Source organism: Burkholderia cepacia complex sp. TUM26381 (assembly GCF_057439935.1).
Map to the genome: position 1 here is coordinate 907,040 of NZ_CM172006.1, position 55,274 is coordinate 962,313.

The following is a 55,274-nucleotide window of genomic DNA, read 5'->3' on the forward strand; positions in this document are numbered from 1 at the left end:
CCCGGACCGATATCCATCTGCGTGCGGCGCAAGCGCTGTCGCCCGCGGTGCGGGTGATTGCGCAGCAGAATGCGGGGCTTTCGGGCGCGCGCAACACGGGGATCGCGGCCGCGGCCGGCGAATTCGTGCAGTTGCTGGATGCGGACGACCTCATCGTTCCGCCGAAGCTCGACCTGCAGGTGGCGCATTTCCAGGTGGCGAATGCGCTCGACGTATCGGTGTCCAACTTCCTGTTGTGCGACGACACCCGCTCGGTCTTTTCGAAGAACGACGAAGCGATCGCGCACTCGGCGCTCGGCCTGTCCGATTTTCTGTACAAATGGGAGCGCGGCTTCGCGATTCCGATTCACTGCGCGCTGTTTCGCCGGACCGTGCTGATGGACGCGCCGTTCGACACGTCCGCGCGCGCGAAGGAAGACTGGCTGTTCTGGTGCGGCCTGAGTGCGCGCGGCGCACGCATGGCCTACCTCAACGCGCACAATGCGATTTACCGGCAGCATGCGCAAAGCATGCGCCGATCGTACGTGAAGATGGGCAAGAGCTGGCTGCATGCAGCCGCCAAGATCGACGCGATGGTGTCCGCGCGCGAACCGGCGTTCTTCGAATCGGCGGTCGACTGGTTCGAGAATTTCTATCGGAAGCATCCGGCGTACGTCGAGGAAATCGCGCAGTTGCGCGGCCACGCGCATGCAACCGGATCGGGGGCCGCCGCGTCGCCGGCCGCTCCCGCCGATCTGCACGCGCAGAAGCTTGCCCGACTGCAGGCCGCCATCGCGAAGATGCCGACGTCGGCGGCACCGCTGATCAGCGTCGTGATCCCGGCATACAACCACTTCGACTACATCGACGGCTGCCTGCTGTCCGTGATCGAACAGCAGGGCGTCGCATTCGAGATCATCTGCGTCGACGACTGTTCTCCCGATGCGCGCACGACCGCGCTGCTGCGTGCGCTGCAGGGCACTCACCCGAACGTGCGGATCGTCCTCAACAGCGAAAACAAGGGTATTTCGCGCACGCAGAACGAAGCGGTCGAACAGGCGGCCGGGGAATACGTCGCGTTCGTCGATTGCGACGACGCGCTGGCGCCCGGCGCGCTGTCCCGTGTCGCCCAGGTATTGACGCAGGGGCAGCCATGCGACTACCTGTTCACCGACCGGTTCGACATCGACGAAAGCGGTGACGAGATCCGGCGCGCGGACTACGGCGGCTATCCGGCCATTGCGTTCAGGAACGATGCGAGCATCAAGGACGACCTGCTCGACGGCATGGTCGCATCGCATCTGAAGGTGATCCGGCGCCGTGCGTATCTGCAGTCCGGCGGGTCGGTCGATGCCTATTCCGGCATCCAGGACTGGGAGCTGGCGCTGAAGATCGCGGAGTTCGGCAGCTTCCATTACCTCCACGAGCCGCTCTATCGGCACCGGATCCATACACGCTCCGTCACGTCATCGGATAGCGTCGGTCAGTTCAGGCGAACCAATATCGTCCGGCGGCAGTTTGCCGGCAGGTGGCTTTGCGACGGACGCGACCGAACCGGGCCGGTCACGCATTTTTCGAGCGACGCGAAGTCGATGCCGTCGATCGCGCAACTGAAGGAAGCGTGGCGGCAGGGGCAGCGATGCGAGATGGTCGTCACGGCGGATGCGCCGCCGCCGGTGCTCAATCTCCTGCGGGAGTTCAATTCGTACTTCGATCGCATCGTGTGGACGAGCGCCGAAACCTATGCGGGCCTGCTCGGGTATGTGGAGCCCGGCGTGATGGTGGCGCACGGGCAGGCGCCGCACGACTGACCGGAGCAGGGCGCGCGCGTTGCACGCGCGCCCGGTCTGACGGTTTGCCCGGCGCGGTGCCGGGCCGTGGTTACTTCCCCGTGAACGGCCGCATGATTGCCCGCAGCAGCGGGCCCAGCACCGGAATCCGGTGCAGGCGCAGATACGCGCGATAGACGATGAAAATGCGCGCGCGCTGAAACGCGACCCACTGGTTCGCGTATTGCCGCAGTTCGACCGACTCGCTGCGGAGGACGTCGGCTTCGCGAGCGTGGACGAGCAGCTTTGCGCGTGCGTCCGCGAGCTCGCGCCTCAGGCGACGCAGTTCTTCCTGGTTTTCCGCGGATGACGCGGCTTGGCCGACAGGCGCCTGGGCAGGCGGGTGGGACTCTTGATGGGAGGCATTCATACCGAATATCCGCTGAATGTTCGCGACGTACTGTGCGTCGCCGTGCTTGTCGTGAACGTAGTCGGACGCGCGCTTCGACAGCGCGCCGAGCAGACCGGGTTGGGCGTACAGGCGCTCGATGGCTTCGCGATACGCGTCGACGGCTTCGTCGAGGTCGTTCGATGCCTCGATGAGGAGGCCGGTCTCGCCGTCGAGCACGGCTTCGCCGATACCGCCGATGTTCGGCGCGATGACCGGGAGCCCCGAGCCCATCGCTTCGAGAATGACGTTCGGCAATCCGTCGAACCACGACGTATAGACGAGCGCGTCGTACTCGTGCAGCGGAAGATCCGCGAACGCCGAAAACGGCCCCTTGTAGCTTGCGCCGGCCAGGTCGACTTCGAACCCCGGCGTAATGCCGCCGTACAGGTCGAGCGTGATGCCGGTGCCGCTCTGCGCGAAGTACTTCGACAGCGCGACGGCCAGTTGCGGCCGCTTCTGGCCATCCAGCCGCGATGCCCACAGCAGGCGGCGGCGCGGCGTCGCGTGGAGCGTCGGTTCCTTGACGCCGTGCAGCAGCGCGGGAAGGTTGTTCCAGCGGGACGCGCTGGCGCCGAAGATGAATTCGTCGTCGACGACCGTTTGGCCGTTGTCGGTGACGATTCGCGTGATGTGCTGGATGTTGTTCGTCAGGAACTCGACCGCGCCGCCGGAGATGATCGATACGTCGTTTTCGTAGACGCGCGTGTCGCAGAACCGGTAGTACGTGACGTCACGCCCGCTGAACTGCGCGAAATGACGGCTCAGCATGCGGTGGGAAAACACGCATGCGCGAACGTGCAGCCGGGCATCGGGTGCCGCGGCGCGAATCAGGCGCGCGGTGATGCGATCGCGCTGGCGGTCGTCGAGCTTCTGGCCGAGCACCGCGATGTCGACGAAGATCGCCGCGTCGGGCAGCCGCGACAGCCACGCGTGCTTCTCCATCGGCTCGCCGGACAGCACGAGGATGCGCTTCGACGCGCCGCATGCCAGCAGGCCGTTCATCACGTCGAGGATGTAGCGCTCCGCGCCGCCGGCGGGCAGGAACGGGATCAGGAACACGTCCGTGATCGGGCCGGCGTCGCGAATGGCCTCGCACATCTCGTAGTAGACCGCGGACGGCTCGGGCGTCGACCACATCGCGCTCGTCTGGCTGCCGTGCCGCAGCGACAGCGTGTCGACGGCCGGGTCGATCCGGTTGGCCGCCTCGGTCATGTCGGACAGCAGCCGGCTGCCGAGGAACTTCTGCTTGACGTCGTACCACGGCGGCAGCATGCGTTCGCCGGCGCGATACGCGCGATAGTCGTCCGCGAACACGCGCAGGTAAACGGCCGGGTCGAACAGGTCGGTATCCGGTGTTTCGAGCTCGACGCTCTGGTTGCGCGCGGCCGCCATGATGCTCTGCTGGCGCTGGCGATAGTAAAGCACGGAGTCGGGGATGTAGTGCGCCTTCATCCCGAGCGCGATCGCGCTCGCATTGAAGTGCCAGTCCTCGAATGCGTGGCCGCGTTGCGTGTCGCAGTGAACGTACTTGAGGCGCTCGAACGTCGAGCGATGGAAGAACACGCGCGACACGTACGGATGGATGTCCGCCAGCAGGAACGGCATCAGGTCCGCTTCGCCGTATTCGGTAATGAAGTACATCGAACCGAATGCGATCAGGTACTGCGGGAACAGCAGCGCATCGTTGCCGTAGCGCTTGGCCGCAGCCAGTGCTTCGACGAAGAAGTTGAACGAGACGAGATCGTCGGCATCGGCCGTGGCGAAATACTCGCCTTGCGCGATCTCGCAACCGGAGTTTCTGCTCAGACCCAGCGAGCGGTTCGACACCTCGATCGTCTGGACTCCGTCGAAACTGGAGAGGTCAGCCGATGCGATGACGGAGCGGGTCGCTTCGTTCGGGTTATCGAGGACGACGACAATTTCCAGGGTGATACCGCGGGCTCTTGCGAAGTCTGACGCTTCAGCCAGGGACCGGAGCGTCCGGTTGATGATGCCGCCCTCATTGTGAGCGTTGAGAATCACCGAAATATCAAACATAGGGTGCAGCTGGCGGGATGCGTATCGAGGTGACGCATTATATACAGAAGCATTTGGCGTTTCGGCGCCGCGCGGCGCCGGCCGGAGCGGGGCAACGAGCCCCTGTCTTGCGGCCCTTTTTCCCGCCGGGATGCCCGTGGCGCCCGCCGCCACGGCATAATTGCTACAAATGGCAATCCCGGTTGCGTGTGCAGGCATGGCTGCGCACACTCGCGGATTCCCCTCGCGCCAAATGTTAACGATAGTCAGCACGTGACATCTCATCCGCAAGCATCCTTTCGCTCTCCGCATTCCGTCGACGAAGTCCTGTCGATTTCCATTGTGACGTACCACCCGGACGAGGCGCTTCTCGCGCGCACGTTCTCCAGTCTCCGCGCGGCATGTGCGCGCCTTCAGGCCGTGCGCGGCGGCAGCGCGATCAGCGTGTGCGTGGTCGATAACGGCGGCTTGCCGGACCTCGCGGCGGAGCGCGCCGCGTTCGAGCAGGCCGGTATCGGGTACGGCGTGCTGTCGGGTCACGGCAACGTCGGCTACGGACGCGGGCACAACCTCGCGATCGAAGCGGCGCGCAGCCGTTATCACCTGATCCTGAACCCCGATATCGACCTCGATCAGGATGCGCTCGCGCAGGCACTCGAGTTTCTCGATACGCATCCCGAAGCTGGCCTGCTGACGCCGCGCATCGGCGACGATTCGGGCCGGATCCAGTATCTGTGCCGCCGCTATCCGGCGCTGGTGGATCTCCTGGTCAGGGGCTTCCTGCCGTCGGCCCTGCGCCCGCCGTTCGAGCGTCGGCTGGCCCGCTACGAGATGCGCGACCGCATCAACGAAACGGATGTCGTGTGGGATCCGCCGATCGTCAGCGGCTGTTTCATGCTGTTCCGTACCGACGTGCTCGCGCGCCTGCAGGGCTTCGATCCGCGCTATTTCCTGTACTTCGAGGATTACGACCTCAGCTTGCGGACCGGCCAGTGCGCGCGCACCGTCTACGTGCCGCTGGCGCGCGTGATCCACCACGGCGGCGGCGCGTCCCGCAAGGGTTCCGCGCACATCCGCATGTTCGCGGCGTCGGCGTTCAAGTTCTACAACCGCTTCGGCTGGAGGCTCTGGTGACCCGCCTCGTCGTGACGGGCGCGAACGGCTTCGTCGGCCGCGCGGTCTGCCGGCTGGCGCTCGCGGCGGGCCATACGGTCACGGCGCTGGTGCGCCGTCCCGGCGGGTGCGTCGACGGGGTTCGCGAATGGGTGCACGATGCACCGGATTTCGCCGGGCTGGTCGACGCGTGGCCGGCCGATCTCGAAGCCGACTGCGTGATTCACCTGGCTGCGCGCGTTCACGTGATGCGCGACGAGTCGCCCGATCCGGATGCCGCATTCGAGGCGACCAACGTTGCGGGGACGCTGCGCGTGGCCGAGGCGGCGCGCGCGCACGGCGCCCGCCGCTTCGTGTTCGCCAGCAGCATCAAGGCGGTCGGCGAGGGCGATCGCGGCGTGCCGCTCGCGGAAGACGCCGTGCCTGCGCCGCTGGATCCCTATGGGCGTTCGAAATGGCGCGCGGAACAGGCGCTCGCGCAATTCGGGTTGCGCGCGGGTATCGACGTGGTCGTCGTCCGTCCGCCGCTCGTCTACGGTCCCGGCGTGCGCGCGAACTTCCTGCGGATGATGGATGCCGTGTCGCGAGGGCTGCCGCTCCCGCTGGGTGCAATAGCGGCGCGTCGCAGCCTCGTCTACGTCGACAATCTCGCGGACGCGCTGCTGCGCTGCGCGATCGACCCGCGGGCCGCGGGCGAATGCTTTCATGTCGCCGACGACGATGCGCCGTCGGTCGCCGGATTGCTGCGGATGGTCGGTGCTGCGCTCGGCCGGCCGGCGCGGCTGTTCCCGGTACCCGTCGCGCTGCTGCGCGCACTCGGCAGGCTGACCGGCCGCAGCGCCGCCGTCGAGCGCCTGACCGGCAGCCTGCAGCTCGATGCCGGCCGCATGAAGCGCGTGCTGGACTGGCAACCGCCCCATACGACGCGGCAGGGCCTCGAAGCGACCGCCGCGTGGTATCGTTCGCGCGACAGACAGAAATAGACAATATGCATCCCGCGATTACCACGTGGCTCACGGCGACCGGAGTGGCTCTGGCCGCCGCCGTCGCCTCGACGCTCATCCTGCGGACGCTGCTCGCCACGGGGCTGGCCTGGCGACTCGCGACCGATATTCCGAACGACCGTTCGCTGCATACGCTGCCGACCCCGCGCGTCGGCGGCTGGGGCATCGTGCCCGTGTCCGTGATCGCGATCCTGTGGCTTGCGCCGTCGATGTGGCTGGTGGCGGTGGCCGCCGCCGGGCTGGCCGCGCTGTCGCAGCTCGACGACCGGCGCGGGTTGCCGGCGCGGGTCCGGTTCGCCGCGCACCTTGCCGCGGTCGTCGCGCTGATCGCCGTCTATCCGGCCGCCGCGCCATGGTGGCTCCTTGCCGGCGTCGGTTTCGGGATGATCTGGCTGACCAATCTGTACAACTTCATGGACGGCGCGGACGGTCTCGCCGGCGGCATGGCGCTGTTCGGCTTCGGCGCCTATGCGGCCGCCGCGCTGGCCGGTGCGCAGCCGGCGCCGGATCTCGTCGTGGGCGGCGCAGCGATTGCGGGCGCCGCGTTCGGCTTTCTGCTGCTGAATTTCCATCCGGCGAAGCTGTTTCTCGGCGACGCGGGCTCGATTCCGCTCGGGTTCATGGCGGGCGCGCTCGGCTACTGGGGCTGGCGCGGCGGGGTCTGGCCGATCTGGTTTCCGGCGATGGTGTTCTCGCCCTTTATTGCCGATGCATCTGTAACACTTGCGAGACGTTTGTTACGCGGGGAAAAGTTCTGGCAGGCGCACCGGGAGCATTACTATCAGCGAATGGTGCGCTCCGGCACGGGCCATCGGCGCACCGCCATTTACTGGTACCTCGTGATGCTCGCGGGCATAATCACAGGCCTGTGGGCATTGGACCGCCCGGCCATGCAGCAGTGGGGGCTGTTGGCCGCCTGGTATGGCGTGCTGGCGTGTATTGGCTGCGCGATCGACGCGCGCTGGCGCCGGGTCGGTACGGTCACCGAAAACAAATCTTGAGGTCTCCCGCCGATGTTGCGATCCAAAGCATCTTGGCTGTCACTGAGTGCTTTCCTGTTCGACCTGCTGGCGGTACTTGCCGCCTGGCTGTTCGCCTATCTCGTCCGCTTCAACGGTAGCGTTCCGCCCGATTTCCTCGGTGGCGCGCTGATGGCGCTGACGTGGGTGCTGCCCGTGTACGCGCTGATGTTCCACGTGTTCGGCCTGTATCGCGGGCTGTGGGTGTTTGCGAGCCTGCCCGACCTGATGCGCATTGCGAAGGCAGTGGGCGGCGGCGGCGTGATCGTGATGATCGGCGCGGTAATGTTCCAGCCGGTGCCGATCATTCCGCGCTCGGTGCTGCTCGTGTCGCCGCTGATGCTGTTCCTGGCGATGGGCGGCGCGCGCGCGCTGTATCGCGCGACCAAGGAGTATTACCTGTACGGCGGGCTCGTCGGGAAGGGCAAGCCGGTGCTGGTGCTCGGCGCGGGCACGGCCGGCGCGAGCCTCGCGCGCGAACTGTCGCGCTCCGGCGAGTGGCGTCTCGTCGGTCTGCTCGATGACGACGTCACCAAGCAGGGCCGGGAGGTCTACGGTTACAAGGTGCTGGGCTCGTTCAACGACCTCAAGCACTGGACCGACGCGATGAAGGTCGAATACGCGATCATCGCGATTCCGTCGGCGTCGGTCGAGGTGCAGCGCCGCGTCGCGACGCTGTGCGTGCGGGCCGGCGTGAAGGCGATGGTGCTGCCTTCGCTGACCGCGCTGATGCCGGGGCAGGGCTTCCTGTCGCAGGTACGGAACATCGATCTCGAGGATCTGCTCGGCCGCGACGCCGTGACGATCGACACGCCGCACGTCGAGGCGCTGCTGCGTGGCCGTGTCGTGATGGTGACGGGCGCGGGTGGCTCGATCGGCTCCGAGCTGTGCCGGCAGATCCTGCGCTTCGCGCCGGCGCAACTCGTCGCGTTCGACCTGTCCGAATACGCGATGTACCGGCTGACCGAGGAGCTGCGCGAGCGCTTCCCCGATCTGCCGGTCCTGCCGATCATCGGCGATGCGAAAGATTCGCTGCTGCTCGACCAGGTGATGTCGCGCCACGCACCGCACATCGTGTTCCACGCGGCCGCCTACAAGCACGTGCCGCTGATGGAGGAGCACAACGCGTGGCAGGCGCTGCGCAACAACGTGCTCGGCACCTATCGCGTGGCCCGTGCGGCGATCCGCCACGACGTGCGTCACTTCGTGCTGATCTCGACCGACAAGGCCGTCAATCCGACCAACGTGATGGGCGCGAGCAAGCGCCTGGCCGAAATGGCCTGCCAGGCGTTGCAGCAGACGAGCGGGCGCACGCAGTTCGAGACGGTGCGCTTCGGCAACGTGCTCGGCAGCGCCGGCAGCGTGATTCCGAAGTTCCAGCAGCAGATCGCGAAGGGCGGCCCGGTGACGGTCACGCACCCGGAGATCACGCGCTTCTTCATGACGATCCCGGAAGCGTCGCAGCTCGTGCTGCAGGCATCGAGCATGGGGCATGGCGGCGAGATCTTCATTCTCGACATGGGCGAACCGGTGAAGATCGTCGATCTCGCGTGCGACCTGATCCGCCTGTACGGTTTCTCGGAAGAACAGATCCGCATCGAGTTCACCGGGCTGCGGCCGGGCGAGAAGCTCTACGAGGAATTGCTCGCGGACGACGAGGCGACGACGCGCACGCCGCATCCGAAGCTGCGGATCGCACGTGCGCGCGAAACGCCGGACAATTTCCTCGACGAGCTGCTGCCGTGGCTGATGCAGCATCGCGTGCTGCCTGACGACGAAGTGCGGCGCGACCTGCGGCGCTGGGTGCCCGAGTATCAGACGGCCACCGTGCCGGCCCTGAAGAGCGTGCGGGTCGCGTCGAACCGCTGACGGCCGTGCCGCGGCGGCGCGGCCACCTGCGGCCGCCGTTTCGCCCAAAAGAAAAGCGCCCCGCGGGGCGCTTTTTTCATGCCGGGTCGTGAGCGGCCCAGGTGTTCAGCGGCTGTGCCGGTGCTTGCGCACCACCATCCACCGCGGCGCGCGGAACCGCACGATGCTGATGTACAGCCACACGTAGGTCAGCGCGAACAGCACGACGAACACGAACAGGTGCACGGTGTGCCGCCAGAACAGCGTAGCCGGGATCACCGCGACGAGGCACAGCAGCCACAGGTACGGCGACGTCAGCGAATTGCGGCGCGTTAGGTCGTGCGCGTGCTTCGTGCCGACGGCCCAGCGCATCAGCCGCTTGTACACGAGCATGTGCAGGTGCACGCCGTCCGGAATGCCGGGCGACATGCCGCGGATGAATTTCTTCCGGTAGATCGAGAAGCAGGTCTCGAAGATCGGATACATGAACAGCAGCACGGGGTACCACGCCGATACCTCGCGGTTGCGCATCACGAGCATGATCGCGAGTTCCGCGAGCATGAAGCCGATGAAATACGCGCCGCCGTCGCCGAGGAAGATCAGCCCGGCCGGGAAATTCCACAGGAAGAAGCCGAGTACGGCGCCCATCATGATGATCGACGCGGACATCACGACCGGGTCGCGGACCTGGAACGCCACGTACGCGAGCGACGCGAACATCATGAAGCTGACCATCGACGCGAGGCCGTTGAAGCCGTCGATGATGTTGATCGCATTCGCGAGCGCCGCGACCGCGAGCACGGTGACGAATGCCGAAATGGCGACGTAGCCGAGCAGGAAGTCGAGCGGCGGCACGCTGATGCGCGTGACCGCGATGTTCATCAGCCAGAATGCAAGCGCGGCCGCGCCCATCGTGCAGAGCAGCCGCGCGCGCGGCGACACGCGTTTGGTCAGGTCCTCGACGAGGCCGGACAGGAACGCCGGCATCCCGCAGGCCACGATGCCGAGAATGCTGCCGGCAATCGTCGGGTAGCGTTCCGTGAGCAGCAGCGCCGACGCGACGACGCCTGCGAGGATCCCGATGCCCCCGACCCGCGGCACGGGCCGCACGTGGAATTTCTGCACGCCGGCCAGGTCGCTGTCGATCGAGAATTTCTCGTGAAGGTGCGCGTAGCGCACGATGAACAGCGTGACGAGCAGGGAGACGATGAAGCCGGACGCGAAGCTGAGCATGGGATCGCTCGAAAAATGGACAGCGGATTATACAAAACCGCGCGGGTTCCCCTCCTGCCATCGCCAGTGGTCGGCACACATTTCTTCAATACCGAGCGCGGCACGCCAGCCGATGATGTCGGCCGCGGCCTGCGGGTTCGCGTAACACTCGCCGATGTCGCCCGGGCGGCGTGCGACGAGCTCGTACGGCACCGGGCGGCCCGACGCCTTCTCGAATGCGCGCACGACTTCCAGCACGCTGTAGCCCTGGCCGGTGCCGAGGTTCACGACGAAGCTCGCGTCGCGCTTCGTCAGCGCGTCGAGCGCGGCGATGTGCCCCTTCGCGAGATCGACGACGTGGATGTAGTCGCGTACGCCCGTGCCGTCCGGCGTCGGGTAGTCGGAGCCGAACACGCGCAGCTTTTCCAGCTTGCCGACCGCGACCTGCGCGACATACGGCATCAGGTTGTTCGGGATGCCGGCCGGATCCTCGCCGATCAGCCCGCTCGCATGTGCGCCGACCGGGTTGAAATAGCGCAGCGTGGCGATCCGCCACGTCGGGTCCGAGACTTCGAGATCGCGCAGGATCTGCTCGGCGATCAGCTTCGACTGGCCGTACGGGTTCGTCGCGGACAGCGGGAACGATTCGTCGATCGGCGAGCGCTCGGGTACGCCGTACACGGTCGCGGACGAGCTGAACACGAACTGCTTGACGTTGCGCTCGCGCATGACCTTGAGCACGGCGAGCAGGCCGCCGATGTTGTTCTGGTAGTACTCGAGCGGCTTCTCGACCGATTCGCCGACGGCCTTGAGCGCCGCGAAGTGAATCGTGCCGGTGATCGGGTGCGCGTCGAACACCTTCGCGAGCGCGGCTTCGTCGCACACGTCGACCTGGTGGAACGCGGGCGTCTTGCCCGTGATCTGCGTGATGCGCCGCACGGACTCGGACTTGCTGTTGACGAGGTTGTCGACGATCACGACGTCGTAGCCGTTGCCGAGCAGCTCGACGGTCGTATGCGAGCCGATATAGCCCGCTCCGCCGGTGACGAGGATGGTGCCTTTAGCGGTCATTGCTGATGCGCTCCTTCAGAGGGTGATACCGGTTAACGAATGGATGGTACGCCGGTAGCGTTCGACGACCTGCTGTTCGTCGAATTCCGCCGTGACCTTCTGCCGGCCGCGTGCGCCCATCGCGTCGCGTCCGGCCGTTCCGAGTTCGATCATGCGGAGCAGTTGCTCCGCGAGGCTTGCGCTGTCGCGCACGCGGCACAGGAAGCCGGTTTCGCCGTCGGCGACGACGTCGCGGCAGCCCGGCACGTCGGTCGCGACGATCGGGCGGCCCATCGCCGACGCTTCCATCAGCGTGCGCGGCACGCCTTCGCGATACGACGGCAGCACGACGCAGTCGGCCGCCGCGATGTGCGGGCGTACGTCGTGCGCCTCGCCGAGATATTCGATGACGCCTTCGCGGACCCACGCGTCGACATCCGCGCGGCCGATCGCGCTCGGATTGTCGACGCCGAGCGGCCCGAGCAGCTGGAAGCGCGCGTCCGGGACGCGGGCCCGCACGAGGCGCGCGGCCTCGACGTATTCGCGCACGCCCTTGTCCCACAGCAGCCGGCCGATCAGGATGAAGACGGGGGCGTCGCCGGCGGGCAGCGGCACCGGCGAGAACTGTTCGAGATCGACGCCTTCGCCGTGCAGCAGCCGCGCGCGATCGGGGTGCGCGAGCAACTGCTCGTCGGTGAAGGTCGCGAGATCGTCGCGGTTCAGGAACCACACTTCGCGCGGGAAGCGGAACGCGAACCGGTACAGGCGCTTCGCGACGCTCGCCGCGCGGCTCTTCTGGATGAACACGTAGCCGAGGCCCGTCGTCACCGCGATCGACGGCACGCGCGCGAGCCACGCGGCAACCGAGCCGTAGATGTTCGGCTTGATCGTGTAATGGAACACGAGATCGGGCTTCAGCGCGCGGTAATGGCGCGCCAGCGCGGCGAGCGTGCCGAGATCCTCGCGCGGGCTCGTGCCCTTCGACGCGACCGCGAGCGCCACGTAGCGGCAGCCCATCTGCTCGAGCAAGGGCACCGTGCGGTCGTGCGGCGCGATCACGACGACCTCGGCGCCGCGCGCGACGAGCGCACGGATCAGCCCGTGGCGATAGGTATGGATCGCCCAGGCCGTGTTGCAGACGAGCGCAATGCGCAGCGGGGAGGTGGCGGACATGAAAAAAAGAAAAAATAAAGCGTCGAAAATGCCGGAAACGCGTCAGGCGGACGGCCGCGCGGCGAACAGCGTCTGCTTGATCCGCTGCAGCGTACGGTACGGCGTCACGAAATGCAGCAGGTTCTTGGCGAGGCCGGCCCAGTCGTACGGGTTCAGCGCGTTGAAGTGGCGCAGCAGCAGCGTGAGCGTCGATACCAGCTGGCGCCGGCGTTTGGTCGCGCTGATCCCGCCCTCGTTAAGCTCGTAATACAGGCCGAGTTCCGGCAGGTTCGCGCAATCGTAGCGTTGCATTAACCGCAAAAAAAGATCGAGATCCTCGGCCGCACGGTATTTCGCGCGATAGTTGCCCACTTCGCGCACGGCGTCGATGCGCAGCATGACCGACGGATGCACGAGCGGCGAGCGCAGGAAGCGCGTGCGGCGCAGCGTGCGCGGATCGGCGGGCGGCGTCAGCATGAAGCGCGGCTCGCCGGCACGCGACACGACCTGCGTCCACATGCCGACGCAGGCCACGTTCGGGTGGGCGCCGAGAAACGCGCGCTCCTTCGCGAGGCGCTGCGGCGCGGAAAGGTCGCCGGCATCGATGCGTGCCGCATAGCGGAAGCCGCGGGCCGCGAGCGCGTCGATGCCGGCCGCGAGCGCGCGTTCGATGCCGCCGTTCTGCGGCATGCGCAGCACGTCGATCGACAGGCCCGGCAGGTCGGGCGCGACGATCGGCGGCGTGCTGCCATCGTCGACGATCAGCACGTGGACGGGCGCATCCTCGCGAAACGACGCGAGGGTCCGGACGACGTCGTCGTGCCCGTTGTAGGCCGGCATCAGCACGGCCACGTCGTCGAGCGGGGGCGGGCAATCAGGGGACGTCATGTTCGCAGCTTGAAACGGATGTAATAAAAGTTGACGGCGGCGGCGGCCAGGTAGCCGGCCGCCAGCCCGACGAGCGCGCCGTACAGGCCGAGCCGCGGGATCGCGAACAGGTTGACGAGCGCGGCGATCGCCAGCGCGAGCAGCCATTTCGACAGCAACACGAATTTTGCTTGATATTTGAGAACGATAAGATTGCCTATCGCCTCGATGCCGGCCGGCACGGACAGCCAGACGGCCCAGCGGAAGATGTCGACCGATGCCTCGTAGCCGTGGCCGAACACCTTGCCGACGATCAGCGGGGCGGCCGCGTCGAGCACGAGCGCGCCGGCCGTCATCAGGCAGGCCGTCATCGCGATCAGCCGGACGATGTTGCGGCGCAGCCGCGCGACGTCCTGCACGCGGTAGACGAAGGCGGGCGCGATCGTCTGCGCGAGCATCAGCGCGAGCGTGATCCAGTTCTCGTTGAGCTGCTGCGCGGCCGAATAGCGGCCGAGATCGGCGAACGACACGTGACGCTCGAGCATCAGGCGGTCGAGCTTCAGGAACAGGTACATGCAGATGAGGCCGAGCCAGAACACGGTGCCGGCCGTCGCAAAGTGCCGGAACAACGGCTTGTCGAGCGTCCAGCCGAGCGTGCCGCCGTTGCGATGCCGGTAGTACAGCAGCAGCGCGAAGCCGATTGCGGCGGCCTCGAGCGCCCACAGCCACGCGAAGCGTGCGGGGCCGGCCGCCGCGCGGACCAGCAGCCACACGAGCAGCGCCTTGGCGAGCGCGGTGATCATGCTGGCGACGAGCTGCGGCTTGCTGTAGGTCATGCTCTGCAGCCACGCGTTGATCACGCCGACGAACGGTTCGCGGAACACCATCGTGACCGCCAGGCCCGCGAGCATCGCGCCGACCAGCGGGTCGAACGCGCCCGCGGCGATCGCAATCCAGGTCGCGGCGAGCGCGGCGGCCGACACGGCGATGCGCAGCGCGAACGCGCTGCCGAGCACCGCGCCGAGCTGGGCGGGCGGGCGCTGGACGATGGTCGGGACGAGGATTTCCGCGCCGCACACCCAGGTGAGCGGCGCCAGTACCAGGAGAAGCGTATTCGCATACTGCCATTTGCCGAACACATCTGGCCCGAAATAACGGGCCAGCAGGCCGCTGATCGCGATCGCGACGCCGATCTGCGTGAGCCGTTCGAGCCCCAGCCAGACGAGGTTCGCGACGGCCTTCGCGACGTCCGGGTTGCCGAAGCGCTTCAGCATGCGCTGGGGCGGCACGCGCGGGGGGCGGCCGGAGGCTGCGGGTTAGCGGCGGCGGGACGGCTAGGCATTAAAATGGGCGACATGCGCGTCATCAAAACCCGCGATTATAAGTGGGATCGCGGCCGCTCCAGCCGTTCCGCTCCGTGTTCCGCCGGCAGGCATGTATCATGCGCGGCACCGGCGAGAGGCAGCCACGCAGGCCTGACAATTTTCCATGCACGCAACTGAGAGAGAAGTGAATCGATGATCTCCCAATCCATCTTCAAGGCATATGACATTCGTGGCGTGGTCGGCAAGACACTCGACGTCGACACCGCGCGCGGGATCGGCCGGGCATTCGGCAGCGAAGTGCGTGCACAGGGCGGCGACGCGGTCGTCGTCGCGCGCGACGGCCGTCTGTCCGGGCCGGAACTCGTCGGTGCGCTGGCCGACGGCCTGCGTGCGGCGGGCGTCGACGTCGTCGACGTCGGGATGGTGCCCACGCCGGTCGGTTATTTCGCGGCGAACGTGCCGCTGGCGCTGAAGGGCGGCGAGCGCCGCGTCGATTCGTGCATCGTCGTCACGGGCAGCCACAACCCGCCCGACTACAACGGCTTCAAGATGGTGCTGCGCGGCGCCGCGATCTACGGCGAGCAGATCCAGGCGCTGTACCGCCGCATTGTCGACGAGCGCTTCGAGTCGGGCAGCGGCACCTATGAGGAGATCGACGTTGCCGATCAGTACATCGCGCGCATCGTCGGCGACGTGAAGCTCGCGCGGCCGCTGAAGCTCGTCGTCGACGCCGGCAACGGCGTCGCCGGCCCGCTCGCGACGCGCCTGTTCAAGGCGCTCGGCTGCGAACTCGTCGAGCGCTTCACCGACATCGACGGCACGTTCCCGAACCACCACCCCGATCCCGCGCACCCGGAAAACCTGCAGGACGTGATCCAGGCGCTGAAGGACACCGATGCCGAGCTCGGCTTCGCGTTCGACGGCGATGGCGACCGCCTCGGCGTCGTCACGAAGGACGGCCGGATCATCTATCCGGACCGCCAGCTGATGCTGTTCGCGGAAGAGGTGCTGTCGCGCAACCCGGGCGCGCAGATCATTTACGACGTGAAGTGCACGCGCCACCTCGCGCAGTGGATCAAGTCGAAGGGCGGCGAGCCGCTGATGTGGAAGACGGGCCACTCGCTCGTGAAGGCGAAGCTGCGCGAGACGGGTGCGCCGCTCGCCGGTGAAATGAGCGGCCACGTGTTCTTCAAGGATCGCTGGTACGGCTTCGACGACGGCCTCTACACGGGGGCGCGCCTGCTCGAGATCCTCACGAAGACGGCCGACCCGAGCGCGCTGCTCAACGGGCTGCCGGACGCGATGAGCACGCCCGAGCTGCAGCTGTGGCTCGACGAGGGCGAGAACTTCCGCCTGATCGACAAGCTGCAGAAAGAGGCGAAGTTCGACGGCGCCGAGGAAGTCGTGACGATCGACGGCCTGCGCGTCGAGTACCCGGACGGCTTCGGCCTCGCGCGTTCGTCGAACACCACGCCGGTCGTCGTGATGCGCTTCGAATCCGAGACGAAGGAAGGGCTCAAGCGCATCCAGGAAGACTTCCGCCGTGTGCTGACGGCCGCGAAGCCGGACGTCAAGCTGCCGTTCTGAGCGCCGGCGGCCTGCGGGCCGCCGGCGGCGCCGCGGCCGGGTCATCGGCCGCGATCCTCCCGAAAAGCGGCGCACGCCACGGGCGTGCGGCCGCTTTTTGTCTGTCCGGCCCGCCGGGCGAGATAAAATCCCCCCTTTATGCTTGTCGCCGGCTGCCAGCCGGCGTTTTTTCAGCGTGCAAAAGATCCTGATCGTGCGCGTGTCGTCGCTGGGCGACGTCGTGCACAACATGCCGGTGATCGCCGATATCCGGCGCCGCCACCCCGATGCGCAGATCGACTGGCTCGTCGAGGAAAGCTTCGTCGACCTCGTGCGGCTCGTCGACGGCGTGCGCAACGTGCTGCCGTTCTCGCTGCGCCGCTGGCGCAAGAAGCCGCTGTCGGGCGCCACGTGGCGCGAGATCCGCGCGTTCCGCCGGCGCCTCGCGGCCGAGCAGTACGACCTCGTGATCGACTGCCAGGGCCTCATCAAGACGGCCTGGGTCGCAAGCTGGGCGCGCGGCCCGCTCGTCGGGCTCGGCAACCGTACCGACGGCGCCGGCTATGAATGGCCGGTGCGCTTCTTCTATCGCAAGCGCGTGCCGATTGCGCCGCGCACGCACGTCGTCGAGCGCTCGCGGCAGCTCGTCGCGGCGGCGCTGGGCGACCCGGCGCCGACGCCGGCCGATCCGGTCGACTTCGGCCTCGACACGCGCGCGGCGGCACTCGCGGTGGCCGCGCTCGGCCTGAACCTGCCGGTGCCGTACGTCGTGTTCGTCCATGCGACGTCGCGCGCCGACAAGCAGTGGCCGGACGCCGCGTGGATCGAGCTCGGCCAGGCGCTCGTGCGGCGCGGCGCATCGCTCGTGCTGCCGTGGGGCAACGACGCGGAGCGCGCGACCAGCGAGCGGCTCGCGAAGGAGTTCGGTGCGGCGGCGATCGTGCCGCCGAAGCTGTCGTTGCCGGCCGTGGTCGGTCTGATCGACGGCGCGGCCGCGACCGTCGGGGTTGATACAGGTCTGGTTCACATCGCGGCCGCGCTGAAGCGTCCGACGGTCGAACTGTACAATTTCGCGACGGCCTGGCGGACCGGCGGCTACTGGTCGCCGAACGTCGTCAATCTCGGCACGGCGGGGCAGCCCCCGTCGATCGCGCAGGTGAAGTCGGCGCTCGCGGGCTTCGGTCTCCTGTAACGCTGTCACTCACGCGAACCGATCATGAGCGAATCCCAGATCATCGAAGTCCCGTCCGCCGACTGGAGCGGACACAACCTGTCGGCGCCGCGCGAGCAACTGCTCGCCGCGGTCGAGGAAGGCAAGGTGCTGTATTTCCCGCATCTGCGCTTCGCGATCGAAGGCGGCGAGGAAGCGTTGCTCGATCCGGCGCTCGCCGATCCGAAACGCAAGAACATCAGCCTCGCGCCGAACGGCGGCGCGCTCGCCGGCGTGCTCGGCGACAGCGTCACGCAATCGGCCGTGCGCGCGCTCGTCGCGCGCTTCCAGCAGCAGGCCGGCTCGCTCGTCGACGGCCTCTTTCCCGAATACCGCGGCAAGCTGCGCGTCGCGCCGACGAGCCTGCGGCTGATGCAGGTCGAGACGCGCCAGACGTCGTGGCGCAAGGACGACAGCCGGCTGCACGTCGACGCGTTCCCGTCGCGGCCGAATTACGGCGAGCGGATCCTGCGCGTGTTCACGAACGTGAACCCGGCCGGCGTGCCGCGCGTATGGCGTGTCGGCGAGCCGTTCGAGGACGTTGCGAAGCGCTTCCTGCCGTCGATCAAGCCGCAACTGCCGGGCGCCGCGTGGCTGCTGAACCTGCTGCACGTGACGAAGTCGCCGCGCAGCGCGTACGACCACCTGATGCTGAACCTGCACGACAGCATGAAGGCCGATCTCGACTACCAGAAGACGAGCCCGCAGGAGACGATGCCGTTTCCGCCCGGTTGCGTGTGGATATGTTTCTCGGATCAGACTTCGCACGCTGTGATGTCGGGCCAGTTCATGCTCGAACAGACGTTCTTCCTGCCGGTCGATGCGATGGTCCGCCGCGAATGCGCGCCGCTCGGCATTCTCGAGCGCCTGAAGGGCAGGGCGCTGGTTTGAGCGCGCCCCTGCTTCGACGCAACACGAGGGCCGCGGCATGCTGAGGGTGATCTATCGCGCGCTGTGGTGGCTCGTCGCGCCGGCCGCGGTCATCCGGCTCTACGTGCGCTCGCGCAAGGAGCGCGGCTATCGCGAACACATCGGCGAACGCTTCGGCCACGTGACCGGCCGCTCGCGCGACGACCGCACGCCGCTGATCTGGGTGCATGCGGTGTCGGTCGGCGAGACACGCGCCGCGCAGCCGCTGATCGACGCGCTGATGCACGCGCGCCCCGATGCGCGCATCCTGCTCACGCACATGACGCCGAGCGGCCGCGCGACCGGCGAACAGATCTTCGGCGATCGCGTGCTGCGCTGCTACCTGCCGTACGACATGCCGGGTGCGGTGCGGCGCTTCCTGCGTGCCTGGCGGCCGACGCTCGGCCTCGTGATGGAAACCGAGGTGTGGCCGACGCTGATCGACGAATGCCGTCGCGCGGATGTGCCGCTCGTGCTGACCAATGCACGGATGTCCGCGCGTTCGTTCCGGCGCGCGGCGAAGTTCGGCGCGGCGACGCGCGACGTGTTCGGCGGGTTCTCGCGCGTGCTCGCGCAGAGCCCGGCCGATGCGGAGCGGCTCACGTCGCTCGGCGCGCGCAACGTGACCGTGCTCGGCAACCTGAAGTTCGACATGACGACGCCGCCGGAACTCGCGGCGCGCGGCCATGCGTGGCGCGACGCGATCGGCACGCGGCCCGTGTGGGTGGCCGCCAGCACGCGCGAGAACGAAGAAGCGCTGGTGCTGCAGGCGTTCGCGGAAATGCGCACGCCCGGCGCGCTGCTGGTGCTCGTGCCGCGTCATCCGCAGCGTTTCGCCGAAGTCGAGGCGCTCGTCGCGCGCGGCGGGCTCAAGTCCGTGCGCCGCTCGGTGTGGGCCGCCGACGCGGCCGCGCTCGCGGCCGGCCAGCCGGCCGCCGAACCGCTGCCGGACGACGTGACGGTGCTGCTCGGCGATTCGATGGGCGAACTCGGCGCGTATTACGCGGCCGCCGACATCGCATTCATCGGCGGCAGCCTGCTGCCGCTCGGCGGCCAGAACCTGATCGAAGCGTGCGCGGTCGGCGTGCCGGTGCTGATCGGCCCGCACGTGTTCAACTTCACGCAGGCGACCGCCGACGCGGTCGCGGCCGGCGCGGCGATGCAGGTTGCGGATCCGCTCGATCTCGCGCACGTGCTCGACGCGCTGTTCGCCGACAAGGCGCGGCGTATCGCGATGGGGGCGGCCGGTGCGGCCTTCGCATCGCGTCACCGCGGCGCGACCGCGCGCACGGTCGACGTGCTCGCGGCGCTGCTGCCGCCTGCCGAACGCGGCGAGCGCATGCTGCAGGACGCGCAGGACGCGCAGGACACGTCCGACGACGAATAGACGGCGGGCGGCGCAATGCCGCCCATGCGCGGCGGCGACGTGTGCCGCCGCCACGCCGCTCAGACCGTCAGCAATCCCTTCTTCTCGATGAATGCGATCACGTCCGCGACGCCTTCGAGTGCCTTCAGGTTCGTCATCACGTAAGGCCGCTCGCCGCGCATCTTCCGCGTGTCGGACGCCATCACGTCGAGGTTTGCACCGACCAGCGGGGCGAGGTCGGTCTTGTTGATCACGAGCAGGTCGGACTTCGTGATGCCGGGGCCGCCCTTGCGCGGAATCTTCTCGCCGCCCGCGACGTCGATCACGTAGATCGTCAGGTCCGACAACTCGGGGCTGAAGGTTGCCGCGAGATTGTCGCCGCCCGATTCGATGAACACGATGTCGGCGTCCGGAAAGCGCGCCAGCATCCGGTCGACGGCTTCGAGGTTGATCGAGGCATCCTCGCGGATCGCCGTGTGCGGGCAGCCGCCCGTCTCGACGCCCATGATGCGTTCTTCGGGCAGCGCGCCGGCCACCGTCAGCAGCCGCTGGTCTTCCTTCGTGTAGATGTCGTTCGTGATCGCGACGAGGTCGTACCGGTCGCGCATCGCCTTGCACAGCATTTCGAGCAGCGTGGTCTTGCCGGAGCCGACGGGGCCGCCGATGCCGACGCGCAGCGGCGGCAGTTTCTTCGTGCGGCGGGCGGAGGAGGGGGCAGGTGCGTTCATGGTCGGGCGATGGGGTTCAGGAGCGGAACAACCGCGAGTACTGGGTTTCGTGCCGCGCGGACAGGATGCCGAGCTGCGGCGCGAACGTGTTGATGGCGTCGGGCGGCGTCGCGAGCGCGCGGCGCACGGCCGCGTCGATCGCGCCGCGCAGCGCGACGATGATGCGCTGCCCGGCGAGCTGGCCGAGCGGCACGGCCTTCAGCGCGGCGGACGTCTGGTTCTCGACCCAGCCGAATGCGTACGCGGCGAGCGTCGCGTCGGCGCTGGCATCGTGCATGGCGGCCGCGTAGGCGAATGCGGTCGGCAGCGCGACCGGCGAGATCGACGCGAGCGTCGCGCGGCGCGCGGCATCGCCCCATTCGAGCGAGGCGCACAGCTGCGCGAGCGACCAGCCCATCTGTTCGGTTTCGCGGCGCAGTTCGGCCGATTCGCGGCTCGCGATGAACCAGGCGTTTTCGGCGGCAAGCGCGGACGTGTCGTGCGCGTGCCAGCGTGCGAGCTGGTGCGCGAGAAACGGCAACTCGCCGTGCGCAAGCACATCGGTCAGGCCGCTGGCGATCCAGTCGCGCGCGGAATCGGCGTCGTGGATCAGGTTCGCGTCGAGCGCGGCTTCAAGGCCCTGCGAATAGCTGTACGCACCGATCGGCAGTGCCGGCGACGCGAGGTGCAGCAGCGCGACGAGTTCAGTGGTGGTCATGGCCGTGGCCGTGCGTGCATCCGGAACCATGCTGATGATCGTGATCGTGATCGTGATCGTGATCGTGCGAATGCGAGTGGCCGTGATGGTCGCCGAATACCTGCTGCGCGAGCGCGTAATCCTCGGCGAACGTCGCGTCATGCCCGTGCTTGTGGCCGCCGCCATACGCGCCGGCTTCCGGCTGGAACGGCGCGTGCGCTTCTTCGACCTGCGTGCCGAGCCGGCGCAGCATGTCGGCGAGCACCGGATCGGCTTCGAGCTTCAGGTAGCCGTCGCCGATCTCGACCGGCGTGTGGCGGTTGCCGAGATGGTACGCGGCGCGCATCAGCGTGAGCGGGTCGGCCGCGCGCACGAGCAGCACGGTCTCGGGCGCGGCGGCAACGCGCACGAGCGCGCCGTCGTCGGCGACGAGCACGTCGCCGTCGCGCAGCACGGTGCCGCGCGGCAGCAGGACCGCGACGTCTTCGCCGGTGTCGAGCGTCGCCGCGAGGCGGCTCTTGCAGCGGGCGTCATAGGCGAGCGTGAGCGTCGGCGCGCGTGCGACGAGCGACGCGGCGAGCTTCACGTTCGGGGCAATGCGTTTGTCGAGGGTGCGCATGAAATCGGGAGCCGGAAATCAGAACAGGAAATAGCGCTGCGCCATCGGCAGCACCGTCGCCGGTTCGCAGGTGAGCAACTGGCCGTCGGCGATCACGTCGTAGGTTTCGGGATCGACGCTGATCGACGGGCGCCACGCGTTGTGGATCATGTCGGCCTTCGTCACGGTGCGGCAGTTGCGCACGGGCACGATCCGCTTCGCGAGGCCGTAGCGCTCCGCGATGCCTGCATCGGCCGCCATCTGCGACACGAAGGTCAGCGACGTGCGGGCGAGCGCACCGCCGCGCGTCGCGAACATCTCGCGATAGTGAACCGGCTGCGGCGTCGGGATCGACGCATTCGGGTCGCCCATCTGCGCCATCGCGATCATGCCGCCCTTCAGGATCATCGACGGCTTGATCCCGAAGAACGCAGGCTCCCACAGTACGAGATCGGCCCACTTGCCGGGCTCGATCGAGCCGACTTCGTGCGCGATGCCGTGCGTGAGCGCCGGGTTGATCGTGTACTTCGCGACGTAGCGCTTCGCGCGGAAGTTGTCGTTGCGCGGGTTGTCTTCCGGGAGCGCACCGCGCTGCACCTTCATCTTGTGCGCGGTCTGCCACGTGCGGATGATCACTTCGCCGACGCGGCCCATCGCCTGCGAATCGGACGACAGCATCGACAGCGCGCCGAGATCGTGCAGGATGTCCTCGGCCGCGATCGTCTCGCGGCGGATCCGCGATTCGGCGAACGCGAGATCCTCGGCGATCGACGGATCGAGGTGATGGCACACCATCAGCATGTCGAGATGCTCGTCGAGCGTGTTGATCGTGTACGGGCGCGTCGGGTTGGTCGACGACGGCAGCACGTTCGACTCGCCGCACACCTTCAGGATGTCGGGCGCATGGCCGCCGCCCGCACCTTCGGTGTGGTACGTGTGGATCGTGCGGCCCTTGAACGCGGCGACCGTCGATTCGACGAAGCCGCCTTCGTTCAGCGTGTCGGTATGGATCGCGACCTGCGTGTCGGTGTCGTCGGCGACCGACAGGCAGTTGTCGATCGCGGCGGGCGTCGTGCCCCAGTCTTCGTGCAGCTTCAGCCCGATCGCGCCGGCCGCGATCTGCTCGACGAGCGGTTCCGGCAGGCTCGCATTGCCCTTGCCGAGGAAGCCGAGATTGATCGGCCAGCCGTCGGCGGCCTGCAGCATCCGCTCCATGTGCCACGGGCCCGGCGTGCAGGTCGTCGCGTTGGTGCCGGTGGCCGGCCCCGTGCCGCCGCCGAGCATCGTCGTGACGCCGGACGCGAGCGCCTCGTCGATCTGCTGCGGGCTGATGAAGTGAATGTGCGTGTCGATCCCGCCTGCTGTCACGATCAGCCCTTCGCCGGCGATCACTTCGGTGGCCGCGCCGATCGCGATCGTCACGCCCGGCTGGATGTCGGGGTTGCCGGCCTTGCCGATCGCGGCGATGCGGCCGTGCTTGAGCGCGATGTCGGCCTTCACGATGCCCCAGTGATCGAGGATCACCGCGTTCGTGATGACCGTGTCGGGCACGTCGGCGGCCACGCGCTGCGACTGGCCCATCCCGTCGCGGATCACTTTCCCGCCGCCGAATTTCACTTCCTCGCCGTAGGTCGTGAAGTCGCGTTCGATCTCGATCAGCAGTTCGGTGTCGGCGAGCCGGACGCGGTCGCCCGTCGTCGGCCCGAACATTTCCGCGTACGCGCGGCGGCTCAAGCGTAGTGTCATGTCGTGCTGTTCCTGAAGAGCGGGGCGCCGCTTACAGCGGCCCCATCACCTTGCCCTGAAAACCGTAGACGGCGCGCGCGCCCGCGAGCGCGACGAGCTCGACGGTGCGCGTCTGGCCCGGCTCGAAGCGCACGGCCGTGCCGGCCGCGATGTTGAGCCGGAAGCCGCGTGCGGCCGCGCGGTCGAACGACAGCGCATCGTTGACTTCGAAGAAGTGGTAGTGCGAGCCGACCTGCACCGGGCGGTCGCCGGTGTTCGCGACGACGAGCGTGAGCGTTGCGCGGCCCGCGTTCAGTTCGTGTTCGCCGTCGTCGGTGAGGATTTCGCCGGGGATCATGCGTGCCTCACGGAATCGGGTGATGGACGGTCACGAGCTTCGTGCCGTCGGGGAAGGTCGCTTCGACCTGGATGTCGGGAATCATCTCCGGCACGCCGTCCATCACGTCGTCGCGCGTGAGCAGCGTCGTGCCGTAGTGCATCACCTCGGCGACCGTCTTGCCGTCGCGCGCGGCTTCCATCAGCGCGGCGGTGATGAAGGCGACCGCCTCCGGATAGTTGAGCTTCAGGCCGCGCGCGCGACGGCGTTCGGCCAGCAGCGCCGCTGTGAAGATCAGCAGCTTGTCCTTCTCGCGGGGAGTCAGTTTCATGAAGGCAAACGTTCAGGAAAACGTAATTTTTATCGGCGCGCATGCAACCGGGCGAACGCGCGGGTCATCGTAGCACCGCGCTGTTTTGCGTGCGTTGTGTATCGGTTATGTAAGGAGCAAGGCGCGTGCCATGTGCATCGGGCACGGTGTGATGCGCGTTCGTGGTGCGTCGTGCATGGGTAGCGTGCAGCGTCCGATGCGGTGCTGCGCCGAAACGGTGCGCGGCGCGGGCGTGCTCAGGTTTGCCAGAGACGCAGCGGCCGTGCGTCGACGCCGTGCACGATCGGCCGCAATTGCAGCCAGCAGCCGGTGAAGTGACGCTGCAGCGCTTCCATCGACGTCGCCAGCGCGCGCACGAGCACGACGCCCGGTGTCACGCAGGTCGCGCCCGCGCGCAGCGTGTCGTCGAACGGCATCCGGGCGGCGAGCGCTTCGGCCAGCGCGGCGTCGCACGCGGCGCCGGCGGCCCACAGCGTGCCGTATGCGGGAAAGCCGGTGAGGCCCTGCAGTGCGCCGCGCAGCGGATCGCGTGCATCGAGCAGCGCGCGCTCGGTCCAGAGCGGCCGGCCGTCGGCATCGACGAGCGCCGAAGCCGAAGCGATGCGGCCTGCCGACCAGGTTTCGCCGGCGGCCTGCCGGCCGAGCTGCGTCGCGTCCCAGCCGATTGCGCTCGCGCCCGTGCCGAGGGTCACCGTGAAATCGAGCGCTGCGTGCGCCGCATCGAAGAACAGGTTGTTCTGCGGCAGCCAGTCGAGCTTCGCGTCACGGCCGACCGTGATGCCGATGCGCTGCGTCGCGTCGAGGCCGTTCGACTTGTACCACTTGGTCGCGCCGGGCGTCGTCAGCACCGCATGCGTGCCGTCGCCGAGCGCAATGTCGATGTCGAGCCGGTCGCCGCCCGCGACACCGCCCGGTGGGTGGACGATCACCGCGTGGCAGATCGCGTCGCCTTCCGGATACAGCGGCCGCTGCACGCGCAGCGGGCCGTCGTGCAGCCGGTGCGCGAGCGTCGTGCGCGCGCCGTGCCGCTCGAAGCCAAGTTCGAGACGGCCGCGCCACGACTTGGCGACGGCGGGGCGGGACAGCGGGGCGTGCGAATCGGGGGCGGACATCGGCGGCGAACGGGAAACGAGGGTAACGGACGCGAAAAACGTGGATGCTACCGGAACAATAATGCAGATGCCGCGTTCGTTGAAAGCGCCGCGTGCGGGGGCCTTGCGAGCCGGCCGCTCATGTCCGTCGCCGTGCCTGCCGCCGTGCCTACCGCCGTGCCGCGCGTCACACCGCGATCAGTTCGCGCACGCCGTTCGTCTCCATGTCGTGCGCATCGCCGCCCGCGACGATCTCGCCGCGGCTCATCACCCAGTAGTTGTCCGCGATCGATTGCGCGAAGTCGTAATACTGTTCGACGAGCAGCACGGTCATCCGCGATTCGTCGACGAGCTGGCGCAGCGTGCGGCCGATGTCCTGGATGATCGACGGCTGGATGCCTTCGGTCGGCTCGTCGAGGATCAGCAACTGCGGCTCGCTCATCAGCGCACGGCCGATCGCGAGCTGCTGCTGCTGGCCGCCCGACAGGTCGCCGCCGCGCCGCGCGCGCATGTCCTTCAGCACGGGAAACAGGTCGTAGATGCGGTCTGGCACCTTCGACGGCGCCTTGCGGCTCGCCGCGCCGACGAGCAGGTTTTCCTCGACGGTCAGCCGCGGAAAGATGTCGCGGCCCTGCGGCACGTACGCGAGCCCGGCCGCGACGCGCGCATACGGCGGCAGTGCGCCGAGCGCCGTGCCGCGCCACGACACGCTGCCGCTCTTCGCGGCGACGACGCCCATCAGACAGCGCAGCAACGTGCTCTTGCCGACGCCGTTGCGGCCGAGCAGCACGGTGAGCTTGCCGTCGTCGGCGGCGAGGTTCACGTTGCGCAGGATATGGCTGCCGCCGTAGTACTGGTTCAGTGCTTCGATCTTCAGCATCGCATCATCGTCCGAGATAAGACTCGATCACCGCGTCGTCGCGCTTGACCTGGTCGAGCGTGCCTTGCGCGAGCACCGCGCCTTCGGCCATCACCGTCACGCGGCCCGTGTCGCCCGCGAGCGCCGCGACGAATTCCATGTCGTGCTCGACGACCATCATCGAGCAGGTGCCGCGCAGCGTGTTCAACAGTTCGGCAAGTTCCATCGTTTCGTGATCGGTCATCCCGGCCGCCGGCTCGTCGAGCAGCAGCAGCGCCGGGCGCTGCATCAGCAGCATGCCGATCTCGAGCCGCTGCTTCTGCCCGTGCGACAGTTCGCCGGCCGCACGATACGCATGGCTTTCGAGGCCGATCAGCGCGAGTGTCTCCTCGATCTTCGCCTGTGCCGTGCGGTCGAGCCGCGCACGCAGCGACGCGAGCCAGCCCTTGTCGGTCTGCATCGCGAGCTCGAGGTTTTCCCACACCGGATGCTGCTCGAACACGGTCGGCTTCTGGAACTTGCGGCCGATGCCCGCGCGCGCGATTTCGGGTTCGCTCATCCGCGACAGGTCCAGCGTCTGGCCGAGAAACACGCTGCCGGCGTCGGGGCGCGTCTTGCCGGTGACGACATCCATCATCGTCGTCTTGCCCGCGCCGTTCGGGCCGATCACGCAGCGCAGCTCGCCTGCGTCGATGGCGAGCGACAGCTTCTTCAAGGCACGAAAGCCGTCGAAGCTCACTTCGATATCTTCGAGGTACAGGATCGTGCCGTGCGACGTGTCGATGCCGGGCGGCACGACGCGCCCCATCGACGCGGTGCCGCTGACGGTCAGCAGTTCGTCCTCGAGCGGCGGCGTGAACTGGTACAAGGCCGTTCCGTTCATGCGCGTTTCCCCTTCGCGATCAAGGTTTCGACGAGACCCATGATCCCGCGCGGCAGCAGCAGCGGCACGAGCACGAAGATCAGGCCGAGGAAGAACAGCCAGTATTCGGCGAAGTACGCGGTAAACAGGCTCTTCGCGCCGTTCACCGCGAATGCGCCGACGATCGGCCCGATCAGCGTGCCGCGCCCGCCCACCGCGACCCAGATCGCCATTTCGATCGAGTTGCCGGGCGACATCTCGCCGGGGTTGATGATGCCGACCTGCGGCACATACAGCGCGCCCGCGATGCCGCACAGCACGGCCGACACGGTCCACACGAACAGCTTGTACGCGAGCGGGCTGTAGCCGAGGAACATCAGCCGCGTCTCGCCGTCGCGCACCGCGGTGACGACGCGCCCGAGCTTGCTCGTGACGATCGCGCGCGCGGCGATGAACGCCAGCACCAGCGTCGCGAACGTCAGCAGCAACAGCACCGTGCGCGTGCCGGGCGAGGTAATGGCGAAGCCCGCGATGCGCTTGAAGTCGGTGAAGCCGTTGTTGCCGCCGAAGCCCGTCTCGTTGCGAAAGAACAGCAGCATCGCGGCGAACGTCAGCGCCTGCGTGATGATCGACAGGTAAACGCCTTTCACGCGCGAACGGAACGTGAAGAAGCCGAATACCCAGGCGAGCACGGCCGGCACCAGCACGACGAGCGCGAGCGCCCATGCGAGATGCTGCGTGCCGCTCCAGTACCACGGCAACTGGTGCCAGTCGAGGAACACCATGAAGTCGGGCAGGTCGCTGCCGTACTTGCCGTCGCGACCGATCTCGCGCATCAGGTACATGCCGATCGCATAGCCGCCGAGCGCGAAGAACAGGCCGTGGCCGAGGCTCAGGATCCCGCAGTAGCCCCACACGAGATCGAGCGCGAGCGCAGCGATCGCATAGCACATCAGCTTGCCGGCGAGCGTCATCGCGTACGCGGACAGATGGAACGCGCTCGCTTCGGGCGCAACGAGCGCGGCGAGCGGCACGCCGATGCCGATCGCGATGCACAGCGCGACGAGCGCGAGCCACGCGCGGCGCGACAGCAGCGCGGGGCGGGGCGGCAGGCCGAGCGCGAAGCCGTCCGCCGCGCGCGCGGCGGCAGCGGGCTTCGGTGAGCCGGCAACCGGGTTCGATATCGAGTCGGTGAAGGAAGTCACGTCAAGCCTCCGCGCTGCGGCCCTTCGGGGCAAACATGCCCTGCGGGCGTTTCTGGATGAACAGCACGATCATCACGAGCACCGCGATCTTCGCGAGCACGGCACCCCAGAACGGTTCGATCGCCTTGCTCGCGAGGCCGAGCCCGAAGCCGCCGAGCACGGTGCCGGCGATCTGTCCGACGCCGCCGAGCACGACGGCCATGAACGAATCGATGATGTAGTTCTGGCCGAGATCGGGGCCCACGTTGCCGATCTGCGATAACGCGCAGCCGCCGAGGCCCGCGATGCCCGCGCCGAATGCGAACGCATACGCGTCGACGCGTGCGGTCTTCACGCCGACGCACGCGGCCATCCGGCGGTTCTGCGTGACCGCGCGCACGAACAGGCCGAGCCGCGTCTTCGTCAGCACGGCCCACGCGACGAACACCACCGCGAGCGCGAACGCGAGGATCGCGAGCCGGTTGTACGGCAGGATCAGGTTCTGCATCACGGGTACACCGCCGCTCATCCACGACGGGTTCACGACCTGCACGTTCTGCGCGCCGAACAGCATGCGCGTCGCCTGGATCAGGATCAGGCTCACGCCGAACGTTGCGAGCAGCGTTTCGAGCGGGCGGCCGTACAGGTGCCGCAGCACGAGCCGTTCGAGCACGATGCCGACGAGCGCGGCCGCCACGAACGACACGGGCACGGCGACGAGCGGGTACCAGTCGAACGCGCCAGGCGCGTAGCGCTGGATCAGCGTCTGCACCACATAGGTTGCGTACGCACCGATCATCAGGAATTCGCCGTGCGCCATGTTGATCACGCCGATCAGCCCGTACGTGATCGCGAGGCCGAGCGCGGCGAGCAGCAGCACGCTGCCGAGCGACAGGCCCGCGAACAGCGTGCCGACGATCTCGCCACGGCGCTGCAGCGTATGCAATGCGTCGAGCCCTTGCTGCGCGGCGTCGCGCACGCGCGCGTCGGGTTCCGCGTAGCTGCCGTCGGCGTTCTTCGCGACGAGCGGGCGCAATTGTTCGATCATGTCGAGATCGCGGCGTGTGGCCACCACCTGCACGGCTTCGAGGCGCTTTGCCGGATCGGCGTCGTGCAGCGCGGCGATCGCCCACAGTGCGTCGAGGCGGCGCTTCAGCGCGGGATCGGTTTCCTTCGCGCGGGCGCGCTCGATCATCGGCTTGAGCGCCGGGTCGGGCGACTTCAGTAGCGCATCGATCGCGTCGCGTCGCGCGGCGACGTCGGGCGATGCGAGCGCGAGGCCCGACAGCGCGCCCGCGATCTTCGTGCGCAGCAGGTTGTTCAGCATCACCGGCTGCGCGTCGCCGGCCGGCGTCACGACCTGCGTGAGCGCATCGTGCGCGGTGTCGCCGGTCTGGATCAGCAGGCGGCCGTCGGCGGTCGCGAGCGCGTCGCCGTTCGACAGTGCATCGAGCACCGCGACGGCGCGCGGATCGGCATCGGCGGCGAGGCGTTCGATCGCGGATGTCTTCGCGTCGAAGTCGTCACCGGCGAGCGCGGCGGTATCGGCCGCCGTCAGCGCGAACGCGGCGTGCGGCAGCATGCCCGCGAGGGCGGCGCACGCCGCGATCGCGCGAACGGCTCGGCGAAAGCGTGTAGGCATCGGGAAATCCTGTCGGGCTTGAGGAAGCGGATTCGGGCGGTACTGCACCGGCGCGGGCGGTTCGTGACGGCAACCGCGGCCGGCGCGGCGGGCGCATCGGCATGGGGACGGCGCGTCACGCGTGATGCGCGACGCGCCACATCGCGTCAGGCCAGTGCCGCACGCTGCCGGCGCAGGAACGCCGGGATCGACGTGACGATGTCCGGCTTGCCCTGGTTGCCGGCAATGAACGGGCTCCACGGCTGCGCGCGCACGGCGGTCTTCGTCTTCCACACGACGTTGAACTGCCCGTCGCCGCGAATCTCGCCGATCATCACCGGCTTGTGCAGGTGATGGTTGCCGTCCATCGCGAGCGTAAAGCCCGACGGTGCGGCGACGGTCTGGCCGATCATCGCGACGCGCACCTTGTCGACGTCGGTGCTCTTCGCCTTCTCGACGGCCTGTTTCCACATGTGGATGCCGACGTAGGTCGCTTCCATCGGATCGTTGGTCACGCGCTTCGCGCCGCCCGGCAGGTTGTTCGCCTTTACCCACGCGGCGAACTGGTCCTTGAACTTCGTGTTGGTCGGGTTCTTCACCGACATGAAGTAGTTCCACGCGGCGAGGTGGCCGACGAGCGGTTTCGTGTCGATCCCGCGCAGCTCTTCCTCGCCGACCGAGAACGCGACGACCGGCACGTCGGTCGCCTTGATCCCCTGGTTGCCGAGTTCCTTGTAGAACGGCACGTTCGAGTCGCCGTTGATCGTCGAGATCACGGTCGTCTTGCCGCCCTGCGAGAAAGTCTTGATGTTCGCGACGATGGTCTGGTAATCGCTGTGACCGAACGGCGTGTAGACCTCCTGAATATCGGCGTCTTTCACGCCCTTCGATTTGAGGAACGCGCGCAGGATCTTGTTGGTCGTGCGCGGGTACACGTAGTCGGTGCCGAGCAGGAAGAAGCGCTTCGCGCCGCCGCCTTCCGCGCTCATCAGGTACTCGACGGCCGGAATGGCCTGCTGGTTCGGCGCGGCGCCCGTGTAGAACACGTTGCGCGACATTTCCTCGCCTTCATATTGCACCGGGTAGTAGAGCAGACCGTTCAGCTCCTCGAACACCGGCAGCACGGACTTGCGCGACACCGACGTCCAGCAGCCGAACACGCACGCGACCTTGTCCTGCGTGAGCAGCTGGCGCGCCTTCTCGGCGAACAGCGGCCAGTTCGACGCGGGATCGACCACCACCGGTTCGAGCTTGCGGCCCATCACGCCGCCGCTCTTGTTGATGTCGGCGATCGTCATCAGCGCGGTGTCCTTCAGCGACGTCTCCGAGATCGCCATCGTGCCCGACAGCGAATGCAGGATGCCGACCTTGATCGGGCCGGTGCCCGCATCGGCCGCTTGCGCAAACGGGCTCTTGCCCGCCAGCGCGAGCGCGCCGGCCATCGAACCGAACTTCAACAGACTGCGACGTTTCATCGGGATCCCCTTGTCGTGTTGGATGTGCGTGCGCCATGGCGGCGCCGGCCATCGTGTAACGCAAGGCATGTGCCAGTCGCGCGAATGCACGCCCGGCGTGCCTGTGCGGCAGGTCAGCGGGCGCCGGGGCGGTGCGGATGATGCGTCGTGCAGCATGCGCGGTCCGTTGCGGTGCAGGCTCGCGGGCGCAAATGGTGCACGGCCGGGGTGCGGCGCCGTTGCGCGTCATCGGCGGTGGGCGGAAGGAAACGAGGCAGGGCCGAAAAGAACAACGGGCACGCGATGCGTGCCCGTTCGGCGGATCAGTGTGGCCGGCGGCAGTGTGCCGACGGCGAGGCGGCGCGCGATGCGCCGCCGGAAAGGTCAGTAACGCGGCACGGACGGGTCGACGTCGCGCGACCACGCGTCGATCCCGCCTTGCAGGTTGTACAGCTTCGTGAAGCCGCGCGATTCGAGGAACATCGCGACCTGCGCGCTGCGCATGCCGTGATGGCACACGCAGACGATTTCCGCTTCGTCGTCGAGCTCTTCGCTGCGCGCGGGAATCTGCTGCATCGGGATCGATACGCTGCCGGCGATCTGCGCGGTCGAGATTTCCCACGGTTCACGCACGTCGAGCACGACCGGCGCGGGGCGCGCCGAATCGCCGAGCCATTCCGCGAGCATCGCGGGCGTCAGGATCTGCATGGAGGCTCCGCTGCTCAGAACTTGAAGCGCGACGGCTCGATCGCGTTGACGAGGTGGTCGATGTACGTTTCGAACACGTCGGCGACGCGGTACTGCTTGTCGTCGATGCGCGTGATGATCTGCGCCTTCATCACCGGACGGCCGCCGACGAATGCCGACAGGCGGCCGCCGACCTTCAGTTGCTCGAGCATCTCCTGCGGCACGACGGGCAGGCCGCCCGTGACGCAGATCACGTCGTACGGCGCCTTGCCGGCCCAGCCGCGCGAACCGTCGCCGAGCACGACTTCCGCGTTGGTCACGCCGTCGTTGCGCAGGTTGTCTTCCGCGAACTTCGCGATCGCCGGATCGATCTCGACGGCCGTCACGTGCTGTGCGCGATGGGCGAACAGTGCGGTCAGGTAGCCCGAACCCGCGCCGATCAGCAGCACGTTTTCGTGCTTCTTGACCGTCAGCTCCTGCAGCACGCGCGCTTCGACGCGCGGGAACAGCATCTTGCTGGACCCGCCGGGCAGCGGCAGTTCGAGGTCGGCGAACGCGAGATCGCGGTATTCGGCCGGAACGTAGTTTTCACGCTTGACGATCGACAGCAGGCCCAGGACGTCCAGATCCAGCACGTCCCACGGCCGGATCTGCTGTTCGATCATGTTGAAACGCGCGTTTTCGATATTCATGGTGTGGTCACGCAGCCTGGTCGGCCATCAGCGGGGATAGAGAAACTTCGTGATTGTACCAAACGGGGCGGCCGCGAAGCCTTCAGGCGGCCTGCAACAGACCTTTACCCTTTGCTCTTCTTGATCTGCGCCTCGAACGCGAGGTCGAGCTTGCTCGCCTTGCGCGGCTTTTGGGGGCCGAATTCGTCGACGAACTTGACGAACTCGTCGAGCGGCAGCGGCTCGCAGCGCTTCTCGGCGGTGCCGCTGGAACGGTCGACGAGATAGAACAGGCCGCCCGCCATCGCGACGGCCGCGAATTGCGGGTTGCCGGAGCGGGTCTTCAGGCGTTCGACCGCGTAGGTCGCTTTGGTGGTGCGCATCGTGCGGGTTCTGGCGGAGCGTAAGCCCCACACTGTATCAAACCGGCCGCCCGCGTGCGGCCGGCGCGGGCGTCAAACGGTGCGCGAGTAGCGTTGCCGCGGCGTCTGGCCGAGATAGGCGTCGAACGCCATCGCGATGTTGCGCACGACCATCCGGCCGGCCGGATGGATCGTCAGGCGGTCGCGCGCGATCGTCAGCAGCCCGTCGCGCTCGAACGGGCGCAGCGCGTCGAGCTCGCGAGCGAAATGATCGGCGAAGCGGATGCCGTGCGCGGCCTCGACATGCGAGAACGGCAGCTCGAGGTTGCACATCAGTTGCGTGATCACGTCGCGGCGCAGCCGGTCGTCGGGCGTGAGCCGCACGCCGCGCGCGATCGGCAGCCGGCCCGCGTCGAGCGCGGCGCCGTAGGCGGGCAGATCCTTCGCGTTCTGCGCATAGACGTCGCCGACCTTGCCGATCGACGACACGCCGAAGCCGACGAGATCGGTATCCGCGCGCGTGCTGTAGCCCTGGAAGTTGCGCTGCAGCGTGCCGTTCTGCTGGGCGCGCACGAGTTCGTCGGACGGGCGGGCGAAGTGGTCCATCCCGATGTACACGTAGCCGGCCGACGTCAGCATGTCGATCGCGAGGCCGAGCAGCGCGATGCGCGTTTCGGGCGGCGGCAACATCGCATCGTCGATCTGCCGCTGCATCTTGAACAGGTGCGGCATGTGCGCGTAGCCGAACACCGACAGGCGATCCGGCGCGAGCTCGATGATCGTCTCGAGCGTGCGCGCGAACACGGCCACGGTCTGGTGCGGCAGCCCGTAGATCAGGTCGACGCTCACCGAATGGAAGCCCGTCGCACGCGCGGCGCCGAGCAGGTCGGCCGTCATCGCGAGCGGCTGGATGCGGTTGATCGCCTGCTGGACGGCCGGATCGAAATCCTGCACGCCGAGGCTCAGCCGGTTGAAGCCGATCGTGCGCAAGTGCACGAGCGTCGCCGGCGTGACCGTGCGCGGGTCGATCTCGATCGAGAACTCGGCGTCGGCGTCCGGCGCGAGCGCGAAGTGCTCGCGGGTGGCCGCCATCAGCTCGGCCGTTTCGTCGTCGGACAGGAAAGTCGGCGTGCCGCCGCCCCAATGCAGCTGCGTGACGGGGCGGGACGGATCGAACAGCGCCGCTTGCAGCGCCATCTCGCGCTTGAGCTGCTCGAGATACGGGCGGGCGCGGCGGTGGTTGTTGGTCGCGATCTTGTTGCAGCCGCAGTAGAAGCATGCGGTGTTGCAGAACGGGATGTGGAAATACAGCGACAGATCGCTCGACGACGCGCCGGGGTCGCTGGCCGCGCGGACGTAGTCGGCCGGGTCGAACTCGTCGCGGAACTGGAGCGCGGTGGGGTACGACGTATAGCGCGGCCCGTTCGCGCCGTATTTCGCGAGCAAATCGGGACGGAACATTGTGTCGGCAGAACCAGAACTCATGACGGTCTCGCGCTTTTTAGATGCTTTCGAGTATATAAACGCGCGATTCGGCTGCATTGTGTAATAACGTCGCAGCCGGCGATGGCACAATGCGGGGTGGGGCTGCCGGACACCGCGTCCGGTTGCCACACCGTTTGTGTTGTTTGTCGAGAGAGCCGAGTGTCCGTCGAATTGCCTGTCCGCCCGGCGCCCGCCGATGTTCCGCCGCACGCGTGCCGCGAGGGCTGCGGCGCGTGCTGCATCGCGCCGTCGATTTCCAGCCCGATTCCGGGCATGCCCGGCGGCAAGCCGGCCGGCGTGCGTTGCGTGCAGCTCGGCGACGACCTGCGCTGCATGGTCTTCGGCCGGCCCGAGCGCCCCGCGTGCTGTTCCGGGCTGCAGCCGTCCGCCGACATGTGCGGCGCGTCGCGCGACGACGCGCTCGCATGGCTCACGCGCCTCGAGGCCGCGACGCGGCCGGCGCATCCAGGAGAGAGTTCAGCATGACCGCACCCCGCGCGCCCGGCCGGCGCCGTTTTCTCGCCGCAACCATCGGCGCCGTCGGCGTGTGCATCTCGCTTGCCGCTTGCGCGTCGACGTTCCCGTTCATCCCCGATCACTACACGTTCTCGCGCGGCGATGTGCAGAAGGCCGTCGGGCGCAAGTTTCCGTACCAGAAGACGGTCGCGCAGGTCGTCGACGTGGCGCTCGCGAACCCGGCCGTCAACCTGCTGCCCGACCAGAACCGCGTCGCCGTGCAGCTCGACGCGCATTTCACGAGCCCGTTCCTGCGTGCGCCCGTCAGCGGCAAGTTCACGGTGTCCGGCCAGCTCGCGTACGACGCGCCGAGCCGCTCGGTCGTGCTGAAGGCGCCGGCCGTCGACAGCCTCGTGCTCGACGGCGACGCGCAGATGTACGCGCAACAGGTCGGCGCAGCAGCCGGCCTGCTCGCGACGCAGTTGCTGACCAACTATCCGATCTACACGTTCAAGCCCGAACAGCTGCAATTTGCCGGGGTGAACTACGAACCCGGTACAATTACGATTCTTACAAACGGCATACGCGTGGCGATCGTCGAAAAGTGACGACGGACCGGGCGCGGCCGGGCGGGCCGCGCGTGGAAGAGTGGCCCTTTCTTTCGACCATTTCGGAGTTGGGCCACGGATGGACTGGATCCTGATCTGCAAGGCATTGATCCTCGGCGTCGTCGAGGGGCTGACGGAATTCCTGCCGGTGTCGAGCACCGGTCACCTGATCGTCGCGGGCAGCTTCCTGAATTTCAACGATTCGCACGCGAAGACCTTCGACGTCGTGATCCAGTTCGGCGCGATCCTCGCGGTTTGCTGGGAATACCGGCAACGGATCGCATCCATCGTGTCCGGGCTGCCGAGCCGGCCCGACGCGCGGCGCTTCACGCTGAACGTCGCGATCGCGACGATTCCCGCGATCGCGCTCGGCCTCCTGTTCGAGAAGAAGATCAAGGCCGTGTTGTTCTCGCCGGTGCCCGTCGCGTTCGCGCTCGTCGTGGGTGGCGCGATCATCCTGTGGGCCGAGGCGCGGCAGCGCGAACGCCGCGAGCCGCCGCGCGTGATGTCGGTCGATGCGCTGACGCCGCTCGATGCGTTGAAGGTCGGTATCGCGCAGTGCTTCGCACTGGTGCCCGGCATGTCGCGCTCGGGCTCGACGATCATCGGCGGGATGCTGTTCGGTCTCGACCGGCGCGTGGCCACCGAATTCTCGTTCTTCCTCGCGATCCCGATCATCTTCGGCGCGACGCTCTATGAAACCGTGAAGGACTGGCAGGCGTTCACCGTCGATTCGCTCGGCCTGTTCGCGCTGGGGCTCGTCGCGGCGTTCGTCAGCGCCTTCGTGTGCGTGCGTTGGCTGCTGCGCTACGTCGCGACGCACGATTTCACGGTGTTCGCGTGGTACCGGATCGCGTTCGGGCTGTTCGTGCTGCTGGTCGGTTATAGCGGCTGGCTGAACTGGGCGTGAGGCCGGCACGGAGGCCGCTGCGTCTCCAATGAAAAAAGCCCGATCGGCAGAGGCCGGTCGGGCTTTTTTTATCCCGCGCGGGGCGGTGCGATTCAGCCTGCGCGCTTGCGGAACACCAGGTCCCACACGCCGTGGCCGAGCCGCAGCCCGCGCCGTTCGAACTTCGTCACCGGACGGTAGTCGGGGCGCGGCGCATAGTCGGCAGCCGTGTTCTCGAGCGTCGGTTCAGCGCCGAGCACTTCCAGCATCTGCTCCGCATAGTTCTGCCAGTCGGTCGCGCAATGCAGGTAGGCGCCCGGCTTCAGGCGCGATGCGAGATGCGCGACGAGCGGCGGCTGGATCAGCCGGCGCTTGTGGTGGCGTGCCTTGTGCCACGGATCGGGGAAGAAGATGTGCACGCCGTCGAGGCTTTCCGGCGCGAGCATGTGCTCGAGCACCTCGACCGCGTCGTGCTGGATGATGCGGATGTTCGGCAGATCCTGCTCGCCGATCAGCTTCAGCAGCGCGCCGACGCCCGGCTCATGCACTTCGACGCCGAGGAAATCGTCGCCCGGACGATGCGCGGCGATTTCCGCGGTCGATGCGCCCATCCCGAAACCGATCTCGAGAATGCGCGGTGCCTTGCGGCCGAATACGGCATCCCAGTCGGGCATCTCCGGCGCATACGGGACGACGAAGCGCGGGCCAAGGTCGTCAAGCGCACGGCGCTGGCCGGTCGACACGCGGCCGGCGCGCGTCACGAAACTGCGGATGCGGCGGTGGTGCAGCGGGTTGACTGCGTCGGCGCCTTCGGCGGCTTCGTCGGGAATGGCGTCGTCGTGCGGCGGCAGGCCGGCTTCGTTCGGATCGTCGTGCATCATCGGTACAGAGAAAGGCTCGGTTGCGGGCGAGGGCATCGGGCGCGCGGGACGCGCCTGCGCGGTACAAAAAAGCCGCCTTCGACGAGGCGGCTGGGCGCGCGGTTGCGGAACGTGGCGACGGGAGCGGCGATACGCCGTCAAGCCGTTGATCCTGAAGGATTTCCCGTTCAGCCAACCGGAAAGAGCCGGATTATGGACTGGTTTGATCCGACTGGCAAGGTTGCGGCGGGCGGCGGCCGCGCTGCCGCTGGCCCCGGGGCCGACGCGCTCCGGGTTGGGGCCATATGGAGAGAGGGCCGACGCGCATGCCGCTTCGGCCCTCGTTTCAGCGAACGGATGCGTTGCGCGTCACGCGACGCGCGCGTCGAGCCGGCGGCGCGTGATCGCCTTGATCTGGTTCAGCGCGTAGTCGAGTTCGAATGCGGTTTCGCGCGACGTGCGGCTCTCCAGTTCGAAGAAGATGCCGGCCTTCGTGTAGTGGCGCACGCAGATGATGAACGGGAAGCCGTGCTGCTCGCGATACGCGCGGTTCATCCGCTGCAGGCGGATTTCCTCGTCGTCGGTCAGTGCATCGAGGCCGGCGCTCGTCTGTTCGCTGACCGATGCATGCGTCAGCCCGCCGCCGCGCACCGCCTGTGCAGACAGTTCGGGGTGGCGATCGAAGAACGCCTTTTTCGCGTCGATGCCGCGCGCGCGGATGCTGGCCATCATCGCGTCGTGCAGTGCGTCGACCGAAGCGAACGGGCGCGCGGCCCATGCGTCTTCGGCGACGTCCGGCGAGTGCTCGAAGATGTCGCCGAGGGCTTGAACGAACTGATCCTTCGCCATCGCGTTGATCGCGGCGAGCCGGGTGGTGTCGAGTGGAGTCGAGGACATCGTCTGTAGGAACCTTCGAGCGGGAATGGAGGTTCCGAGTATAGGAATCGCACCGGTGCGACCAGAAGTGGGCAAGTCCTATTGGCCGTATACCAGCCGGGGCATCGGCCCCGCACGTCGGCGGTTCCGGGCCCGCGTCGCCGCGCGCGTCATGCGGCGCCGGCAATCGACGTCAGCCGCTCGCCGCTGTCCGACAACAACCCGCGCAGCCACGCATGCGCCTTCGAGCGATGCTTGTTCGGATGCCAAAGCACATAGAAGCGCATCAGCGGAAAGTTGAACGGCGCCGGGCGGATCAGCAGCGGCAGGCGGCGCGCGTAGTACGCCGCGAAATGCCGCGCGGTCGTCAGGATCAGGTCGGACTCGCTGACGAGGTACGGCGCGAGACTGAAGTAAGGGCAGGACATCTGACGGCCGCGGCTCAGGCGCAATGTCGCGAGTGAACTCTCGACGACGCCGCGCTGCGAGCTCGAGTAGGGCAGCGGCACCAGGTGCGACGCATCGATATAGCTTTCCGCGGTGAGCCTGCCCGGCTTCGCGAGCGGATTGTCCTTCGACATCAGGCACACGATTTCGTCCTCGAGCAGCACGTTCATGTGCAGGTGCTCGGGTGGCGTCGGCCAGTTGCCGATCACGACGTCGACCTGTCCTTCGGCGAGCGCCTTCTCGTAGTCGTATTCGGTGCCCATCGGCAGCGTGACGAGCTTCGAGTTCGGCGCGTGCTGGCGGAACCGCCGCGCCAGGTCGGCAAAGAACGGCGGCGCGAGGTAGTCGGGCATCGCGATCGTGAACGTGCGGTCGGAGCGCTGCGGATCGAAGGCGTCGTCGGCGCTGAACATCTTGTCGAGCGCATTGAGCGCGACCCGCGCGTCCTGCGCGAGCTGCAGCGCGCGTTCGGTCGGCACCATCTCGTTCTTCTCGCGCGTGAGCAGCGGATCGTCGAACAGCTTCCGCAAGCGTTTCAGGGCGCTGCTGAGCGCGGGCTGCGACTGGTTCAGCCGGATCGCCGTGCGCGACACGCTGCGTTCCTCGACGAGCGTACACAGCACGCGAAGCAGGTAGGTGTCCAGCGGATCGTCGTGGCGCATGGTGATTCCGGGTTCGTTGAGCGGCTCCACTTTGCCGTCGAGTGCCGAACGGCGTCAACGGGGCGCGGCGGGGGCGGAGCGTCCGCGCGGCCGTCGCGCGACGGGCGGGCGCGCCGCCGATGCCGCTGAAACGGCCGCCACGCTTGACGTGCGACGCCCCGCGAAGCGATACGGGGCGGCCTGCAGCGCGGTTTGCTATGGGGCCTATAACAACCCGAGCCTGTCTGCTGCCGGACCCCTGCGATATGGTCGGGCTTCACAACAAGATCACGGCCTGGCAAGCCGCCGACGCACGACCGGATTGCTGCGCAGCGTGGCGGCGACACGGGCGGTCGCGTCGCCGGCCCAGGACGGGCGAGTCATTACAGGAGACAACTGTGTCCGTCACGGAACAGCATTCGTCAGTCTATTCGTCGGCCGAGCCGACGCTTGAAGAGCGCGTCTATCGCAAGGTGTCGTGGCGTCTTCTGCCGTTTCTCTGCGCACTGTGGGTGCTCGCGTGGCTGGATCGCGTGAACATCGGTTTCGCGAAGCTGCAGATGCTCGATACGCTCAAGTTCAGCGAGGCCGTCTACGGGCTCGGCGCCGGCATCTTCTTTCTCGGCTACTTCTTCTTCGAAGTGCCGTCGAACGCGCTGTTGCAGAAGATCGGCGCGAAGAAGACCATCATGCGCATCACGATCGGCTGGGGGATCATCTGCATCCTGCAGTCGTTCGTGAAGACGCCGACGCAGTTCTACCTGCTGCGCTTCCTGCTCGGCGCATTCGAAGCCGGCTTCTATCCCGGCATCATCCTGTACTTGACCTACTGGTATCCGAGTTCGCGGCGCGCAAAGGCGTTCGGCACGTTCATGTCGGCGTCGGCGATTGCCGGCGTGCTCGGCGGCCCGCTCGCCGGTAGCATCATGACGTCGCTCGACGGCTCGCACGGCTTCCACGGCTGGCAATGGCTGTTCGTCATCGAGGGCATCCCGTCGGTGCTGGCCGGGGTCGTTGCGTACTTCTACATGACCGACCGGCCCGAGCAGGCGAAGTGGCTGTCCGTCGCCGAGCAGCAGGTCGTGCGCAACGTGCTGGACACGGACAAGCGCGAGCTCGGCGAGCGCGGCCACGACTGGCGCACGCTGTTCCGCAACCCGAAGGTGTGGCTGATGATCGCGATCTTCTTCTGCCTGCTGTGCGCGAATTCGGCGCTGACGTTCTGGATTCCGACGATCATCCGCGACTCGGGTTTCGGTGCCACCGTGGTGATCGGCTGGATCGCCGCGCTGGCCTACGTGTTCGGTGCTGCCGGGATGATCCTGAACGGCGCGCGTTCCGACCGGAGCAAGGAAGTGCGCTGGCACTTCGCGATACCGTCCGGCTGCGGCGCGCTGGCAATGGCAGCGATGGCCGTGCTGCTCGGGATGCCGGGCGTGGCGCCCGCGTTCACGATTGCCGCGATGATCATCGCGCTGGCCGGCACGATGAGCGCGATTCCCGTGTTCTGGCAGTTGCCGAACCTGTATCTGGCCGGCAGCGCCGCGGCGATCGGCGTCGCGCTGATCAATTCGGTGTCGAACCTGGCCGGCTTCGGTGCGCCGTATGTGCTCGGGCTCGTCAAGAGCGCAACCGGCAGCCTTGCACCGGGCCTTTACCTCGTCGCGGCGATCGAGCTGATGGCCGCCGTGCTGGTCGTGACCGGCATCGCGCATGCCCGCAAGTCGAAGGAGTCCTGATCATGAGCGAATTCATCAAGCGAGAGCGCCGGCAGTTCGTGATGGCGTCGATGGCCGCCGCCGGCGGCATGCTGCTGGCCGGCCGCGCACAGGCTGCGACGCCGCTGGCGGCGCAGGGCGATGCGCTGAAACCCGCGCAGGCGGCCGATCCGGTCTCGCAGCATGGCGCGAGCCCGCGCCTGACCATTCACCTGCTCGATACCTACCACGGTGCACCCGCGGCCGGCATGCACGTCGAGTTTTCGCGGATCGAGAAGGGCGAGGCCATGCCGATCCGCAAGGCCGTCATCAACCCGAACGGGCGGACCGATGAGCCGCTGCTGATCGGCGACACGTACGTGGCGGGCGATTACGAGCTGCTGATGCAGGTCGACGATTACTTCAGGATGAAGGGTGCGCGGCTGCCGTCGCCGTCGTTCCTGACGCAGGTGCCGATCCGCTTCCGCGTCACCGATGCATCGGTGCGGCTGCACCTGCCCGTGCAGTTCGGGCCGTGGAATTACACGTACTACCGCGGCAGCTGAGCGGCAGGTTCATTCCGGATCCCTCGACCCGAATTGGAGCAAGCGAATGGCAGGCATCAGCACCCATGTTCTCGACCTGACGACCGGCAAGCCGATCGGCGGCGTACCGATCGAACTGTACGACCTGGGCGTCACGCCGCCCAGGTTGCTGAACCGGACGGTCAGCAACGCGGACGGGCGCACCGACGCGCCGATGTTGCGCAGCGAAGCGGCGCGCGCCGGGCAGTTCGAGTTGCGTTTCTCGATCGGTGCGCACTTCAAGGACGCGAGCGCGCTGTCCGACGTCGTGCCGGTCCGCTTCACCGTATTCGATCCGGCACAGCACTATCACGTGCCGCTGCTCTGCTCGCCGTGGTCCTTCTCGACGTACCGCGGCAGTTGATCTCACCTGAATGGAGAAGTGCCATGTCTCAAACCGATACCTACCTCGTCGACTCGATCCGCCTCGCGATGGAGAACGTGCGCGAGCGCAAGACCTGGCCGTTCGGCGCCGTGCTCGTCCGTGACGGCAAGGTGCTCGCGCGTTCGGTCAATGAAGTGGAGGCGACGTGCGATCCGAGCGCGCATGCCGAGATGCAGGCCGTGCGTGCCGCGAGCAAGGCGCTCGGCAGCACGGATCTGCGCGGCTCGGTCATGTATGCGAGCGGGTATCCGTGCTCGATGTGCCTGTCGGCGATGTATCTGGCGGGCGTCAGCGAGGTGTATTACGCGTACTCGAACGAGGAAGGCGAGCCGTACGACCTGTCGGCCGCGCGCGGGTATGTGGAGATCGCGCGTCCGCTGGAAGAGCGCGAGATGAAGCTCGTCCATCGCCGTGCGCGCGATGAAGGGCCGGACCTGTACGAGGCCTGGCAAGCAGTGCACGGTCGCTGAAGGACGGGCTCGCACCACGCAAGGTTGATCGGTGCTGGCGCTAACGGCGCACTCCCCGGCACCGGTTTTGGGACATGCTTTCCTGGTGAGGGAAGGGGTGTCCTTTTTTTCTTTGGGCGGTTCGGGATTGTTCGGGCGATTGAGTAGAATCGCTGACGCAACCGGCATGACCGGATGCGCGAGACGCGTGCGCAACGTGATGACAATGAACAGTGCGCGTTTCGTTCGATTGCTCGCGGCCAGAATGACAAGAGGCGATGACGGCCGCCATGACGCTTCATGTTCCGCATGTGGTTGCTCCGGCAACGATGGTGAGAGATGACGCGTGGGCATGATCCACGACCAATGGCCTTTGGGGAGAAAAGCCATGAGTGAAACAACTTCCGGACGTCGCAAGATCGGTAGCGGCCCGGCGACGCTCGCGCTCGCCGAGTGTGCGATTGCCGGCATCGTCGGCATTTCGATCTTTAATAATCCGGAGGCCTTTGCCGGGGCGTCGGGGTTCGGCGCGATCGGGACTGCGCTGGCTGTTGTCGTCCTGTGCTGCATCGTTTCGCTCGGCGGTCTCGTCTGGGCGATCGGTGCGCTGCTGAATGCCGATCGCGATGCCGGAGCGAGTGCGATGCCGGCGTATTGCGCGATCGTGCTTCATGGCCTGCTGTGCTTGCCCCTCCTCATCGTGATGTTGCGGGCGGCATGAGGTAGGCGTTGCGCGCACGGGGCGGCCTTCGCACGTCGTCGGACGAGGGAGGCTGGAGGTGCGTTGCGGATGGAGCAGCAGGCGCCGGACTTTCCATTGCGGGCTACCGATCCGCAAATCTTGCGACGGGCGCGCGAAGGAGATGCCCCCGTGGCACACATTCAGGATCGGATAGCGCTGGAAGAGGGGCAGTGACTGCCGGAGAACCCTGCAAGCCTTGTGTGGCGAGGGTTTGAGATGGTGTGGAGCGGGCGATGGGAATCGAACCCACGTCATCAGCTTGGGAAGCTGAGGTAATGGCCATTATACGACGCCCGCAGAACGCGTAATTCTACAGGGTTTGGCCGCGGTGTTGCAAGTGAGGCGTGTTGGCGGCTGGCAAACGGCTTCGCGTTCCCCGATGGCGTGCCATCTCGATACGTCGGCTACGCGAGGAGGGTGGCACTGAAACGCGAGGCGACGTCGTCACGCCCAGGTCGAACGAAACACGCTGGCGGCACGCTCTCACGCAAGCCCGTGTCGAAAATAGACGAGTCGGTGTCGGAAGCATACAAGTCCCGGCAACGCTTTCGAACTAACGTGACAAGCCTCATTTACGATCGTTAGTCTGGAGCTGATATGTCCGATTTCATCACCGTTCTGCGCGAAACCTGCCCGACGCCGGTCCTTGATGCGACCAAGTGGAAGCGCATCGGCGGCGATCCGCACACCGTGAACCTCAACGCGTACCTCTCCAAGGACGGCAGCAAGATCATGGGCACGTGGATCTGCACGCCGGGCAAGTTCGAGGTGAACTACGAGAAATGGGAGTACTGCCACTTTCTTGATGGCTACTGCATCATCACGCCGGAAGGCGAGGCGTCGGTGCACCTGAAAGCCGGCGACGTGTTCGTCATTGAACCCGGCATGAAAGGGACGTGGGAAGTGGTGGAGACGGTGCGCAAGTACTTCGTCTTCGCGTGAGCGGGCCGGTAGAGTCGATCCACGCTTGTCTTGGTCACCCGACACCCGCCCGGTTCACGGAGCAGGGAGGCAAGCAGGGGATTCCGCCTCAATAAAACCCGATCCGGTTCGAAAACAGCTCGCCGAGCGTGGTTGCACGCTCGGCCGGTTTCGCCCCCCTCGCGATCGCGCCCGGTGCCTGCAAGGCATCGCGCAAGCGCCTATGATGCGACGATCCGCCCGTCGCACCGGCCGTCGCGTGCATGGCCTGCGAGTACCGCATGTTTTCCCGGAACCCCGACCATGCGCATCACCGCGATCCACGAGCAAGCGATTCCCGTGTCCCGCTATGCCGATCCGGCGATTCCATCCGGGGGCCTGACGACGAGCGTCGTCGCGGTCGTCACCGACGTCGTGCGCGACGGCCGTCCGGTGACGGGTTACGGCTACGCATCGATCGGCCGCTTCGCGCAGGGCGGCCTGATCCGCGAACGGTTCGCGCCGCGCCTGCTGGCTGCGGCCGGCACGCTCGCAGACGAATCCGGCACGAACCTCGACCCGTTCCGCGTCTGGCGCGCGATGATGGCCGGAGAAAAGCCCGGCGGACATGGCGAACGCTGCGTCGCGGTCGGTACGCTCGACATGGCGATCTGGGACGCCGCCGCGAAAATCGCCGACCTGCCGCTCCATCGCTTGCTCGCCGACCGGCTCGAACGCGCCGCCGCACCGCGCGTGCGCGTGTACGCGGGCGGCGGCTATCGTTATCCGCATGACGATCTCGCGCGCCTGTCCGACGAGATGCGCCGTATCGTCGATCTCGGCTACACGCACGCGAAGATCAAGATCGGCGGCGCGGATCTCGACCAGGACCGGCGCCGCATCGAAGTTGCTGCCGCGCACCTTGCAGGGGCTTCGCATCTCGCGGTCGACGCGATGAACACGTACGACGCGACGACTGCCCGCACGGCCGCCGAGAGGCTCGCGCCCTTCGATCTCTGGTGGTTCGAGGATATCTGCGATCCGCTCGACCTGCCGCTTCAGGCGGACATCGCCACGCGATACGCTTCGCCGATCGCGGCCGGCGAGGCGCTGTTCTCGCTGGCGGAAGCAAAGCTGCTCGACCGCTACGGCGGATTGCGTAGCGACCGCGACATGCTCGTGTTCGATCCCGTGCATTGCTACGGGCTGCCGGGCTATCTGCAAATCGTCGATCACTTCGTGTCGCGCGGCTGGCGGCGCGAGGCGTTCTGGCCGCACGGCGGTCATCTGTTCTCGCTGCACGTTGTCGCGGCGCTCGGGCTCGGCGGCGCGGAAGTCAGTCCGTTCGCGTTCCATCCGTTCAGCGGACTGGCCGATGGCGAAGCCGTCGACGCGGGATACGCACGCGTGCCGCAGGCGCCTGGCATCGGTTTCGAACTGCATACCAACGCGCACGACACGTTCCGCACGATGTCGATATCCGGCCGCTGACGCCTAAAGCGCATCGATCGCGAATCGAATCGCGAAGCCGAGCATCATCACGGCAACAAAGCCGTCGAGCACCCGCCACGCGAGCGTGCGAGCGAACCACGCACGGCACGCGCGTGCGCCATAGGCGAGCATCAGGAACCATGCGAGCGACGCGGTCGTCGCGCCGATCGCAAACGGCGCGCGCGTGGACGGCGTGTGACTCACGATCACGGTACCGAGCAGCAGCACGGTATCGATCCACGCATACGGATTGAGCAGCGAAACGGCTGCGGTTGCCAGCACCGTGCGTGACAGCGTGGGCTCGCCGCTGCCGGCGCGTGTACCGTCGACATACCCGGGCTGCCGTCTCACGATCGCCGAGCGCAACGCGAGCAGGCCGTAGCCGGCGAGATACGCGATACCGGCCCACAGCGCGGCCGACACCACGGCGGGATGCCGCGACAGCAACGACGACAATCCCTGCGCGCCGAGCGCGATCAGCAGTGCGTCGCTGCCTGCGCAGACGAGGGCGATGGCGAGTAGATGGGGGCTCGAGATCGAGCGCTTGATGACGAAGGCGTCCTTGGGGCCGACCGACGTGAACAGTCCGGCGCCAAGCAGCAGGCCTTCGATGAAGGCAGAGGTGTCGAGCACGAGCGGGCCGACAACCTCTTAAGCTGAACCGGTGATGGTTACGATGGGAGCAACGTTAAGGGGCGCCGGGGGGCGTTGTCAATGCCCCGCCGGGCGCCTGCGCATCGCTCATCGCGCTGCCGCGTCGCCGAGGTTGAGCGTGACGAGCGCGCAGACGGTCAGCGCGATGCCGGCGAGCTTCAGCGACGACACCGATTCGTCGAAGCAGACGATGCCGATCACGGCGGTGGCCGCCGTGCTGGCAGCGGCCCAGCTTGCATAGGCGAGCCCCATTTCGAGCCGCTTCGTCGCGAGCGCCATCAGCCACACGGCGCACGCATAGCAGACGACCGTGATCGCGGACGGCAGCGGGCGGGAAAAGCCGGCCGACAATTTCAGGCCGACGGAGCCGAGCACTTCGGCGAGAACACTGACGCCCAGCAGAAGCCAGGCAGACTGGAGCGGGGACACGAACGGCCTCCTTCCCCCGACGCTTGTACCGAGCGGCGAAGAGAAGTGGCAGTGTCAGCGGTACCCAGGTGGAAGGAGCTTAGTACGCGCGGCGGGGCCGCACAAGGTACGGGCGGCGCCGGTCACGCGCGATCGCCATTGCCGGCCGCCCATTCGGGCCGCTGCCCGAGCGTGTCGAACAGCCGGACGATCTCGGCCTTCACTTTCTGCACCGCGTTGCTGACGAGCGCGGTGTCGTGCCAGCACAGCGACAGGTCGCGCGCGAACAGGCGGTGCGCGACCGTCGACAGCTTGAGCTTGCGCTCCTCGATCTCGACGTGCGCGGCCGTCCACGGCAGGATCGTCACGCCGAGTTGCGCCATCACGGCCGCGAACAGCAGCCCGGTCGAACTCGCCTCGAAGCTGATTTCGTACGACAGCCCGGCCTCGCGCATCGCCCAGTCGACGCGGTTGCGGATCGTGTTCGGCGCGCTCGGCAGCACGAGCGGCATTCGCGCGATCGCATCGAGCGGCACGGGATCGTCCGGCACCTGGAATCCGGGCCACGTGATCAGGTACAGCGTTTCGGTCAGCAGCCGGTGGATCGCGATGCCGCGCGTGTCGACCGCATCGACGACGATCGCGAGATCGAGCCGCGTGCGTTCGAGCAGCGTGTCGAGATCGGCGCTCGGCGCCTCGATCAGCTCCAGCATGATGCCCGGATAGCGGTCGCGCACGGCGCGGGCGAGCGGAATGGCCAGCACGCGCGCGGTGCTCGACGGCATCCCGACCGTCACGCGGCCTTGCGGCGTTTCGGCGTCGCGGCGCAGCAGCTCGCGCGTGCCGTCGGCCTGGCGCAGCAGTTCGAGCGCGTGCTGATACAGCGTGCGGCCGGCGGCGGTGGGTGCGACGCCGCGCACGCTCCGCTCGAGCAGCTGCATCCCGAGATCCTGTTCGAGATTGCGCATCTGCTGGCTCACCGCCGGCTGCGCGACATGCAGCGCCTCGCTCGCATGCGTGACGTTGCCGCATTCGACGACCTTCACGAAATAGCGCAACTGTCTCAAGTCCATCGCTGCCGTCTCCCGATTCAAGCCATAAGCCAATCCGATCGAGCAAGATGAATATCATATTTTTCTGCGATCGATGGTGTTTCTATACTCGTCTCACAAAGGAGCCCGACTGCCGGCCATCCCGGACCGGACGCGGCGAACGTGCCGGCCCCGCCGGCAAGGAGACGAAGATGTTCAAGGCGATCGACGCGCCGGCGGCCGGCGCGAAGCCGCGGCGTACGCCGCTCACGCGCGAGCAGGTGAAGGGTTTCTGGGCCGTGTACGCGGGCTGGGTGCTCGACGGCGTGGATTCGGTGATCTACGCGCTCGTGCTGATTCCCGCACTGACCGAATTGCTGCCGGCCTCCGGTATCGCGGCGACGCCTGCGAATCTGGGGATGTACGGCTCGATCCTGTTTGCGCTGTTCCTGATCGGCTGGGGCTTGTCGTTCATCTGGGGGCCGCTTGCCGACCGCTTCGGCCGCGTGCGCACGCTTGCCGCGAGCATCCTGATCTACTCGGTGTTCACCGGCGCGGCCGCGTTCGTGCACGACGTATGGGCGCTGGCCGCGTGCCGGCTGATCGCCGGGATCGGCGTCGGCGGCGAGTGGGCGCTCGCGGGCACCTACGTCGCCGAGAGCTGGCCCGAAGACCGTCGCAAGATGGGCGCCGGCTACCTGCAGACGGGCTACTACTTCGGCTTCTTCATCGCCGCCTGCCTGAACTACACGATCGGCGCGACCTACGGCTGGCGCGCGATGTTCCTGTGCGGTCTTGCGCCCGCCCTGCTCGCGGTGTTCACGGTGATGCGCGTGAAGGAGCCGGGGCAGTGGCGCCGGCACGACGCGCGCGATGGCGACGTGGCCGACGCGCGGCGTGCGCATCCGCTGCGCGAGATCTTCGCGCCCGCGTTCCTGCGCCGCACGCTGACGAGCGCGAGCCTCGTCGGCGTCGCGATCGTCGGGCTGTGGGCCGGCTCCGTCTACGAGGCGAGCGCGGTCAGCACGCTGGCGGCGCGGGCGGGCATCGATCACGTCGGCGCGCTGCGGCTCGCGTCCATCGGCGCGGCGATCCTGTCGTGCGCGACGATCGCGGGCTGCCTGGTTGCCCCGTGGCTGTCGGAACGGCTCGGCCGGCGCACCGCGCTCGGCGTGTATTTCGCGGGGATGGCCGCATCGATCGTGTTCGCGTTCGGCTGGGCGTTCTACCAGCCTAACGGGCTCACGGCCTTCATGGTGTCGCTCGCGTTCCTCGGTTTCTTCGGCGGCAACTTCGCGATCTTCTCGCTGTGGCTGCCCGAACAGTACCCGACGCGCGTGCGGGCCACCGCGTTCGCATTCAACGCATCGGTCGGCCGCTTCATCGGTGCAGGCGTGAACTTCCTGCTCGGCGCCGCGATTCACGGCTACGGATCGCTCGGCGTGCCGGTCGCGTGGACCGCGGCCGTGTTCGGGCTCGGCATCCTGATCCTGCCGTTCGCGGTCGAGACGCGGCATCAGACGCTGCCCGAATGAACGGCGCACGTCCCGTGTTCATATCCACGCCATACCCAGTCGTCAATATCAGGAGTCCGGAATGCAGGCATTGAAGGGAATCAAGGTCGTCGATCTGAGTCGCGCGCTGTCGGGGCCGTTCTGCTCGATGGTGCTCGCCGATCTCGGCGCCGACGTGATCAAGGTCGAGTCGGGGCCGCACGGCGACATGAGCCGCACCTGGGGGCCGTTCGATCGCGGCGTGAGTACGTACTACCTGTCCTGCAACCGCAACAAGCGCGGCATCTGCGTGGACTTCCGGCAGCCGGCCGGCCTCGACGTCGTGCGGCGCCTGATCGCACAGGCCGACGTCGTGATCGAGAATTTCAAGGCCGGCACGATGGACGCGATGGGGCTCGGTTATGCCGCGCTGAGCGCGCGCGATCCGCGGCTCGTGATGGGCAGCGTCACCGCATTCGGCCCGCGCGGCCCGCTGCGCGACTGGCCGGGTTTCGACCAGATCGCGCAGGGCTATGCAGGGCTGATGAGCCTGACCGGTTTCCCGGACGGCGAGCCGACCCGCACCGGCACCGCGATCGGCGATCTCAGCTCGGGGATGTGGGTGGCAACCGGCGTGATGGCCGCGCTGTTCGAGCGCGAGCGCACCGGGCGCGGCCAGCATGTCGGCACGTCGTTGCTGGAAAGCCTCGTGTCGCTGCTGAGCGTGCACGGGCAACGCTACCTGAGCCTCGGCGACGTGCCGCGCCGCACCGGCAATGCGCATGCGGTGATCGCGCCGTACGGCGTGTTCGAGACGGCCGACGGCCCGCTCAACCTCGCGCCGATCACGACCGACATGTGGCTGCGACTGTGCCAGTTGCTGGATCTGCCCGAGCTGCCGAACGATCCGCGCTTCGCGACCAACGATGCGCGCGTCGCGCACCGTGACGAACTGAAGGCGTTGCTCGAAAGCCGGCTGCGCACGCGCGGCAAGCGCGAATGGACGCAGCGTTTCGTGGAAGCCGGTTTGCCGGCCGGGCCGATCAATACGCTCGACGAAGTGTTCGACGATCCGCAGCTCGCGCATTGCGGGCTGGTCGAGCCGGTCGCACATCCGACGCTCGGCACGCTGCGCCAGGTCGTCACGCCGCTCGGCGGGATGGGCGACGACGTGCCGGCGCCCCGCACGCGCCATGCGCCGCCGCTGCTCGGCGAGCATACGGTCGACGTGCTGCGCGAAGCGGGCTACGGCGACGATGCGATCGACGAACTGCTGGCCGGGCGCGCGATTTTCCAGGCGGAAGCCGTGGCGGAGGCCGTGCAATGACCGACATGACGAAACACGACAGCGCGTCGGCCGTGACGGTCGAGATGGTCGGCGAGCGGATTGCGCGCGTGCGGTTCGCGAATCCGGCGCGGCGGCATGCGCTCGACGCACCGTTGCTCGATGCGCTGGTCGCGCGCCTCGACGCGCTCGCCGGACACCGTCCGCCGCCCGTCGTGATCCTGTCGAACGACGGCAGCGGCGACGTGTGGAGCGCGGGGCACGACCTGCGCGAACTGGCCGACGATCGCGATCCGCTCGCATATGGCAAGCCGCTTGAACGCGCGCTGCGGCGCGTACGGACCTATCCGGGGGCAGTGATCGCGGCGGTGGCCGGGTCGGCGTGGGGCGGGGCGGTCGATCTCGTGATGAGCTGCGATCTTGTCGTCGCGGCGCGCGATGCGCGTTTCGCGATGACGCCGGCGAACATCGGCCTGCCGTATTCGACGAGCGGCCTGCTGCGTTTCTACGACAACCTGCCGATTCACGTGCTGAAGGAAATGTTCTTCTGCGCGCAGCCGCTCGACGCGGAGCGCGCCGCGCATCACGGGCTCGTGAACCGGCTGGCCGAGCCGGGCGGTGTCGACGACGCGGCGCTCGACGTCGCACGCACGATTGCCGCGAAGGCGCCGCTGGCCGTGCATGCGGTGAAAGAGCAGTTGCGCGTGCTGCAGGACGCGCGGCCGCTGCCTGCCGATGCGTTCGAACGCATCGCCGAGTTGCGCCGGCAAGCGTGCGAAGGCGCCGATTTCGACGAAGGGCTGCGTGCGTTCGCGGAGCGTCGCGCGCCGCAGTTTCGCGGCGCCTAGGCGTACCGGTCGCGCTGCGACGGCGGTGTGCGCTACACGCCGCCGAGTGCGTGTACGCCGACGAGCAGCAGCGCGCCGATCGCGATCAGCAGCAGCGCATGAAGGCGCGTGTAGATCACGCACAGCGTCGATGCAACCGCGATCGCGCGCGCGGCCCAGCCGCCGTCGAGCGCCTGCAGCAGCACCCACACCGACGCGAGGATCATGCCGGCCGCGACCGGGCGCAGGCCGGTTTCGAGCGCAATCTGCCAGCGCGCGCCCTGGTGCCGCCGCCACAGGTGCGCGACGCCGTAGATCAGGAAAGCCGTCGGGCCGAACAGCGCGAGCGTCGCGATCACCGCGCCCCAGAAGCCGGCCACCTGCCAGCCGATCAGCGTCGCCAGCAGCGAGCCGGGGCCCGGCGCCATCCGCGCGATCGCGAAGTCGTTCACGAATTGCGTGGCGCTCATCCAGTGATGGACGTCGACGACCTGCCGCTGGATATCGGCAATGATGGCCTGCCCGCCGCCGATCGTCGCGATCGACAGCGGCGCGAATACGCCGAACAGGGCGGCATAGCGTGCAGACGCGTTCATCGTGCGTCGCGCTCGGCCGATGTCGCGGCCGCGCGGCGGTATTCGAGCGCGACGCTCAGCATGCCGCCGATCAGCACGGTCCACACGAGCGGCCAGTGCAGCACCGCAACCGACACGAACGTGAGCGCCATCACGGCGAACGGCAGCACGCGACGCGGCAGCCGGCGCACGGCGGTGATCGCCATCGAGATCGACAGGCCGATCGCCGCGGCCGCCGCGCCGGCGAGCGCGACGTGCGTGAGCGGAAAGCGCGTGAGGGTCGAGAACGCGACGCCGAACAGCACGATCAGCACGGCCGGCGGTGCGATGATGCCGGTGAAGCCGGCCACCGCGCCGCGCCAGCCGGCGAGGCGGTAGCCGATCCAGATCGCGAGGTTCTTCACGTTGACGCCCGGCAACGCCTGCGACAGTGCGAGGCCGTTGAGGAACGCCTCTTCGTCGAGCCAGCGCCGTTCGTAGACGAAATCGCGCATCATCCGCCCGCTCAGTCCGCCGCCGAAGCTGGTCAGGCCGATTTGCGTGAACGCGATGAACAGCGCGAGGATGCCCGGCGGCGGTGCGTCGCCTGCGGGCGGTGCCGGTGGAGTCGTGGCGGAGGGCGGGGGCATCGGGCGGGGAGCACGTGGCGATCGGGCGATCGCTCATGTTAGCAAGGGCTGCCTGTCAGCACGCTGACATGGGCTGGGCGCCGGCGCGACGACACCCGCAACCGGTTCGACGCATTAGGCGCGCACGACCGTCACGCCTGCCGCCTCGATCGGCTTCGTCAGCGCGGCTTCGGTTTCCTTTTCGACGACGATCGTCTGCGCGAGCGTGATCTCGCCGATCACGAACTGCGACGCTGCGCGCAGTTTCGATTGCGACGCGAGCACGACCGTCTCGGCCGCGCGTTCGGCCAGCGCGCGCTTGATCGCCGCTTCCTCGAAGTCGCCGGTGCTCAACCCGGCGACCGGATGGACGCCCGTGACGCCCATGAAGTACAGGTCCGCATGAATGCGCGCGATGCCTTCCATCGCCGCCGCGCCGACCGCGACGATCGAATGCTTGTACAGCCGCCCGCCGATCAGGATCACGTCGATCGACGGATGCGCGGCCAGCGCGACCGCGACGCTCGGGCTGTGCGTGACGATCGTCGCGCGCAGGTCGGCCGGCAGCTGGCTGACGAGCAGTGCCGAGGTCGTGCCGCCGTCGACGATCGCCACCTGGCCGGGCGCGATCATCTCCGCCGCGCGCCGCGCGATGCGCCGCTTTTCCGCCGTCTCGAGCGCCTCGCGCTGCGCGAACGGCGCGACGGCCGGCGACGCCGGCAGCGCGCCGCCATGCACGCGCTGCAGCAGACCTTCGGCCGCGAGTTCGCGCAGGTCGCGACGCACCGTGTCCTCGGACACGCCGAATTGCGCGCTCAGCTCGACGGCCAGTACCTGGCCGTCGCGTGCGAGCGCATCGAGGATCGCCTTCTTGCGTTGGGTCGTCAGCATCGTGTTTGCACGAAAATTCTTGAAATTGCACGAATCTGCACGTTACCATGGGCGCCGTCTTTTGTCGAACGGGAGGCTGCAATGGCTGCAACGCGTGACCGGGTGCGCATCGTCGATACGACGGTGCTGTCCGATGACTGGTATGTGCTGAAGAAGGTGACCTTCGATTTCCTGCGCCGCGACGGAACGTGGCAGCGCTTGAGCCGCGAGACCTACGATCGCGGCAACGGCGCGACGATCCTGTTGCGCAATGCCGGCACGGGCGACGTGTTGCTGACGCGGCAGTTCCGGATGCCGGCGTTCGTGAGCGGGCACGACGGCATGCTGCTCGAAGCGGCGGCCGGCCTGCTCGACGATGAGACCCCCGAAGTGCGCATCCGTGCGGAGGCCGAGGAGGAGACCGGCTATCGCGTGCGCGGCGTGCGCAAGGTGTTCGAGGCGTTCATGAGCCCGGGTTCCGTCACGGAGAAGCTGCATTTCTTCGTCGGCGAATACGATGCGTCGCTGCGCACCGGCGACGGCGGTGGCGTCGCGGAAGAGGGCGAGGATCTCGAGGTCGTCGAGATGCCGCTGCGGGCCGCGCTGGATGCGGTCGAGCGCGGCGAGATCGTCGATGCGAAGACGATCATGCTGCTGCAGTACGTCGCGCTGCGGGAAACCGCCGGCGCGCGCGCCGCATGACGCCGCGGCTCGTGCTGGTCGCCGGCCCCTATCGCAGCGGCACCGACGGCGACCCCGCGCGCATCGCCGCGAACCTGCACCGGCTGGAAGCGGCGGCGCTGGCCGTGTATCGGCGCGGGCACATGCCGATGATCGGCGAGTGGGTGTCGCTGCCGCTCGCGGCCGCGGCCGGGTCGACACAGGTCGGCGACGCGATCGGCGAGGCGTTCCTGTATCCGGCCGCACACCGGTTGCTGCGCCGCTGCGATGCGGTGCTGCGTATCGAGGGCGCGTCGCGCGGGGCCGACATGGACGTCGGTCTGGCGCGGCAGCTCGGCAAACCGGTCTATTTCACGGCCGACGAGATTCCGGTCGCGCGGGACGATCCGGATAGCTGACCAGGATGGGCGGCGCCGGGCCGACGCACCGCCGGCCACGTTGCTGTATCGGCCGCTTGTCTGCATGGCAGATGACCGGACGAGCACGGCGTCGTGCCGCTGCATCGCGCATGCGGCGCGGCGCCCGAACGGGCGTATGATCGCGACGCCACTCGCGCACCGTTCGACGCTACCGCCGCCCCATCATGCCGTTCTCCGATTCCGCCGATCCCGCCGATCCCGCCGATTCCACCGACGCCACCGACGCCACCGACGCCACCGACGCCACCGACGCCACCGACGCCACCGACGCCACCGACGCCACCGACGCCACCGACGCGCCACTGCCCGCCGATCTCGTCGCATCCGCCGTCGACGCGCTCGCGCGCGCCGACGCATTGCTCGTGACGGCCGGCGCGGGTATCGGCGTCGATTCCGGGTTGCCCGATTTTCGCGGGTCCGACGGCTTCTGGCGCGCGTATCCGGCGCTGCGCCACGCGCGTTTCGAATTCCACGAGATTGCGTCGCCGCATGCATTCCGTGCACGTGCGCCGCTTGCGTGGGGGTTCTATGGGCACCGTCTCGCGCTCTACCGCGCGACGGTGCCGCATGCGGGTTTCGCGATCCTGCGCCGCTGGATCGACGCGATGCCGAACGGCGGCTTCGTGCTGACGAGCAACGTCGACGGCCAGTTCCAGAAAGCCGGCTTCGATCCGGCGCGCATCGTCGAGATCCACGGGTCGATTCATGCGCTGCAGTGCCTGCGGCCGTGCTCGGACGACACGTGGGATGCGGCGCCGTTCGTGCCCGATGTCGACGAAGCCACGTGCCGCCTGGTCGGCGACATGCCGCGCTGCCCGCACTGCGGCGGCCTCGCGCGGCCGAACATCCTGATGTTCGGCGACACCGGCTG

Annotated in this window: 56 protein-coding genes and 1 tRNA gene (2 of these 57 running past the window's edge); 25 read left to right on the forward strand and 32 right to left on the reverse strand. The window is 67.6% G+C overall.

Going from position 1 to position 55,274, the window contains the following annotated elements; all coding sequences use genetic code 11:
* A protein-coding gene (locus ACWMMN_RS04260) for a glycosyltransferase family 2 protein (RefSeq protein ID WP_486423012.1) crosses the window boundary here: on the forward strand, positions 1-1,790 show its 3' portion. Its footprint begins 115 nt before the window's first position; only the last 1,790 of its 1,905 coding nucleotides appear in the window; its start codon lies beyond the left edge, outside the window; its stop codon occupies positions 1,788-1,790.
* A 70-nt stretch (positions 1,791-1,860) separates the two neighbouring features.
* Here ACWMMN_RS04260 and ACWMMN_RS04265 read toward each other — a convergent pair whose 3' ends face one another.
* A complete protein-coding gene (locus ACWMMN_RS04265; RefSeq protein WP_486423013.1) occupies positions 1,861-4,434 on the reverse strand; it encodes a glycosyltransferase in 2,574 nt (857 codons plus the stop codon).
* Positions 4,435-4,557: 123 nt separating this feature from the next.
* Between ACWMMN_RS04265 and ACWMMN_RS04270 the strand changes: the two genes are divergently transcribed.
* Genes ACWMMN_RS04270 through ACWMMN_RS04285 form a run of 4 tightly spaced genes read left to right on the forward strand, consistent with a single transcriptional unit; the run spans position 4,558 to position 9,220 of the window.
* The gene (locus ACWMMN_RS04270) at positions 4,558-5,349 is read left to right on the forward strand and encodes a glycosyltransferase family 2 protein (protein ID WP_422674300.1); all 792 of its coding nucleotides are present in this window, start codon (positions 4,558-4,560) and stop codon (positions 5,347-5,349) included.
* Positions 5,346-6,311, forward strand: coding sequence for a UDP-glucose 4-epimerase family protein (locus tag ACWMMN_RS04275; protein WP_059235759.1), 966 nt, complete (start codon positions 5,346-5,348; stop codon positions 6,309-6,311). Before ACWMMN_RS04270 ends, ACWMMN_RS04275 begins: the two co-directional genes overlap by 4 nt.
* A 5-nt stretch (positions 6,312-6,316) precedes the next feature.
* On the forward strand, positions 6,317-7,333 hold the full coding sequence (locus ACWMMN_RS04280) for an MraY family glycosyltransferase (protein WP_059235757.1): 1,017 nt from the start codon (positions 6,317-6,319) through the stop codon (positions 7,331-7,333).
* Positions 7,334-7,345: 12 nt separating this feature from the next.
* The gene (locus ACWMMN_RS04285; RefSeq protein ID WP_059235754.1) at positions 7,346-9,220 is read left to right on the forward strand and encodes a polysaccharide biosynthesis protein; all 1,875 of its coding nucleotides are present in this window, start codon (positions 7,346-7,348) and stop codon (positions 9,218-9,220) included.
* 105 nt (positions 9,221-9,325) lie between these two features.
* On the opposite strand, the gene ACWMMN_RS04290 is transcribed toward ACWMMN_RS04285, so the two are convergent.
* The 5 genes from ACWMMN_RS04290 to ACWMMN_RS04310 are packed head-to-tail and all read right to left on the reverse strand — an operon-like array spanning position 9,326 to position 14,754.
* A complete protein-coding gene (locus ACWMMN_RS04290) occupies positions 9,326-10,432 on the reverse strand; it encodes an MraY family glycosyltransferase (protein WP_059235752.1) in 1,107 nt (368 codons plus the stop codon).
* A 27-nt stretch (positions 10,433-10,459) separates the two neighbouring features.
* Positions 10,460-11,482, reverse strand: a complete 1,023-nt coding sequence (galE, locus tag ACWMMN_RS04295; protein WP_059235750.1) for a UDP-glucose 4-epimerase GalE — start codon at positions 11,480-11,482, stop codon at positions 10,460-10,462.
* Between the two features lie 15 nt (positions 11,483-11,497).
* The gene (locus tag ACWMMN_RS04300) at positions 11,498-12,634 is read right to left on the reverse strand and encodes a glycosyltransferase family 4 protein (RefSeq protein ID WP_059235748.1); all 1,137 of its coding nucleotides are present in this window, start codon (positions 12,632-12,634) and stop codon (positions 11,498-11,500) included.
* 42 nt (positions 12,635-12,676) lie between these two features.
* Positions 12,677-13,501: a glycosyltransferase gene (locus tag ACWMMN_RS04305; RefSeq protein ID WP_059235745.1), complete on the reverse strand. Its 825-nt coding sequence runs from the start codon at positions 13,499-13,501 to the stop codon at positions 12,677-12,679.
* On the reverse strand, positions 13,498-14,754 hold the full coding sequence (locus ACWMMN_RS04310; protein ID WP_059235743.1) for a lipopolysaccharide biosynthesis protein: 1,257 nt from the start codon (positions 14,752-14,754) through the stop codon (positions 13,498-13,500). The genes ACWMMN_RS04305 and ACWMMN_RS04310 overlap by 4 nt, the downstream gene beginning before the upstream one ends.
* A 243-nt stretch (positions 14,755-14,997) precedes the next feature.
* Between ACWMMN_RS04310 and ACWMMN_RS04315 the strand changes: the two genes are divergently transcribed.
* From ACWMMN_RS04315 to waaA, 4 genes are all read left to right on the forward strand, one after another.
* Complete coding sequence (locus ACWMMN_RS04315) at positions 14,998-16,392, forward strand: phosphomannomutase/phosphoglucomutase (protein ID WP_486423014.1); 1,395 nt, start codon at positions 14,998-15,000, stop codon at positions 16,390-16,392.
* Between the two features lie 175 nt (positions 16,393-16,567).
* Positions 16,568-17,563: a lipopolysaccharide heptosyltransferase I gene (gene waaC, locus ACWMMN_RS04320; RefSeq protein ID WP_256085641.1), complete on the forward strand. Its 996-nt coding sequence runs from the start codon at positions 16,568-16,570 to the stop codon at positions 17,561-17,563.
* A gap of 24 nt (positions 17,564-17,587) precedes the next feature.
* Positions 17,588-18,472, forward strand: coding sequence for a Kdo hydroxylase KdoO (gene kdoO / locus ACWMMN_RS04325; protein ID WP_342703742.1), 885 nt, complete (start codon positions 17,588-17,590; stop codon positions 18,470-18,472).
* A 37-nt stretch (positions 18,473-18,509) separates the two neighbouring features.
* A complete protein-coding gene (gene waaA, locus ACWMMN_RS04330) occupies positions 18,510-19,877 on the forward strand; it encodes a lipid IV(A) 3-deoxy-D-manno-octulosonic acid transferase (protein ID WP_486423015.1) in 1,368 nt (455 codons plus the stop codon).
* Positions 19,878-19,936: 59 nt separating this feature from the next.
* Here the strand turns inward: waaA and ureG are convergent, their stop codons facing one another.
* The 16 genes from ureG to hemN form a co-directional block, all read right to left on the reverse strand.
* Positions 19,937-20,584, reverse strand: a complete 648-nt coding sequence (ureG, locus tag ACWMMN_RS04335; RefSeq protein WP_059235735.1) for an urease accessory protein UreG — start codon at positions 20,582-20,584, stop codon at positions 19,937-19,939.
* Between the two features lie 16 nt (positions 20,585-20,600).
* Positions 20,601-21,281 carry an urease accessory protein UreF gene (locus ACWMMN_RS04340; RefSeq protein ID WP_059235733.1) on the reverse strand — a complete coding sequence of 227 codons (681 nt, stop codon included), beginning with the start codon at positions 21,279-21,281 and terminating at the stop codon, positions 20,601-20,603.
* On the reverse strand, positions 21,268-21,879 hold the full coding sequence (gene ureE, locus ACWMMN_RS04345) for an urease accessory protein UreE (RefSeq protein ID WP_486423016.1): 612 nt from the start codon (positions 21,877-21,879) through the stop codon (positions 21,268-21,270). Before ureE ends, ACWMMN_RS04340 begins: the two co-directional genes overlap by 14 nt.
* A gap of 18 nt (positions 21,880-21,897) precedes the next feature.
* Positions 21,898-23,604, reverse strand: a complete 1,707-nt coding sequence (gene ureC / locus ACWMMN_RS04350) for an urease subunit alpha (RefSeq protein WP_059235730.1) — start codon at positions 23,602-23,604, stop codon at positions 21,898-21,900.
* A gap of 31 nt (positions 23,605-23,635) precedes the next feature.
* Positions 23,636-23,941, reverse strand: coding sequence for an urease subunit beta (locus ACWMMN_RS04355; protein ID WP_034187295.1), 306 nt, complete (start codon positions 23,939-23,941; stop codon positions 23,636-23,638).
* Between the two features lie 7 nt (positions 23,942-23,948).
* Complete coding sequence (gene ureA / locus ACWMMN_RS04360; RefSeq protein ID WP_006406310.1) at positions 23,949-24,251, reverse strand: urease subunit gamma; 303 nt, start codon at positions 24,249-24,251, stop codon at positions 23,949-23,951.
* A 236-nt stretch (positions 24,252-24,487) separates the two neighbouring features.
* Positions 24,488-25,363: an urease accessory protein UreD gene (locus ACWMMN_RS04365; protein WP_342703747.1), complete on the reverse strand. Its 876-nt coding sequence runs from the start codon at positions 25,361-25,363 to the stop codon at positions 24,488-24,490.
* A 166-nt stretch (positions 25,364-25,529) separates the two neighbouring features.
* On the reverse strand, positions 25,530-26,222 hold the full coding sequence (gene urtE, locus ACWMMN_RS04370; protein ID WP_059235726.1) for an urea ABC transporter ATP-binding subunit UrtE: 693 nt from the start codon (positions 26,220-26,222) through the stop codon (positions 25,530-25,532).
* A 4-nt stretch (positions 26,223-26,226) separates the two neighbouring features.
* Positions 26,227-27,084: an urea ABC transporter ATP-binding protein UrtD gene (gene urtD / locus ACWMMN_RS04375; protein ID WP_059235724.1), complete on the reverse strand. Its 858-nt coding sequence runs from the start codon at positions 27,082-27,084 to the stop codon at positions 26,227-26,229.
* Positions 27,081-28,268: an urea ABC transporter permease subunit UrtC gene (urtC, locus tag ACWMMN_RS04380; protein ID WP_174994383.1), complete on the reverse strand. Its 1,188-nt coding sequence runs from the start codon at positions 28,266-28,268 to the stop codon at positions 27,081-27,083. The genes urtD and urtC overlap by 4 nt, the downstream gene beginning before the upstream one ends.
* 1 nt (position 28,269) lies before the next feature.
* A complete protein-coding gene (urtB, locus tag ACWMMN_RS04385; protein WP_342703752.1) occupies positions 28,270-29,889 on the reverse strand; it encodes an urea ABC transporter permease subunit UrtB in 1,620 nt (539 codons plus the stop codon).
* A gap of 146 nt (positions 29,890-30,035) precedes the next feature.
* Positions 30,036-31,343: an urea ABC transporter substrate-binding protein gene (urtA, locus tag ACWMMN_RS04390; protein ID WP_059235720.1), complete on the reverse strand. Its 1,308-nt coding sequence runs from the start codon at positions 31,341-31,343 to the stop codon at positions 30,036-30,038.
* Between the two features lie 363 nt (positions 31,344-31,706).
* Positions 31,707-32,030 (reverse strand): rhodanese-like domain-containing protein, encoded by a 324-nt coding sequence (locus tag ACWMMN_RS04395; RefSeq protein ID WP_059235719.1) that lies wholly within the window; start codon positions 32,028-32,030, stop codon positions 31,707-31,709.
* Positions 32,031-32,044: 14 nt separating this feature from the next.
* Entirely contained in the window at positions 32,045-32,701 is a 657-nt protein-coding gene (locus ACWMMN_RS04400) for a protein-L-isoaspartate O-methyltransferase family protein (protein ID WP_059235717.1), read from the reverse strand.
* Between the two features lie 104 nt (positions 32,702-32,805).
* The gene (locus ACWMMN_RS04405) at positions 32,806-33,063 is read right to left on the reverse strand and encodes a hypothetical protein (RefSeq protein WP_486423017.1); all 258 of its coding nucleotides are present in this window, start codon (positions 33,061-33,063) and stop codon (positions 32,806-32,808) included.
* A gap of 72 nt (positions 33,064-33,135) precedes the next feature.
* Positions 33,136-34,527, reverse strand: a complete 1,392-nt coding sequence (gene hemN, locus ACWMMN_RS04410; RefSeq protein ID WP_059235714.1) for an oxygen-independent coproporphyrinogen III oxidase — start codon at positions 34,525-34,527, stop codon at positions 33,136-33,138.
* Positions 34,528-34,686: 159 nt separating this feature from the next.
* Between hemN and ACWMMN_RS04415 the strand changes: the two genes are divergently transcribed.
* From ACWMMN_RS04415 to ACWMMN_RS04425, 3 genes are all read left to right on the forward strand, one after another.
* A complete protein-coding gene (locus tag ACWMMN_RS04415; protein WP_486423018.1) occupies positions 34,687-35,013 on the forward strand; it encodes a YkgJ family cysteine cluster protein in 327 nt (108 codons plus the stop codon).
* A complete protein-coding gene (locus tag ACWMMN_RS04420; RefSeq protein WP_059235712.1) occupies positions 35,010-35,591 on the forward strand; it encodes a DUF1439 domain-containing protein in 582 nt (193 codons plus the stop codon). The genes ACWMMN_RS04415 and ACWMMN_RS04420 overlap by 4 nt, the downstream gene beginning before the upstream one ends.
* A gap of 79 nt (positions 35,592-35,670) precedes the next feature.
* The gene (locus tag ACWMMN_RS04425; RefSeq protein ID WP_174994386.1) at positions 35,671-36,501 is read left to right on the forward strand and encodes an undecaprenyl-diphosphate phosphatase; all 831 of its coding nucleotides are present in this window, start codon (positions 35,671-35,673) and stop codon (positions 36,499-36,501) included.
* Between the two features lie 92 nt (positions 36,502-36,593).
* Here the strand turns inward: ACWMMN_RS04425 and trmB are convergent, their stop codons facing one another.
* From trmB to ACWMMN_RS04440, 3 genes are all read right to left on the reverse strand, one after another.
* Entirely contained in the window at positions 36,594-37,361 is a 768-nt protein-coding gene (gene trmB / locus ACWMMN_RS04430; protein ID WP_059235706.1) for a tRNA (guanosine(46)-N7)-methyltransferase TrmB, read from the reverse strand.
* A gap of 348 nt (positions 37,362-37,709) precedes the next feature.
* Entirely contained in the window at positions 37,710-38,237 is a 528-nt protein-coding gene (gene uraD / locus ACWMMN_RS04435; protein ID WP_486423019.1) for a 2-oxo-4-hydroxy-4-carboxy-5-ureidoimidazoline decarboxylase, read from the reverse strand.
* A 149-nt stretch (positions 38,238-38,386) separates the two neighbouring features.
* Positions 38,387-39,325: a LysR substrate-binding domain-containing protein gene (locus tag ACWMMN_RS04440; RefSeq protein ID WP_256085644.1), complete on the reverse strand. Its 939-nt coding sequence runs from the start codon at positions 39,323-39,325 to the stop codon at positions 38,387-38,389.
* Between the two features lie 377 nt (positions 39,326-39,702).
* On the opposite strand from ACWMMN_RS04440, the gene ACWMMN_RS04445 reads away from it, so the two are divergent.
* From ACWMMN_RS04445 to ACWMMN_RS04465, 5 genes are all read left to right on the forward strand, one after another.
* Positions 39,703-41,043 (forward strand): MFS transporter, encoded by a 1,341-nt coding sequence (locus ACWMMN_RS04445; RefSeq protein ID WP_174994301.1) that lies wholly within the window; start codon positions 39,703-39,705, stop codon positions 41,041-41,043.
* A 2-nt stretch (positions 41,044-41,045) separates the two neighbouring features.
* Positions 41,046-41,567: a hydroxyisourate hydrolase gene (uraH, locus tag ACWMMN_RS04450; RefSeq protein WP_486423020.1), complete on the forward strand. Its 522-nt coding sequence runs from the start codon at positions 41,046-41,048 to the stop codon at positions 41,565-41,567.
* A gap of 46 nt (positions 41,568-41,613) precedes the next feature.
* Positions 41,614-41,949, forward strand: a complete 336-nt coding sequence (gene uraH, locus ACWMMN_RS04455) for a hydroxyisourate hydrolase (protein ID WP_059235698.1) — start codon at positions 41,614-41,616, stop codon at positions 41,947-41,949.
* Positions 41,950-41,972: 23 nt separating this feature from the next.
* Positions 41,973-42,440, forward strand: a complete 468-nt coding sequence (locus ACWMMN_RS04460) for a nucleoside deaminase (RefSeq protein ID WP_340623871.1) — start codon at positions 41,973-41,975, stop codon at positions 42,438-42,440.
* Between the two features lie 367 nt (positions 42,441-42,807).
* Complete coding sequence (locus ACWMMN_RS04465) at positions 42,808-43,140, forward strand: hypothetical protein (RefSeq protein WP_486423021.1); 333 nt, start codon at positions 42,808-42,810, stop codon at positions 43,138-43,140.
* Positions 43,141-43,383: 243 nt separating this feature from the next.
* Here ACWMMN_RS04465 and ACWMMN_RS04470 read toward each other — a convergent pair.
* Positions 43,384-43,458, reverse strand: a tRNA-Gly gene (locus tag ACWMMN_RS04470).
* A gap of 300 nt (positions 43,459-43,758) precedes the next feature.
* On the opposite strand from ACWMMN_RS04470, the gene ACWMMN_RS04475 reads away from it, so the two are divergent.
* Positions 43,759-44,103 carry a cupin domain-containing protein gene (locus ACWMMN_RS04475; RefSeq protein WP_059235692.1) on the forward strand — a complete coding sequence of 115 codons (345 nt, stop codon included), beginning with the start codon at positions 43,759-43,761 and terminating at the stop codon, positions 44,101-44,103.
* A gap of 282 nt (positions 44,104-44,385) precedes the next feature.
* A complete protein-coding gene (locus ACWMMN_RS04480; RefSeq protein WP_486423022.1) occupies positions 44,386-45,552 on the forward strand; it encodes an enolase C-terminal domain-like protein in 1,167 nt (388 codons plus the stop codon).
* A gap of 3 nt (positions 45,553-45,555) precedes the next feature.
* On the opposite strand, the gene ACWMMN_RS04485 is transcribed toward ACWMMN_RS04480, so the two are convergent.
* The 3 genes from ACWMMN_RS04485 to ACWMMN_RS04495 all read right to left on the reverse strand — a co-directional run bounded on the left by ACWMMN_RS04485 (position 45,556) and on the right by ACWMMN_RS04495 (position 47,687).
* Positions 45,556-46,185, reverse strand: coding sequence for a LysE/ArgO family amino acid transporter (locus tag ACWMMN_RS04485; protein ID WP_486423023.1), 630 nt, complete (start codon positions 46,183-46,185; stop codon positions 45,556-45,558).
* A gap of 108 nt (positions 46,186-46,293) precedes the next feature.
* Positions 46,294-46,635: a DMT family transporter gene (locus tag ACWMMN_RS04490; protein WP_059235686.1), complete on the reverse strand. Its 342-nt coding sequence runs from the start codon at positions 46,633-46,635 to the stop codon at positions 46,294-46,296.
* A 122-nt stretch (positions 46,636-46,757) separates the two neighbouring features.
* Positions 46,758-47,687 (reverse strand): LysR substrate-binding domain-containing protein, encoded by a 930-nt coding sequence (locus ACWMMN_RS04495; protein WP_059235685.1) that lies wholly within the window; start codon positions 47,685-47,687, stop codon positions 46,758-46,760.
* A gap of 170 nt (positions 47,688-47,857) precedes the next feature.
* Here ACWMMN_RS04495 and ACWMMN_RS04500 point away from each other — a divergent pair, with 170 nt between their 5' ends.
* From ACWMMN_RS04500 to scpB, 3 genes are all read left to right on the forward strand, one after another.
* Positions 47,858-49,180 carry an MFS transporter gene (locus ACWMMN_RS04500; protein ID WP_059235683.1) on the forward strand — a complete coding sequence of 441 codons (1,323 nt, stop codon included), beginning with the start codon at positions 47,858-47,860 and terminating at the stop codon, positions 49,178-49,180.
* A 61-nt stretch (positions 49,181-49,241) separates the two neighbouring features.
* Positions 49,242-50,465 carry a CaiB/BaiF CoA transferase family protein gene (locus tag ACWMMN_RS04505; RefSeq protein ID WP_486423024.1) on the forward strand — a complete coding sequence of 408 codons (1,224 nt, stop codon included), beginning with the start codon at positions 49,242-49,244 and terminating at the stop codon, positions 50,463-50,465.
* Complete coding sequence (gene scpB / locus ACWMMN_RS04510) at positions 50,462-51,271, forward strand: methylmalonyl-CoA decarboxylase (RefSeq protein ID WP_059235679.1); 810 nt, start codon at positions 50,462-50,464, stop codon at positions 51,269-51,271. The genes ACWMMN_RS04505 and scpB overlap by 4 nt, the downstream gene beginning before the upstream one ends.
* Before the next feature lie 32 nt (positions 51,272-51,303).
* On the opposite strand, the gene ACWMMN_RS04515 is transcribed toward scpB, so the two are convergent.
* From ACWMMN_RS04515 to ACWMMN_RS04525, 3 genes are all read right to left on the reverse strand, one after another.
* Positions 51,304-51,846 carry a chromate transporter gene (locus tag ACWMMN_RS04515; RefSeq protein ID WP_174994308.1) on the reverse strand — a complete coding sequence of 181 codons (543 nt, stop codon included), beginning with the start codon at positions 51,844-51,846 and terminating at the stop codon, positions 51,304-51,306.
* Positions 51,843-52,454, reverse strand: a complete 612-nt coding sequence (locus ACWMMN_RS04520; RefSeq protein WP_486423025.1) for a chromate transporter — start codon at positions 52,452-52,454, stop codon at positions 51,843-51,845. Before ACWMMN_RS04520 ends, ACWMMN_RS04515 begins: the two co-directional genes overlap by 4 nt.
* A 114-nt stretch (positions 52,455-52,568) precedes the next feature.
* Positions 52,569-53,324, reverse strand: coding sequence for a DeoR/GlpR family DNA-binding transcription regulator (locus ACWMMN_RS04525; protein ID WP_059235674.1), 756 nt, complete (start codon positions 53,322-53,324; stop codon positions 52,569-52,571).
* Positions 53,325-53,405: 81 nt separating this feature from the next.
* Between ACWMMN_RS04525 and ACWMMN_RS04530 the strand changes: the two genes are divergently transcribed.
* From ACWMMN_RS04530 to ACWMMN_RS04540, 3 genes are all read left to right on the forward strand, one after another.
* Entirely contained in the window at positions 53,406-54,005 is a 600-nt protein-coding gene (locus ACWMMN_RS04530; protein WP_174994310.1) for an NUDIX domain-containing protein, read from the forward strand.
* Positions 54,002-54,382: a DUF4406 domain-containing protein gene (locus ACWMMN_RS04535; protein WP_486423026.1), complete on the forward strand. Its 381-nt coding sequence runs from the start codon at positions 54,002-54,004 to the stop codon at positions 54,380-54,382. The genes ACWMMN_RS04530 and ACWMMN_RS04535 overlap by 4 nt, the downstream gene beginning before the upstream one ends.
* Positions 54,383-54,567: 185 nt before the next feature.
* A protein-coding gene (locus ACWMMN_RS04540) for an SIR2 family NAD-dependent protein deacylase (protein WP_486423027.1) crosses the window boundary here: on the forward strand, positions 54,568-55,274 show its 5' portion. It continues 253 nt past the right edge of the window; 707 of the gene's 960 nt are visible here — the first part of the coding sequence; the start codon lies at positions 54,568-54,570; its stop codon lies beyond the right edge, outside the window.

Excerpts from the sequence above, each read along its gene's own strand:
- ACWMMN_RS04265 (WP_486423013.1), bottom strand. The coding sequence starts at position 4,434 with ATGCCTGCACACGCAACCGGGATTGCCATTTGTAGCAATTATGCCGTG.
- ACWMMN_RS04280 (WP_059235757.1), top strand. The coding sequence starts at position 6,317 with ATGCATCCCGCGATTACCACGTGGCTCACGGCGACCGGAGTGGCTCTG.
- ACWMMN_RS04285 (WP_059235754.1), top strand. The coding sequence starts at position 7,346 with ATGTTGCGATCCAAAGCATCTTGGCTGTCACTGAGTGCTTTCCTGTTC.
- ACWMMN_RS04290 (WP_059235752.1), bottom strand. The coding sequence starts at position 10,432 with ATGCTCAGCTTCGCGTCCGGCTTCATCGTCTCCCTGCTCGTCACGCTG.
- galE (WP_059235750.1), bottom strand. The coding sequence starts at position 11,482 with ATGACCGCTAAAGGCACCATCCTCGTCACCGGCGGAGCGGGCTATATC.
- ACWMMN_RS04300 (WP_059235748.1), bottom strand. The coding sequence starts at position 12,634 with ATGTCCGCCACCTCCCCGCTGCGCATTGCGCTCGTCTGCAACACGGCC.
- ACWMMN_RS04305 (WP_059235745.1), bottom strand. The coding sequence starts at position 13,501 with ATGACGTCCCCTGATTGCCCGCCCCCGCTCGACGACGTGGCCGTGCTG.
- ACWMMN_RS04310 (WP_059235743.1), bottom strand. The coding sequence starts at position 14,754 with ATGCTGAAGCGCTTCGGCAACCCGGACGTCGCGAAGGCCGTCGCGAAC.
- ACWMMN_RS04315 (WP_486423014.1), top strand. The coding sequence starts at position 14,998 with ATGATCTCCCAATCCATCTTCAAGGCATATGACATTCGTGGCGTGGTC.
- kdoO (WP_342703742.1), top strand. The coding sequence starts at position 17,588 with ATGAGCGAATCCCAGATCATCGAAGTCCCGTCCGCCGACTGGAGCGGA.
- waaA (WP_486423015.1), top strand. The coding sequence starts at position 18,510 with ATGCTGAGGGTGATCTATCGCGCGCTGTGGTGGCTCGTCGCGCCGGCC.
- ureG (WP_059235735.1), bottom strand. The coding sequence starts at position 20,584 with ATGAACGCACCTGCCCCCTCCTCCGCCCGCCGCACGAAGAAACTGCCG.
- ACWMMN_RS04340 (WP_059235733.1), bottom strand. The coding sequence starts at position 21,281 with ATGACCACCACTGAACTCGTCGCGCTGCTGCACCTCGCGTCGCCGGCA.
- ureE (WP_486423016.1), bottom strand. The coding sequence starts at position 21,879 with ATGCGCACCCTCGACAAACGCATTGCCCCGAACGTGAAGCTCGCCGCG.
- ureC (WP_059235730.1), bottom strand. The coding sequence starts at position 23,604 with ATGACACTACGCTTGAGCCGCCGCGCGTACGCGGAAATGTTCGGGCCG.
- ACWMMN_RS04355 (WP_034187295.1), bottom strand. The coding sequence starts at position 23,941 with ATGATCCCCGGCGAAATCCTCACCGACGACGGCGAACACGAACTGAAC.
- ureA (WP_006406310.1), bottom strand. The coding sequence starts at position 24,251 with ATGAAACTGACTCCCCGCGAGAAGGACAAGCTGCTGATCTTCACAGCG.
- ACWMMN_RS04365 (WP_342703747.1), bottom strand. The coding sequence starts at position 25,363 with ATGTCCGCCCCCGATTCGCACGCCCCGCTGTCCCGCCCCGCCGTCGCC.
- urtE (WP_059235726.1), bottom strand. The coding sequence starts at position 26,222 with ATGCTGAAGATCGAAGCACTGAACCAGTACTACGGCGGCAGCCATATC.
- urtD (WP_059235724.1), bottom strand. The coding sequence starts at position 27,084 with ATGAACGGAACGGCCTTGTACCAGTTCACGCCGCCGCTCGAGGACGAA.
- urtB (WP_342703752.1), bottom strand. The coding sequence starts at position 29,889 with ATGCCTACACGCTTTCGCCGAGCCGTTCGCGCGATCGCGGCGTGCGCC.
- urtA (WP_059235720.1), bottom strand. The coding sequence starts at position 31,343 with ATGAAACGTCGCAGTCTGTTGAAGTTCGGTTCGATGGCCGGCGCGCTC.
- ACWMMN_RS04395 (WP_059235719.1), bottom strand. The coding sequence starts at position 32,030 with ATGCAGATCCTGACGCCCGCGATGCTCGCGGAATGGCTCGGCGATTCG.
- ACWMMN_RS04400 (WP_059235717.1), bottom strand. The coding sequence starts at position 32,701 with ATGAATATCGAAAACGCGCGTTTCAACATGATCGAACAGCAGATCCGG.
- ACWMMN_RS04405 (WP_486423017.1), bottom strand. The coding sequence starts at position 33,063 with ATGCGCACCACCAAAGCGACCTACGCGGTCGAACGCCTGAAGACCCGC.
- hemN (WP_059235714.1), bottom strand. The coding sequence starts at position 34,527 with ATGAGTTCTGGTTCTGCCGACACAATGTTCCGTCCCGATTTGCTCGCG.
- ACWMMN_RS04420 (WP_059235712.1), top strand. The coding sequence starts at position 35,010 with ATGACCGCACCCCGCGCGCCCGGCCGGCGCCGTTTTCTCGCCGCAACC.
- ACWMMN_RS04425 (WP_174994386.1), top strand. The coding sequence starts at position 35,671 with ATGGACTGGATCCTGATCTGCAAGGCATTGATCCTCGGCGTCGTCGAG.
- trmB (WP_059235706.1), bottom strand. The coding sequence starts at position 37,361 with ATGATGCACGACGATCCGAACGAAGCCGGCCTGCCGCCGCACGACGAC.
- uraD (WP_486423019.1), bottom strand. The coding sequence starts at position 38,237 with ATGTCCTCGACTCCACTCGACACCACCCGGCTCGCCGCGATCAACGCG.
- ACWMMN_RS04440 (WP_256085644.1), bottom strand. The coding sequence starts at position 39,325 with ATGCGCCACGACGATCCGCTGGACACCTACCTGCTTCGCGTGCTGTGT.
- uraH (WP_486423020.1), top strand. The coding sequence starts at position 41,046 with ATGAGCGAATTCATCAAGCGAGAGCGCCGGCAGTTCGTGATGGCGTCG.
- uraH (WP_059235698.1), top strand. The coding sequence starts at position 41,614 with ATGGCAGGCATCAGCACCCATGTTCTCGACCTGACGACCGGCAAGCCG.
- ACWMMN_RS04460 (WP_340623871.1), top strand. The coding sequence starts at position 41,973 with ATGTCTCAAACCGATACCTACCTCGTCGACTCGATCCGCCTCGCGATG.
- ACWMMN_RS04465 (WP_486423021.1), top strand. The coding sequence starts at position 42,808 with ATGAGTGAAACAACTTCCGGACGTCGCAAGATCGGTAGCGGCCCGGCG.
- ACWMMN_RS04475 (WP_059235692.1), top strand. The coding sequence starts at position 43,759 with ATGTCCGATTTCATCACCGTTCTGCGCGAAACCTGCCCGACGCCGGTC.
- ACWMMN_RS04480 (WP_486423022.1), top strand. The coding sequence starts at position 44,386 with ATGCGCATCACCGCGATCCACGAGCAAGCGATTCCCGTGTCCCGCTAT.
- ACWMMN_RS04495 (WP_059235685.1), bottom strand. The coding sequence starts at position 47,687 with ATGGACTTGAGACAGTTGCGCTATTTCGTGAAGGTCGTCGAATGCGGC.
- ACWMMN_RS04500 (WP_059235683.1), top strand. The coding sequence starts at position 47,858 with ATGTTCAAGGCGATCGACGCGCCGGCGGCCGGCGCGAAGCCGCGGCGT.
- ACWMMN_RS04505 (WP_486423024.1), top strand. The coding sequence starts at position 49,242 with ATGCAGGCATTGAAGGGAATCAAGGTCGTCGATCTGAGTCGCGCGCTG.
- scpB (WP_059235679.1), top strand. The coding sequence starts at position 50,462 with ATGACCGACATGACGAAACACGACAGCGCGTCGGCCGTGACGGTCGAG.
- ACWMMN_RS04515 (WP_174994308.1), bottom strand. The coding sequence starts at position 51,846 with ATGAACGCGTCTGCACGCTATGCCGCCCTGTTCGGCGTATTCGCGCCG.
- ACWMMN_RS04520 (WP_486423025.1), bottom strand. The coding sequence starts at position 52,454 with ATGCCCCCGCCCTCCGCCACGACTCCACCGGCACCGCCCGCAGGCGAC.
- ACWMMN_RS04525 (WP_059235674.1), bottom strand. The coding sequence starts at position 53,324 with ATGCTGACGACCCAACGCAAGAAGGCGATCCTCGATGCGCTCGCACGC.
- ACWMMN_RS04530 (WP_174994310.1), top strand. The coding sequence starts at position 53,406 with ATGGCTGCAACGCGTGACCGGGTGCGCATCGTCGATACGACGGTGCTG.
- ACWMMN_RS04535 (WP_486423026.1), top strand. The coding sequence starts at position 54,002 with ATGACGCCGCGGCTCGTGCTGGTCGCCGGCCCCTATCGCAGCGGCACC.